We start from the raw sequence: 55,173 nt of genomic DNA, 5'->3' as shown, positions 1-55,173 counted from the left end.
GCTCACCCCGACGGCGGCCAGCGGGCCGGGCGACCCGCGCAGGAGATCCTCCTCCGCGCGCCGCGCGTCCGCGTGGAGGCGCTCCGCGCTGACCGTCGCGAACGCGCCCGTCGCCGGCTCCCAGCGTTCGATCGCGGCGAGATGGCTCGCGGCGACCTCCGCGGGAGAGGCGTCCCGCCGGAGGACGGCGGCCTGTGTCTCCTCCAGGGTGAGATCGGACAGCGATGTGGACATCTACCCCGCCTCGTCCGGATCGAGGACGGCGACGCTGATGGAGCGCGGGGCGCCGCCGTTGATCGGCATGATGTCCATGGGGCACACGGAGAGGTGCGCGACGAGGTCCCGGTGAGCCCGCAGGCGGACGGAGGAACCGGCGGGCGCCGGCGATTCCAGGAAGGTGAGCCGCCCTTCGGCGTCGATCGGCGAGTTCTGGAACAGGTTCAGCGGATCGGGGAGCACCTCCAGGTCCCCGTGCCCCTCGGCCCGCAGCGCGGACCGCAGGTTGTCGGCGCAGTTGCGGTGCTCCGGTGCACCGAGCTGCCGGTAGCGCCACCGGTCGCAGGGCGGCATCGTCATGTCGTGGATGCCCGGTGACGAATCGGCGACCAGGGTGATCAGAGGTTCGCGGCGCCTGGTGACGAAGGTGCTTCCCACCGCAGGCCGGATCGTGCGCAGGGAGGCGCGCGAGTGGCTCATGGACGCGAACTCGGCCGGGTCGCCGGCCGCGAAGAACCACGCGTCGACGACCTGGCCGCCGAACGTGTTGACCACCTCGATCGTCTGGCCCGACGCGACACGGAAGGTCCCGACGTCGCCGGCTCCGACCGTCGTGTGATGCCCGGTCACGGCGCCTCCCGCAACGGCGCGGTCAGGTCGACGTCGTCCCATTCGGTGGCGACGAAGCCCACGCGGTCGCCGGAGTGGACGATGGGATCGCGCCGGACGCCGATCACGAGAGCGGGAGAGGGCAGCGAGACCGCCTCCACGACGTCCCCGTACACGTTGCGGATCTCACCGAGCGGCCGTCCCGCGGGCACCACGTCACCGGGCTTGGCGAGGGCGCTGAAGAAGCCGCCCTCGGCCGAGGTGACATGGGTCCGCCGTGTCGCCCTGCAGATCGAGGCGGGGCGGTCGACCGGCGCTTCCGGCGGCACGGCCGTCCCCGTCACCGCGGCGAGCCGGAGGAGGCCGCGCACCGCCTTGCCGACGGCCGGGCGGTCGTGCCGGCCCCCCGCGCCCGCCTCCAGCATGAACGCCGGCTTGCCGAGCTCCATCATCTGGTAGTCCAGCGCGCCCTCGATCCGGCCGGGCAGCTCGCCCTGGCCGGACACGTCCATCCGGCAGGCGACGCGCAGCTCGAACAGGGCGAGCAGGGACAGCAGGTCGCGTTCCTCGCCTGCCTTCGGATGGAGTTTGTAGACGCCGTAGTTGCAGGCGTCGAGGAACGGGCCCATCGTGTGGATGTTGACGGCGGTGTCGGCGAGCGGCGACAGCTCGGCGAAGAGACGGTGGGCCAGCCGCTGCGTGCCGAGGAAGTCGGCCCGCCCGGGAAAGCTCTGGTCGAGGTCCGTCCCGTCGAACGGGGAGTGCTTGCGCCGATGGTCGAAGGCCAGCGGATTGGCGACGGGCGTCACGATGACATCGCCGCTCAGCGGGCGGCCCGAGACGGACCGGAAGAACTCCGTCGCCACGATGGGCGCCTGGGACTCGTCGCCGTGCACCGCGGCGTTCACCCACAGGCACGGGCCGTCGCCCGTGCCGCGGGCGATCAGGTAGGGGATGCCGACCGCGTTGCCGCTCGCCAGGCGGCCGGCGTCCATCAGCCCTCGGCCGACGTCTCCGGGAGCCATGCGGGCGAGGTGGTCGGCCACCGTTGAGTTCATCGGGGGTCTCCTCCGGATCTCGAGCGGGAGTCGGCGGCGCCGGGCCGTCCGCCGAGGAAGACGTTCTTCATCTCGGGGTCGTTGAGGATCTCGTCGGCGGGTCCGTCCCGGTGGATCCGGCCGTCCGTCATGACGACGGCGACGTCCGACGCGGCCAGGCCCTCGATCACGTTCTGCTCGACCATGACGACGGACACGCCGCCCGCGGCGATCTCCTGGAGCTTGTCGAAGACCTGGCGGCGGGCCTTCGGGGAGAGCCCGAGCGACGGCTCGTCGATGAGGAGCGCCTTCGGGCGCACCACCATCGCCATGGCGATCTCCAGGAGCTGCTGCTGGCCACCGCTGAGGTTCCCGGCCGCGCGCGCCCGGGAGGCGGCCAGCGCGGGGAACTCCTCCAGCGCCGCCGTGATCGCGGCCGGGCGCTCGTCGCGGGGCAGTGTGTAGGCCCCGAGCCGGAGGTTCTCCAGGACGGTCATCTGCGGGAAGTTGCAGCGGCCCTGCGGAACCAGGCTGATGCCCGCCTTCAGGCGTTTCCAGGCCGGCATCCGGCGGACCTCGACGTCGCTGATCCGGACGGAGCCCGTGCACCAGCGGGTCAGACCGTAGATGCCGTTCAGAAGGGACGACTTGCCGGCACCGTTCGGGCCGACGATGGTCGTGATGCTGCTGTCCGCGAAGCCATGGGTGAGATCGTTGACGATCGGGACGTCCGCCAGGTAGCCCGCGGAGAAGGCGGAGACGCGCAGCCTCGGCTCAGTCCTCATCGTGGTCCGCCTTCCTGCCGAGGAACGCCTCGTACACGGCGGGGTCGTCCCGGATCACCGACGGCGGACCCTCCGCGAGCTTCCGGCCGGCGTCCAGGACGACGACCGAGGAGCAGCAGGTCGTGATGAACTCGACGTTGTGCTCGATGATCAGGAAGGTCTGCCCGTCCTCGTTGGCCTGGAGGACGGCATCACGGATCAGGTCGATCACGCGCGGGTTCACGCCCGCCAGGGGTTCGTCCAGCATCGCGATCCGCGGCTGCGCCCCCAGGACCGAAGCCAGCGTGAGCAGCTTCTTCTGGCCGTAGGAGAGGATCCCCGCCGGTGCGGCCCGGAGCCGTTCGAGACCGAACAGGGTCAGCCAGGCCATCGCGCGGTCCAGGTCGGCGCGCCCCCGCCGGCCGCGGCGGGACCGCTTCGCCCCCGTCAGCCCGCGAAGCGCGAGCTCGATGTGCTCGTCCAGGGTGAGCTCGTCGTACAGCCGCACGGTCTGGAAGGTCCGTGCCAGGCCCGACCTGGCGATGGTGTGGGGCGCCTTGCCGAAGATGGACCGCCCGTCCAGCGTGATCCGGCCCGAGTCCGGGCGGACGAACCCGGTCATGCAGTCCAGAGCCGTCGACTTGCCCGATCCGTTCGGGCCGATGAGCCCGAGAATCGTGCCCACGGTGAGGGTGAAGTCGACGTCCTGCAGCGCGGCGACGCCCATGAAGGATTTTCCGAGGCCGGCCACCTGAAGCGCGGCGGGCGCCTTTCCCTGAGAAGCGTTCATCGGTGCCCCTCGACTCTCATGGCGCGCAGGCGCCTGTTCACCGCCCGCGTTCGGAGAAGCCCTCCGGCGCCCTGCGGGGCGAACAGGAGTCCCGCGACCAGGATCACGCCGTAGATCACCAGGCGGGCCTCGTCGGCCATGCGGAGGAACTCGGGAAGGGCCGAGAACACCACGGCGCTGTAGACGACGGGCCAGAAGGTGCCCGCACCGCCGAGGATGACGATGATGAGCATGACCTGCATCAGGTAGAAGTCGAAGATCGACGGGTCGATCGCCGTGAGCCGGAAGACGTGCAGCGCCCCGGTGAGCCCGGTCACGAACGCGCAGAGGGTGAAGACGGCGAGCTTGTAGGTGTTCGTCGCGTAGCCCTGCGCCTTCGTCAGCGGCTCGTTGTCGCGGATGGCGATCATCACGGTGCCCGCGGACGACCTGACCAGCCGGAGCATGACCCACAGCGCGCACACCGTGAATCCGGCGAGGAGGACGTAGTAGTGGCGCGGGGTCTCGGCCACCAGGTGGACCGAGCCGAGCGACAGTTCCGGGGCGGGCAGCCCGAAGATGCCCTGCCTGCCGCCGGTCACCCCGGTCCATTCCGCCGCGACCAGCGCGCAGAGCAACGAGAAGCTGAGCGTGATGATGGCGAACGCTTCCTGGGACAGGCGCACCGTCACGACGCCGATCACGGCGGCGACCGCCGCCGCGACCACGCCCGCGGAGAGGAAGGCGAAGGGCTGCCAGACACCGGTATGGCTCACGAGCCAGCTGCTCGTGTAGCCGCCGATGCCGACGAAGGCGACCTGCGCGAAGGAGAGCATCCCCACGTAGCCGTAGAGGAGGTTGAAGGCCGTGCCCAGCACCATGAAGGTCAGCGCGAGGCTGGCGACGTCGATGTAGTAGTCGTTGGCGATCACGGCGGGCAGCACCGCGATCATCGCGGCCAGCAGGAGCAGCGGGTGACGTTGGATCGTTCCCATCAGCCGGCCCGCCGGGGACGGTGCCCGCCCCTCGGTCACCCCGCCGGTCTCGGTGGCGCGGTCGTGCGCGCTCATGGCCGCGGTCACACCCGCACCTCCTTGGAGAACAGCCCCTGCGGCCGCACCAGCATGATCACGATCATGAACAGGAAGACGCTGACGCTCTGCGTCATCGCCGACCCGTAGCCGCCGGCGAAGCTCTCCAGGACGCCGACGCCGAAGGCGACGATCACGGCGCCGGGCACGCTGCCCAGGCCGCCGATGACGACGATGGCGAACACCTTGAAGACGATCGTGATGCCCATCTGCGGGCTGACGGTGAACACCGGGGCGAGGGTCGCGCCGGCGAGGCCGGCGAGGCCCACTCCCAGCGCCATCGCGAGCCGGCCGATCCTGGTCGGCGAGATGCCGACGACCAGTGCCGCCGTCGGGTTCTGGGAGACGCCGCGCATGGCCCGGCCCACCTGCGTCCGGTTGAGGAACAGGTAGAGCGCGCCGAGGGCGACGACGGCGACCACGACGATGAGCGCCCGGCCCGCCGGGACCATCACCTCCCCCAGCATGACGTGCCCCTGCGGCCTCGCGTCCTCGGCGAGCTGCCGCGGCCCGGCCCCCCACAGCATGATCGATCCGTTCTGGATGATCATGGCGAGGCCCAGGGTGAGCAGCAGGGTCCGGGAGAACGCGCCGTCGGGGGGAAGGCGCCGCAGCAGGCCCTCGTGCAGGACGGTGCCCAGCGCCGCCATGATCCCGGCGCTCAGCAGGAGACCGGCCCAGTACCCCCCGTGCGGGATCAGGAAGTAGGCGGCGAACGCGCCGAGCATGTACAGGGCGCCATGGGCGAAGTTCACGACATTGAGAACGCCGAAGATGACGGCCAGACCCGCGGCGAGCAGTGCATAGCTGGACCCCAGAATCACCCCGTTGACCAGCAGTTCGAATATGTAGGTCGTATCCACGGGTGGTTACCTCCAACTCCGACCGGCGAAGCGGCCGGATCAGGTGGTGACGTCGGACTCGATGAAGACCTCGCCTTTCTTCAGCTGCAGGATGAACGCCTTGTCGTGCGCCTGGTTGTGGTCATCGAACTTGACCGTGCCGCCGGTCAGCGAAGTCATGTCGGTCGTGACGAGGGCCTTCTGGATGTCGACGGGATCCGAGCTCTTCGCCCGCCGGACGGCGTCCGCGATGACCATCACGGCGTTGTAGCCCTCGAAGGACTCGTAGGTCGGCGCGGTCTTGTGGCGGCTCTGATAGAGCCTGGTGAACTTCGCGTTCTCCGGCGTGTCGATGAGGGAGCTGTAGGGATAGACGCTGGTCGATCCGGCGAACTGCTCCTTCTTGAGGATCTCCAGGTTCTGTCCCTCGAACTCGACCCGTCCGGTCATGGGCAGGCGCAGGCCCGCTCCGGCCGCCTGCCGCAGGAATCCGAGATGGTCGGCGCCCGAGACGTACAGCGCGACGCCCTCGGTCCCGTTGTTGCGGTACTTGCTGATCTGCGTCGAGAAGTCGGCGGTTCCCTGGGCGACGTAGTCGATACCGGTCACCCCGAGGCCCTTCTGCCTGAGCGCCGCGTCGAACGCCTTCGCGCCGGTACGGCCGTAGGTGCTGTCCTCGGCCAGGATCGCCAGCTTCCGGATCTTGCCGGCCGATGCCAGGTGGGTGGCCAGCGCGCCGGCCAGCGTCGCGTCGGACGGGTTGATCCGGAACGTGAACTCGTTGCCGCCCTTGCCCGAGGCGGTGGTGATGTCGGGTGACGTGGACGTCGAGACGATGAAGGGCACCCGGTGGCGTTTCGCCAGCGGCATGGCGGAGAGCGTGACCCCGCTGCAGAGCGCACCGATCACCGTGGACACCCGCTGCTTCGTGATGAGCTTGGTGAGCGAGCTCGCGCCGTCGGTCGGGTTGCACGCGTTGTCCTCGGCGGCGAGCGAGAGCTTCCGCCCTCCGAGGACGCCGCCCTCGTCGTTGACCTGGTCGATGGCGAGCTCGACTCCCCTGCGCTCGTTCTCGCCGAGCGACGCGGCGGACCCCGACAGCGGGGTCGAGAGCCCGATCTTGATCGGTCCCGACCCGTCGCTCCCGGCGGCGCTGCCGCACCCGGCGGCCGCGATTATCAGGGCGGCGGACATCGCGAGCGTTCCCGTACACCTCATCTATGCCTCCAGTCGTTCGGGCATCGCCCTCACGGCACCCGCCGCATGACCGCGGACGAGTTAACGGGACCTGCCCACCCTTCAGCCGCCGCAGCGTTCCCCCGGCATCTCCGGAAGGACGTATCTGCAATCGACTGCACATAGGTACAATCGACTGCAGGAAGCTGCTTTGTCAAGAGGTGCACCGGGCGTTCCCACCGGTTGACCCGCATCGCAAGGAGGCGACAGGTGACCAACGAGCCGACGGGACAGGGGCAGCGGACGCCGACGCACAAGCTGATCGCGCAGGAGGCCGGCGTCCATCCCTCCACGGTCTCCAGGATCCTGCGCCGGCCGCCCGGCCCGCGGAGGGCCGACTTCGCGGAGACGGAGGCGCGCGTACGGGAGATCGCCAAACGCCTCGGCTACCGGCCGGATCTCACCGCGGCCAGCCTCCGGACCAAGCGCAGCCGGGTCATCGGCGTCCTGATGCCGCGGCTCCACGACGTGGTGCTCGCGGCGATCCTCAGCGGGATCGACGCCGAGGCCTTCGAGCTCGGCTACCAGACGATCGTCACCAACACCCACGGCGTGCCGCGCCGGCGGCTGGAGCGCGTGGAGATGCTGCTCAGCCGCAAGGTGGACGGCCTGGTCATCGGCGACGCCACCCTGGACGACAGGACCTACCAGGAGCTGAGCCGCTCCGAGATCCAGCAGGTCCTCGTCAACCACCGCCAGGCCGGGCACGTGTCGGTGACCGGCAACGACCGGCTCGGGGGACGGCTGGTGGGCGAGCATCTCCTGGAGCGCGGGCACCGGGACATCGGCATCATCGCCGGACCGCGCTACCCCGTCGCCCTCGACCGCGTCCAGGGCTGTGTCGAGGCGTTCGAGCGAGCGGGCATCACCGTCGGGGAGGCTCAGATCGTGCACACGGACTTCGATCCGGAGGGAGGCAGGCAAGCGGCCGGGCAACTGCTCGAACTCCCCCGCCGGCCGTCGGCGATCTTCGCGGTGAACGACTCGGCCGCCATAGGAGCCATGGGGACGCTGAGGGACCACGGGCTGACCGTGGGGCGCGACCTGGCGCTGGTCGGCTACAACGACATCGCCATCGCCCGGGACCTGCCCATTTCGCTCTCCAGCGTCCGCACGCCGTTGCGGGAGATGGGCGAGACGGCGGCCCGCCTGCTCGTCGCCAAGCTGGAGGGGGACACCGGCGAATCCGTCATGCTCGATCCCGAGCTGGTGGTCCGCCAGTCAAGCGCCACCGAGCTTTCGGCCCTCACTGGACGAGCTGGATGAGCAGGAGCGCGATGTCGTCGTACCGCCGGGCGGACGTGGGGGCGTTCTTCAGGAGGGTGTCGGCGACCTCGTCCATGGTCTGGTCGGTCGCCGAGGCGAGCCGGCCGGCCAGTTCGGTCGTCGTGTCGTCGATGTCGGTACCGGGGACCTCGACCAGGCCGTCGGTGTAGAGGGCGAGAACGGTACCGGGCGCCAGAGGGATCTCCTCGGTGGAGTAGCCGGCATCGGGGTCGATGCCGAGCAGGAGCCCGGGTGACAGGGAAAGCGCTTCGGCCTTCCCGTCCGGACGGCGGATCAGGGGTGGCGGATGACCCGCGGTCGCGAACTGGGCACTCCGGCTTTCCAGATCGAGCCGGGCGATCAGGCAACTGGTGAACAGCCCGGAATCCAGGTCGAACAGGAGCCGGTTGGTGCGGGCGAGGATGTCGCCCGGCGGTGCGCCGATGGTGGCGTGGGCATGGACACCGGTGCGGACCTGGCCCATGAGGGCGGCCGCGGTGGTGTGGTGCCCCTGGACGTCGCCGATCGTGGCGACGGCGGTCGTCCGGTCGATGCGGATGAGGTCGTAGAAGTCTCCGCCGATGTCCAGGCCGTGGCCGGCGGGCCGGTAGCGGGCGGCCAGGTCCAGGCCGTCGATGCGGGGCAGGCTGCGCGGCAGCAGCACCGCCTGCAGGGCGTGGGCCAGCTGATGCTTGGTGTCGTAGAGGCGGGCGCGGTCCAGCGCCTGGGCGATGAGCCCGGCCATCGACATCAGGATGGCGCGCTCCGCCCGCGAATGGTCGCGCGGTCGCTCGTAGGTGAGGATGAGGGAGCCGATGATGCGGTCAGAGGCGATCAGGGGCAGGAAGGCGCGCGCGTCCGTGCCTTCCACGTGGATGGCCTCGGGGTAGGCGCGCCTCAGCTCGGCGAAGCTGGAGAAGAAGCCGGGTTTACCGGACGCCAGCGTCTGCGCGGCCGGGACGTCGGAGGTCAGCGGCGTCCCGTCCAGTTGTTCCACGAGTTCGGCGATGCGTCCGCGGTGGCCGATGACGCGGAGCCTGCCCCCCTCCGCCGTCATCAGCACCATGCCGCTGGGGCCGAAGGCGGGCACGATCTGGTCGGCGGCGAGGTCGACGACATCGCTCAGCCCCGCCGCCTCGGTGAGGGCGGCCGCCAGATGCATCAGCTGGTAGATCACCGACACCCCGGTCAGCTCCGGGCTGACCGGCGGCCTGCGCCGCATGGGTTCCCGGCCACCGGAGGTCCCTGTACCGGCGGGGACGATCTGGACGCTGATTCCGGACGTGTCGGGGTGAAGATGGAAGGTCAGCCGGATGTCCGGCGGGCGCACCACGGAGAAGGACGAGGGTTGGCGGCTCATCACGGCGGCCCGGTAGTGGTCCTCGAAAAGGGTGGGATTGCCGAGCCACGGCATCGCCTCCCATGGGCGGGCGCCCATCAGATCCGCGACGTCGACGCCGAACATGTCGATCGCGGCGGAATTGACGAAGACGATCCGGCCGTCGACATCGAGGGCGCAGCAGCCCGTCGGGAGGCGTTCGGTGAACCTGACCGCCGCCTGCGCCTCGTCGGCCGCCGGCGGGCGGGCGAGGGCGGGCCGAGGGGGCGGGAGGATGCGGGGTCTGTCCGGGTAGTGCATCAGTCCCCCGCCGGAGTCGCGCCCCAGGAGGAGGCTCGCGCGCCGGCGGAAATCCGTGATCGCCTCGCGCTCGTGAGAACTCGGCTCCGGCGGCCGCGAGACCGGCCAGACCAGCACCAGGCTCCCCACCGCATCGGCGTCGTCGGCGATCGGCACCACCGCGAGGGCGTAGTCATAGGGCAGCGTGAGCCCCAGCCGGGGGTAGCGGCGCGCGATCTCCTCGCGGCCCCTCAGCCACAGGAAACGCCCCTGGCGAGCGGCATCGGAAACCGGGTTCGCGTTGTCCAGGGCGACCCGCTCCCACGGGGCGGCGATCTGCTGGGAGGCCCCGCAGAGCACCGCCAGGCTCAGCGCCCGCTCCCCCGCGGGCCGCAGGAACAGCGCGCCGATCGAAGCGTCGACCTCCAGCATCAGCTCGACCAGCGCCGTCTCGAGCCGCTTGATGCCGGTGTCAGGAGCGGCGCTCGCACGCGAGCGTCGCGATCCCATGGTCTCCACCCCCGTCCACATGCCGGCGAACCGCGGTCACTGATCGTTCGAATGGCGGCTCCCCTCGGTGGCGCGAAGGCATACCCGCCCCGGCCGGACGTACTCCCTGCTCACAGGGGCGCGTGCCCGCGCCCGCGGCTGACCCCGCGAGGCCCGCCCTACGACGTCATGGAGACCAGGGTCACCGCAGCGCGGCTCCTTCGGGGAGGCCGATGAGGTCGAGCTCGTCGCGGTAGGGCAGGCCCTCCCAGTCGCCGCGGGTCTGCACCGCGAACGCGCCGGCGCTGTGGGCGCGGCGCAGCCGGGCCTCGACGTCCAGGCCGTCGAGCAGGCCGGACAGGTACCCGGCGGCGAACGCGTCGCCGGCGCCGATCGAGTCGACGAGGTCGACGCGGTGGGCGGGCACGGCGTGCGCGCCGTCCGCGGTGTACGAGCGGGCCTCGTCGCCGTTCTTGACTACGACCTCGGCGGCGCCGCCGTCCAGGAGCTGGGCGGCGATGGCGTCCGGCTTGCCGTCGCCGAGCAGGGTCAGCTCGTCGGGGGACGCGATGACGCGGTCCGCCGCAGCGGCGAGCGGGGCGAGCGCCTCGGCCGCCGCGGCCCGGCTCCACAGCCGCGGCCGGTGGTTGACGTCGAGGCTGATCTGCGCGTTCCGGGCCCGGGCGAGCCGGCACAGTGCGGTCACGGCGTCCCGGCAGGACGGGCCGAGCGCGGGGGTGATCCCGGTGATGTGCACGATCCGCGGCTCGAACGGCAGGGCCTCGACGTCCTCCCGGCACAGCCGGGACCCGGCGGACCCGGCGCGCAGGTAGTGGACGCGGGTGACGTCCGGCAGCCGCTGCTCGAACATGATCAGGCCGGTGGGCGCGGCGGTGTCGCGGTGGACGGCCGACGCGTCGACCCCCTCGGCGCGCAGCGTGCGGGTGATGAGGTGCCCGGCCTCGTCGGACCCGACGCGTCCCGCCCAGGCGGTGGTGTGGCCGAGCCGGCCGAGGCCGATCGCGACGTTGCTCTCGGCACCGGCGATGCCGGCGGTGAAGCCGGAGCCGAGCCGCACCGGGCCGGTGGCGCGCAGCGCCATCATCGTCTCCCCGGCGGTGAGGACGTCCACCCGGGTCATGCCGGTCCGCCCGGCGCGACCGCGGCGAGGAACGCGCGGGCCCGGCGGCGCAGGCCGGCGAGGTCGCCGCCGCGCGGCGCGTCCCCGCACAGCGGCGAGCCGACGCCGACCGCGACGGCGCCGCGCCGCAGGTACTCGGCGGCCTCGGCCTCCCCGACCCCGCCGACCGGAACGAACGGGACGTCCGGGAACGGGTCGCGCAGCGCGGTGAGATAGCCGGGCCCGTGCGCCGCCGCGGGGAACAGCTTGACGGCGGTCGCGCCCGCGGCGGTGGCCGCGGCCACCTCGGTCGGGGTCAGGGCTCCGGCGAGCACAGGAAGGCCGAGCCGCAGCGCCTCGTCGACACCGGCGCCGAGCGCGGGCGTGACGGCGTACTCGGCGCCCGCGTCGCGGGCACGGCGCGCGTCGTCCGCGGTCAGCACCGTGCCCGCGCCGATCCGCGCGGCCCCGGCGGCCTTGCCGGCGACCTCCTCGATGACGCGCAGGGCGCCGGCGCCGCTCAGCGACACCTCGATCAGCGCGACGCCCTCCTCGGCGAGGGTGAGGGCGGTGCGGGCGGCCGCCGCGGGGTCCGGGCCCCGGACGATGGCGACCAGCCGGCGCCGCCGCAGTTCCCCGGCGATCGTGTTCACCATTCCGCGTGTCCTCCGTCCGGGTGCCGCCAGACCGGCGGGCGCCACCGGTGCCCGACCTCGTCGGCGCGCCGCACCGCGTCCTCGTCGATCTCGATGCCCAGGCCCGGCGCGTCCCAGCGCTCGATCGAGCCGTCCACGAACGCGAACGGCGACCGGTCGACCAGGTAGTCCAGCACGTCGGCGCCGGTGTTGTAGTGGATGCCGATGCTCTGCTCCTGGATCAGGAAGTTCGGGGTCGCGAACGCCACCTGGAGGCTCGCGGCGAGCGACAGCGGGCCGAGCGGGCAGTGCGGCGCGAACAGCGCCCCGTACACCTCGGCGAGCGACGCGATCCGCCGCACCTCGGAGATCCCCCCGGCGTGCGACAGGTCGGGCTGGACGACCGCGACCCCGGCCTGCAGCGCGGGCAGGAAGTCGGCGCGGGAGAACAGCCGCTCGCCGCACGCGATCGGGGTGGTGGTGGACGCGACGACGTCGCCGAGCCGGTGGGTGTGCTCCGGCAGCACCGGCTCCTCCACGAACAGCGGACGGTACGGCTCCAGCAGCGGGATGAGCCGCCGCGCGGCGGGCACCGTGATCCGACCGTGGAAGTCGACGGCGAAGTCGGCGCCGTCCCCGATCGCCTCCCGCACGGCCGCGGCCCGCCGGACGACCGCGTCGATCTGCGCGGGCGGCGGCAGCGCCCCGATCCGCCCGGAGGCGTTGATCTTCACGGCGGTCAGCCCGGCGGCGATCTTCGCGGCGGCCTCCTCGCCGACCTCGCCGGGCTCGTCCCCGCCGATCCAGCCGTACACCCGGACCCGGTCGCGGACCGCGCCGCCGAGCAGCTGGTGCGCCGGGACGCCGAGCGAGCGGCCGAGGATGTCCCACAGCGCCTGGTCGAGGCCGGCCACGGCGCTGGACAGCACCGGGCCGCCCCGGTAGAACGCCGCCTTGGTCATGGTCTGCCACAGGTCCTCGACGCGGCGGGGGTCGGCGCCGAGCAGCAGGTCCGCCAGCTCGTGCACGGCGGCGCGGGTCGTCTCGGCCCGGCCCTCCACGACCGGCTCGCCCCAGCCGACGAGGCCGTCGTCGGTCTCCACCCGGCAGAACAGCCAGCGCGGCGGGACGAGGAACGTCTCCACTCGTGTGATCTTCATGCGGATCCCTTGGTGATGCTCCAGCCGCCGTCCACCTGCAACGAGACGCCGGTGACGAACGAGGCGTCCGGGCCGGCGAGGAAGGCGATCGCCGCCGCGACCTCGTCCGGGCGGCCGAGGCGTCCCGCCGCGGTCTCGGCGGCGCTGCGGCGCCGGTCCTCCTCGCCGATCCCGTCCCACTGCGCGGTCAGGACCGGGCCGGGCAGCACGGCGTTCACCCGGACGCGCGGCCCGTACTCGACGGCGAGCTGGCGGGTCAGCCCGGTCAGCCCCGCCTTGGCGGCGGCGTACGCCGGGCGTCCCGGCAGCCCGAACGAGGCGTGCACGGACGAGACGATCACGACGGCGGCGTGGTCGCCGGCGCGCAGGTCGTCCAGGGTCGCGCGGACGCCGAGGAACGTGCCGGTGAGGGTGACGTCGAGCTGGGCCCGCCAGGACTCCAGCGAGATCTCGTCCGCCGCGCCCGGGTCGTAGCGCAGGGCGTTCGACACGAGGACGTTCACCGGGCCGAGGCCGGCGCGGCACGCGCGGACGGCGCGGTCCCAGTCGGCGGGGTCGCTCACGTCGCAGCGCAGCCCGAGCGCCGCCGCACCGTCCGCGGACAGCGCGGCGGCCACCTCGTCCACCTGCGCGGACACGTCGAGGAGCGCGACCGCGTATCCGTCGGCGGCGAGGCGGCGGGCGGTGGCCGCGCCGATCCCCCGCGCGGCGCCGGTGACGACGGCGACCGGGCGCGCGGCGGCGGTCACGGCGTCCCTCCGGCCTCGCCGGTCCGCTCCACCGCCACCCTGACGGCGAGCGCGGTGGCCGCGCCGGGCGCGAGCGTCTCCCACGGCCCGAGCGCCTCGCACTCGACGATCCGGGCGGGAGGCGCCAGCCCGCCGAGGTGCTCCAGCGGGCGGTCGAGGGGATGCTCCATCCACACCTCCGCGCGCGAGCCTCCGTCGGGGTACGGGGCGTCAGGGTGCACGTCGAACTCCATGGTCAGGTGATGCCCGGCCCGCGAGTAGGCCAGCCGCCCGGCCGCGTGCGGGAAGCCGAGCTTGCCGACCGTGTCCTGCGCGGGAACCTCCACCGTGTCCGGACGTGGCCGCGTCCAAGCGGGCGCGGCCGTGCCGACCGCGAGCTCGACCGGTTCACGGAAGCCCGGCTCCACCGCGACTTGGACCGTTCCACCTCCCGGGTACTGGGTGACGTTCCACACCGCCCACCGCACCGGCACGGACGACGCGTTCACGGCCGAGACGCGCAGGTCGTAGCCGGCCTCGCCGGCGCGCAGCCGGATCTCGCGGCGCAGCCGCAGCCCGGTCCGCGGATCGTGCTCGCTCTCCAGCGCCACCGTCGCGTCCCCGGAGCCCGGTCCGACCTCGGCCTCGTAAGGGCCGGAGTCGAGCACCGGGTCGGGCGGCCCGGCCCACTCCCCCGGCGACGACCAGCCCTGCGGCGCGGGCCAGGTCTTGTCGCCGCCGTAGTTGCGCCAGTTCGCCATCGGGCCCGAGGTGCGTTCCGGCCGGTGCCCGCCGACCGGGTGCAGCCGGCCGTCCAGGAGCGCGGGATTGCGCCACAGCAGTTCCTCGCCGTCGCGGACGAGGCTCAGCAGGCGCCCGCCCAGCGCCGGGACGATCCCGAGCCGCAGCGTCCCGTTGTCGAGCCACACGACCTCGTACGGTCCGGACGCGTCGGTCTCGACGTCCACGGCCCCGTCCGCCGCACCGCTCGCGGCCGTCACCGCGGCGCGTCCGGGACGAGCACGACCTTGCCCTCGCTCGCGCCCGCGGCCAGCGCGTACGCCTCGTCCGCCCGCGACAGCGGGTAGACGCCGCTGACGGCCTTCTCCGGCCGCAGCCCCCACCCGACGAGGTTGCGCGCCAGCTCGCTCATCGCCGGCAGCGAGGTCACCCAGGACGCGTGGATCGTGAGCTGCTTGTGCAGGAGGGTGTCGGAGACCTCGGTGTGCAGGTCGCCGCCCTCGCCCACCAGCGACACGTGCCCCCACTCGGCCGCCGCCTCCAGGGCGAGGCTCCGGCCCGGCCGCGTCCCCGAGCAGTCGATCGTCACGGCCGCGCCGCCGCGCCCGGTCAGGTCCGCGACCGCCTGCACGGCGCCGTCATCGGGAGGCAGGGTCGCGTCGAACACGCCGAGCGCGCCGGCCCACGTGCGGCGCGCCTCGGACGGCTCGACGCCGACGACCTTCCGGGCCCCCATGCCGCGCCCGACCATCCCGGCGGCCAGCCCCACCGGGCCGAGCCCGACCACCAGCAGGTCGGTGTCGCCGCTGACCCCGGCGCGGCGCAGCCCCTCGTAGGCGGTGCCGAACCCGCAGGCGATCAGCGCGCCGTCGACGTAGGACAGCTCGTCCGGCAGCGGCACGCAGGTCCGCTCCTCGGCGAGCAGGTACGGGGCGTGCCCGCCGTCCCGCTGCCACCCGTAGGACTCGCGGCCGAAGCCGCAGCTGATGTAGTGGCCGCGGCGGCAGTTGTCGCAGAGCCCGCAGCCCACGATGTGGTACACGATGACGCGGTCGCCAACGCCGAACCGCCGCACCCCCGGCCCGGCGGCCACGATCCGGCCGGACGGCTCGTGCCCGGCGATCACTCCCCGGTAGGCGGGACCGTCCACACCGCGGTACCCCTTGTAGCCCCGGTAGATGTAGCCGATGTCGCTGCCGCAGATGCCGGACGCGCCGACCTCGATCAGCACCTGGCCGTGGCCGGGCTCCGGCACGGGGTACTCGCGCAGCACGGCCGTGGAGTCACCGGGCAGGAAGACACCCTCCATGGTCTCCACATTCCCCCTCTCAGGCCGCGGCCGCGGCGGCGCGCCCGCGCCGCGCGACCACCACGTTGATCAGTACGGCGCCGACGATGATCACGCCGCGCACCACGTTCTGCAGGAAGGAGTCCACGCCGAGCAGCACCAGCCCGTTGCCGATCACGGTGATGAACACGACGCCGAGCAGGGTGCCGAGCATCCCGCCGCGGCCTCCGGCCAGCGCGGTGCCGCCGATCACCACCGCCGCGATCACGTCGAACTCCAGCCCGGCCGCCGCGCCGCCGCTGCCGGAGCCGAGCCGGGACGCCAGCAGGATCCCGGTGACCGCCGACAGCAGCCCGGTCGTGGCGAACAGCAGGACCCGGATCCGGGTGAGGTCGATGCCCGCCAGCCGCGCCGCGGCGGCGTTGCCGCCGATCGTGTAGACCGACCGCCCGTAGGCGGTGAACCGGGCGATGTAGGCGAACACCCCGAACAGCACCAGCATCACGATCGCCGAGGTCGGGATCCCGGCGACGTCCCCGCCGAGCACGTCGAACACGCCGCTGTCCGGCAGCGTCACCGGCAGCGCGTCGGTGAGGTAGAGCCCGAGGCCGCCGAGGACGCTCCACAGGCCGAGCGTCGTGATGAACGACGGCACGTCGAACACCGCGCGCAGCCAGCCCGCGGCCGCGCCCCACAGCACGCCGAGGAGCAGGGTCACCACGATCGCGCCGCCGGTGCCGAGGCCCCACTCGGTGGCGCCCTTGGCGACCAGCACCGAGGAGAACGCCGTCGCCGGCCCGATGCTGATGTCGATCTCCCCGGCGATGATGACCAGCGTGACGCCCCAGGCGGCGATGCCGACGGTGGCGGCGTCCCGCAGGATGCCGAGCTGGTTGTGCACCGTCAGGAACCCCGCGGCGGAACTCGCGAGCGCCACGTACAGCACGACGACCGCGACCAGCAGGCCGATCTCGTTCAGCTGGTGCGACCGGCCGTTCAGCAGGCGCCCCGCGACGCCGGTCATGCGCGTCCCGCCGGGCGGCGGGACGGTCCGGGTGGTGTTCATGGTCTCTCCTCGTCTTTCGGGCGGGTCTGTCAGGCGGCCATCGCGGCGGACAGGACGGCGTCCACGGTCACCTCGTCGCCGGTGAACTCGGCGGCGACCGTCCCTCCGCGCAGGGCGATGACGCGGTCGCACACCAGCGGAAGCTCCTCCAGCTCGCCGGACACGAACAGGACGGCGGCGCCCTTGGCGGCCAGCTCCCGGACCAGCCGGTAGATGCCCTCCTTGGCCTCCACGTCCACGCCGCGGGTCGGCTCGTCCAGCAGCAGGATCCGGCTGCCCGCGTGCAGCCAGCGGCCGATCACGGCCTTCTGCTGGTTGCCGCCGCTCAGCACGCCGATCGGGGTGCGGGCGGACGTGGTGGCGATCGACAGCCGCTCGATCAGCCCGCGCGCGGCCCGGTCGATCCTGGCCGGCACCACGGACGTGCCGCTGCTCACCGCCCGGAAGTCCGAGATCACCATGTTCTCCCCGACGCCGAGCAGCGGGACGATCGCCTCGCTCTTGCGGTCCTCCGGCGTCAGCCCGACGCCGCGGCGCTTCATGCCGGCCGCGGTCACCCGCGGCACCTCCCGGCCGTCGACCCGGACGGTCCCGGCGGCGGCCGGCTCGAACCCGGCGACCGCCCGCAGCACCTCGGTGCGGCCCGACCCCATCAGCCCTGCGAGCCCGAGGATCTCGCCCGGGTACAGGTCGAAGGAGACGTCGGCGACCTTCGGCGGGACGCTCAGCCCCGACACCGACAGCAGCGGCGTGGTGCCATGGTCCACGGCACGGGCCTGCGGCCGGACCGCCCCCTCGTACGCCGAGCCGAGCATCATCGCGACGGCGTCCTCGGTGGAGGTGGTCGCCATGTCGACGGTCCCGACGACCTCGCCGTCCCGCATGACCGTCGCGGTCCGGGCGACCCGCCGGATCTCGTCGAGCCGGTGGCTGACGTAGAGCACCGCGACGCCGCCCTCGGCGATCCGCCGGACGGCCTCCAGGACGGTGTCCACCTCGGCCGCGGCCAGCGCGCTGGTCGGCTCGTCCAGGATCAGCAGCCGCGGCTCCCGGCGCACCGCCCGGCAGATCTCCACCAGCTGCTGCTCGGCCAGCGGCAGCGTGCCGACCTGCGCGTCCGGGGCGATGCCGAGGCCGAGCCGGTCGAAGATCTCCCGGGCCGCGCGGCGCATCGCGGGATGGTCGACCCGCCCCGCCGCCCGCGGCCACGTCCCGAGGAACAGGTTCTCCGCCGCCGTCATCCCCGGCACCAGACTCAGCTCCTGGTGGACGGTCTGCACCCCGAGCCGGTTCGCGTGCCGGACGCCGCCGTCGAGCGGTACGCCGGCGATCTCCACGGTGCCCGCGTCGGGGCGCTCGACCCCCGACAGCACCTTGATCAGGGTGGACTTGCCGGCGCCGTTGCGGCCGAGGAGCGCGCGGACCTCTCCCGCCGCGATCTCCAGGCTCGCGCCCGTCAGCGCGCGGACGCCGGGGTAGTGCTTGGTGACGTCGCCGACGCGTACCAGCGGGGTGCTCATGCGGCTCCTTCTGTCGGGGTTACGGGATGCCATCGGAGTGCTCCTGGAGCCAGCGCGCCCCGTCCTTCGGGCCGAGGTAGGGGTCGATCGGGGCGGGGATGACGAACCGGCCGCTCGGCCGGCCCGCCAGCACGTCCCGGGCGGCCCGGCCGGCCAGCCGCCCGACCTTGATCCCGGAGATGTCGGCGACGCCCTTCAGGACCCGCCCGTCCTGGAGCTTCTTGGCGGCGTCGACCGACATGTCGCCGCCGAACACGGCGGTCCTGCCGGTCCTGCCGCGCGCCTCGACGGCCTGCACCGCGCCCAGCATCTGCGACCCGGCCTCGCCATAGAAGGCGTCGATGTCGGGGTGGGCGGTCAGCATCTGCTCGCCGCGCTCGACGGCCTCGTCCAGCTGGAGGCCCTGCTGGTTCGCCACGATCCTGGCGCCGGGCACCTTCGCCTTGAGCGCCTTCTCGAAGCCCTGGCGGCGCTGGATGCAGACCTCGAACTGCTCGCAGTTGATCACGGCGACCTTCGGGGCGCGGATCCCGGCGGACAGGAAGTGGGCGGCCATCTGGTCGCCGCTGATCCGGCCGAACTCGGCGGGGTCGCCGAGCACGAACGCGTGCACGTACCGGCGCGCCTGGGCGTCCTCGATGCAGGTGTTGTAGCAGATCACCGGGACGCCGCTCTCCTTGGCCAGGCGCAGCGCCGGGATCGACGCCGTCGCCGAGGCCGGGGACACGATGAGCGCGTCGACCTTCGCCGAGCTCATCGTGTTGATGAACGAGCTCTCCTTGGCCGCGTCCGACTGGATGTTGGTCTGGACGAGCTGCGGGTCCCGGTCCCCGTGGCCGAGCGTCGAGCGCAGCCCGCGCTCCACGCCCGCGTAGTAGCCCTCGGCGTTCAGGTAGACGACGCCGATCCGCCCGTGCTCGCCCACCCTGCCGCAGGCGGCGGTGACCGCCAGGACCGCCGCGACCGCCAGGAGCAAAGCCATCGGACGGCGGCGCTCGGCATGTTTCATCGACGTTCTCCTCGTTCGGCGACCTGCTGAGCTTGTCTAACGCGCCGGACCGGGTACTGTCAATATTAATTCATAATTTATGATTACTAGGGGACGGCTAGGGTACTCGGCGGGCGAACGAAAGAGGGGGCTTCCGTGGTGCGCTACTCGGAGCGGGGTCTGCACGGCCAGACGGTGCGGGAGATCGCGCGCCGCATCCTCGGCGGGGAGCTCGGCCCCGGCGACACGATCGACGTGGCGGCGCTCGGCGAGGAGCTGAACGTCAGCCTGACCGCGATGCGCGAGGCGCTGAAGGTGCTGGCGGCGAAGGGCCTGGTCGCCTCGCGGCAGAAGCGCGGCACGTTCGTGCGCCCGCGCTCCGACTGGAGCCTCCTCGACCCCGACGTCATCCGCTGGCAGTTCGCCGACCGCGACGACCAGGCGTTCCTGCAGAACCTGGCCGAGGTGCGGGGCATCATCGAGCCCCAGGCGGTCCGCTACGCGGCCCTGCGCCGCACCCCCGACGACCTCGCCGCCCTCGACGCCGCCCTCGACGCCATGAAGGCCGCCGACGGCGACCTGGCCCGCGCCGTCCAAGCCGACCTGGACTTCCACCGGGCCCTGCTGACCGCGACCCACAACGAACTGCTGGAGCGGATGGAGGTCGTGATCGAGGTCGGCCTCGCCGAACGCGACCGCCTCGTGCACGGCGTCCGCCCCCACGACGACCCGGTCCCGAGCCACCGCGCGGTGCTCGACGCCGTCCGCGGCGCCGACCCGGACCGCGCGGAGAAGGCCATGCACGACCTTCTCTCCAAGGCCGCGCGCGACCTCGACACCCTCACCGCCGACTGACGGCCGCCTTCACCCCGCGTCCGCGGCGGCTCCCGACGTCAGGGAGACGGCGTGGTGGTCGAGGAACAGCCGGGCGATCAGGTCGCCGCGCGAACCGCTGCCCGACTTGGCGAAGATCGACTTCAGGTGGTCCTGGACGGTGTACGACGACACGTGCAGCCGGTCGGCGATCTGCTTGGTCGACAGGCCCTTGGCCACCAGCTCGGTGACCCTGCGCTCGCTGTCGGTGAAGCCGTAGGCGTCGACCATCATGGGCGCCATCTCGGCGGGGCGAGCGGCTTCCAGCATCACCGCGACCCGCGGTTCCGGGCCGTCGTCCAGCAGCGAGCCCCGGACGATCAGCCACCGGCCGGCCCGGGTGCGGGCCCGGGCCCTGGCCGGCCGGGCACCGGCCGGCGCGGGTGCCGCACCCGGTGCCGGGGCGAAGAGGGAACGCGCCTGGCGGGCGACGGAGGAGATCACCAGTGGCAGCCGAGCGCCCTCCCTGCCGCCGGTGCCCAGCTCGTCCAGCAGGTGTTCCGCCGTCCTGTTGGACATGCGCACGCCGTCATCGGCGTCGAGGACCAGCAGGCCGACGTCGTCGTCACCGGCCCGCGCGTCGCCGAGCAGCAGGCCGCGCCGCAGTCCATCGGTGATCACGTCGGCGATCGACGCCGCGAACTCCACCTCGGCCGGGGAGAAGTACGGGCGGCCTGCCTCCCGGAACACGGTCAGCTGGCCCCAGGTCCCGGTGCCGTCGGCGAGCACCACCCGCAACTCGTCGGAGAATCCCCCGGGGCGGCGGATCTCCCGCTGACGCGGGCTGCGGTCGAGGTCGCCGGCGGTGGCGTCGCTCAGGCTCCCGGCCGGGCGGGCGGCACGGGCGAGCCGCGCCCAGGTGTTGAAGTCCGGCTCACGCACCTCGATCTCCACGAGCCGGAGCAGCTCGGCCGCGGGCAGGCCGTTCTCCACGAACTCCGCGGTCGGGAGCATGGTCGCCGGGTCGGTCGTCATCAGGCAGGTGCCCTCGGCGGGCACGGCCCGGGCCAGGGCATCGCCGACGGCCCGCGCGAACTCCGGCACCGGCAACCCGCGGTGAACCAGCCTGACGATCTCGTCACGGACGCGCGCGTGCGCCGCCGATGTGTGGGCCACGACCGGGATCCTATGGCGATCGACGGCGTCATCCCAGAAATCTGGGATACACCCTGGCTTCACGATCCCGGATGCTGGGCGAACGCGTCAGCATCCGCGGCTTCCCGGCCGCACAAGGAAGGACCGGAACCGTGAGCAAGACCGTGTTGTACATGTCGATGTCGGTGGACGGGTTCATCGCCGGACCGAACGTGGCGAAGGGCAACGGGCTCGGCGACGGAGGCCATCGGCTGCACGAGTGGTTCCTGCCCGATGCCGACGCCGCGCGCCGGAAAGGCGACCACCTGACGGGTGTGAACCGTGAAGTGATGGACGAGGTCTCGGCCACCGGGGCGGTCGTCGTCGGCCGCCGGACGTTCGAGCTCGCCGGCGGCTGGGGCGGCGACCACCACGACGGCGTGCCGATCTTCGTGCTGAGCCGCCGTGAGCCCGATCCGGAGTCGCGATGGCCCGGAGTCACCTATGTCGGAGACGTCACGGCCGCGATGAGCATGGCCAAGGACGCGGCCGGAGGCAAGGACGTGCTCGTCCACGGGGCCCGAACCGCTCGGCTCGCACTTGCCGCAGGCGTCCTGGACGAGCTGCAGATTCACCTGGTCCCGGTGCTGCTCGGACAGGGGGAACCGCTCTTCGAGGACATGCCACCCGACCACATCGAGCTCGAACTGCTCCGTGCCGTGGACGGGTCGGGTGTCGCGCACCTGCGGTACCGCGTGAGGACGGAGGGCTGAGGCGATGGCGATCATCCGGCTGTACATGACCATGTCCCTGGACGGCTACGTCACCGGGCCGCAGGACAGCATGGAGAACCCGATGGGCATCGGCGGGTTCCGCCTTTTCAACTGGCTCGACCGGCGCAACGACCCGGGACCGAGCGGACAGGTCCACGCCGAGGCGATGGCCACCCGCGCCGTCATCTCCGGTCGCCGCACCTACGAACACGCAGGCCGCTGGCGGGGCGACCATCACGACGGGGTCCCGATCTTCGTCCTGACCCGGGACGTCCCGGACGACCCGCCGCCGGGCAGCGTCCGCTATGTCACCGATGCCGACGAGTGCGCCGCACAGGCCCGCGCGGCGGCCGGAGACGGCGACGTGCTGGTGCACGGTGCGGGGGCGGCGCAGGCGCTGCTGCGGGCCGGGCAGCTCGACGAACTGGAGCTGCACGTCGTACCGGTCCTGCTCGGGCAGGGGCGAAGGCTGTTCGACGATCTGCCCGCCGAGCACATCGAGCTCGACCCGGTCCGCCGCTTGACCACTCCGCAGGGCGAGGACCCCGCACGGCACGTCACGCACATGCGCTACCGCGTCCGCCGTCCGTGACCCAGAGCTCAGCGGGTCAGGACGACCTTGAGCGCGCCGGTGTGGGCGGCGTCGGAGAACACCTCGTAAGCCTTGGGGAACTCCTCAAGGGTGAAGGTGTGGGTGACGAACGCGGCGGCGTCGAGCTGCCGGCCGGCGACCAGGCGCAGCAGGGTCGGGGTGGAGAAGGTGTCCACCAGGCCCGTGGTGATGGTGATGTCCCGGATCCACTGCTCCTCCAGGTGCAGCGCCGCCGGAGCGCCGTGCACGCCGTCCCTGCCCGCTCTGATGCGGCGCTAGCCGCCGGACCGGTCGTCCTCGATGACGGTGCGGATCCGGCTCCACGCGTGTTCGGCATCGGTATCGGGGGCGGGTTCGAACACGAGCACGCCGTCGCCGAGATCGAGGGTGAGGACCGGAACGCCCGCCTCGCTGAGCATCGGCTCGGTCACCTCCACCCCGTACGGTGCCTCCAGGACGCTCAGCTCGCCCTCACCATGCGGATCGAACATCAGCAGCCCGGGTGCCACCCACAGGGCACCGCGGACCAGCGCGTTCTCCGGCACGGCGACCCGGTCATAGGGCAGCGGCCCGCACAACCGGCCGATCAGGCAGAGACGGGGACGGCGGCCCGCGGTCAGCTCGGCGACGATCTCGTCGGTGCTGCCGAGGCTGGGCGGGACGACGTAGAACGCGAGCCCGGGTCGCGGCCCCGCCAGTTCCCGGCGGTAGGACCGCAACGACGGAGTCCTGCGAAACAGCCGCTCGGCCATAGGCCGTAGGAACATGCCGCCCGTGAATCCCAGTGCACCCGCGATGCCGACCGCTACAGCCAAGGACACCCGGACAGCCTAACCGTCGCCCGGGAAGGCACGAACCGGCTGCAATTCGGGTGGCCTACTTCTCCTTCCATTTCACGGAGGACGGTGTCCGGGTCGGCCTCCTCGGAAGGTTCGCGGGTCAGCGCCGGGGTGGATGCGCGCCGAAGGAGTAGCGGCCGGAGGCCAGCTCGACGACGAGGACCTGGGCCTCGGGAAGGACGTCGATGATCTCGATGCCCTCGCGTGCGGCGAGAGCTTCGCCGCCTTCACGGACACCGCCGGGATCGACGGTCGGGATGTGCAGGGTGGCCGAGGCTCCGGGCGGGACGGCGGCCTCCAGACGGAGTTCGCCGTCCTCGATCGACCAGCCGCAGGAGACGTCCCCCAGCGGGGTCGCCTGCCGGGCGCGGGCCCACGTAGGCGTGCCGCCGATCCGCGGCCGGAGCAGCAGACGCTCGTAGGCGACCGAGCCGGGGCGCTGGTCGATGCCGGCGACGCCGCCGTAGAGCCAGTCGCCGATCGAGCCGAGGCTGTAGTGGTTGAAGGAGTTCATCTCGGGCGACTGGAATCCGCGGTCCTCGGTCCAGCCGTCCCAGCGCTCCCAGATCGTGGTGGCGCCGTGCCGGATCGAGTAGAGCCAGGACGGAAAGCTGTCCTGGTGCAGCAGCGCGTAGGCCAGGTCGGCGCGACCGTGCTCGGCCAGCGTCGGGCACAGCAGCGCGACGCCGACGAACCCCGTGGTCAGGTGCCGGTCGCGGGCCTCGATGTCGGCCGCGAGGTGCCGGACGGCCGCGGGAACGAGCCGGTCCGGCATGAGCTCGAACGCCAGCGCGAGGAGGTAGGCGGTCTGCGTTCCGCCCTCGACGCGCCCGTCGGAGGTGTCGACGAAGGCGTCCACGAACGCCTCGCGGATATCGGCGTGCAGGGCACCGTGGCGTTCGGCGTCGGCGTCCTCGCCGAGCACCTCGGCCGCCTGCGCGACGATCCGCGCGCTGCGTGCGAAGTACGCGGTGGCCAGCAGGTCCCGCGGCGTCGTCGCGTCCACCTGGAGCCAGTCGCCGTAGTGGTTGCCGACCCGGTGCCGCCACACCAGGTCGGGGTTGTGCCGATGGATGTAGTCCACCCACGCCTTCATGGCGGGATACGACCGCTCCAGCACGCGGCGGTCGCCGTAGGTGCGGTACAGGTGCCAGGGGATGATGACGCCGCCGTCGCCCCAGGCCGGGGCCCCTTCGCGCTCGACGCAGACCTTGGGGGCGACGTCGGGGAAGGCGCCGCCGGCGTCCTGGGCGTCCACCACGTCCCGCATCCAGCGGGCGAAGAACGCGGCCACATCGGCGTTGCGGCACGCGGTGGGCAGGAACACCTGGGCGTCGGCGAGCCAGCCGAGCCGCTCGTCGCGCTGCGGGCAGTCGGTCGGGACGGCGACGAAGTTGCCGCGCTGCCCCCAGACGATGTTGGCGTGGAGGCGGTTCACTGCCTCGTCCGAGCAGGCGAACTCGCCGGTGAACGGGGTGTCGCTGTGCAGCACCCGCCCGGTCACGTCCTCCGGCGCCAGGTCGCCGGGGTACCCGGTGATCTCGGCGTACCGGAACCCGTGGAAGGTGAACGTCGGCTCGAACACCTCCACCGGCTCACCCGCGGCGACGTAGACGTCGGTGGCCTCGGCGGTGCGGAGGTTCTCGACGTACAGTTCCCCGTCGTCGAGCATCTCGGCGTGCCGAAGCCGGATGCGGCGCCCGCGTTCGGCGCCCCGGACGGTGAGCCGTACCCGCCCGACCATGTTCTGGCCGAAGTCGACGATCAGGCGGTCGCCGGGCCTCGCGTCGATCGACCGGGGCGCCAGCTCCTCGGTGACGCGGACGGGAGGGTCGGGGACGGCGCGCAGCACCTCCGTGGATCGGTCGAGGACGACGGCCGGGGCCCAGATGCCGTCGTCGTATCCGGGCGCGTCCCAGCCGGGGAGAGCGTCACAGGCGTCCACGTACTCCCCCATGAGCAGGTCGGCGTACTTGATGGCGCCGTCGCGCTCCCGCCAGCCGCCGTCCGTGCCGATCCAGCGCCGTGACCCGTCCGGGAAATCGAGCAGGACCTGGACGATGAGCTGCGGCGCCTGCCCGTAGCGGAGGGCCTGGTGACGGGAGTCGAACCCGACGTACCCGCTCCACCAGCCGTCCGCGAGCACGGCGCCCAGCACGTTCTCGCCGTTCCTCAGCAGGCCGGTGACGTCGTACGTCTGGTAGAGGACGCGGCTGTGATACTCGGTCCAGCCCGGCGCCAGCTCGGCATCACCGACGCGATGCCCGTTCACCCTCAACTGGTAGAGGCCGCGCGCGGAGCAGTAGGCGCGCGCCCGTACCGGCATCCGTCCGTCCAGGTCGAAGGAGCGCCGCAGGTGGGACAGGGGCGCCAGGTGCCGGGTGCGGTCGGTACGGCCGCCGCTCTCGGGGCCGCCGGGCGGTTCCACCACGCCCGCCGCCTTCGGGTCCCTTCCGATCCACGCGGCACGCCATTCGCCGGCATGCATCAGACCGGTCTCGAACCAGGATTCCGCCTTCCCCGCCTGTGACTCCTGGGAATCCCAGACCTCGACGCGCCAGTGGTACCGGGTGGAGGACTGAAGCGGCGGACCGTCATACGGGACCAAGACGCCGTCAGCGGACTCGCGGCGGCCGGTGTCCCAGACAAGCCGTTCCGCATCGTCGAGGTCCCGGCGCTGGAGCGCCACGGTCAACCTGTAGGTGGTCTGCCCGTCTCCCCTGCGGGACGACCGCAGTTTCCAGGAAAGGCGCGGAGACGCCTCGTCCAGGCCCATCGGCGTTTCCAGATGCTCGCAGGTGAGCCCGTAAGGTTCCAGCACTGCGGCGGTCGTCCCTTCGGAACCGGTCATCCCTTCAACCCCCCGGCGAAGCCCTTGATGCTGTGGCGTTGCACCCGTTAGATGATCCGCGTGGCGATCTAGGCAGGAATCCTGCGCGAAGGCACCCCGTCCGGATAGCCCGATACCGGCCTGCACTAGCACGATGTTCGCTTCCGGGCCCGGCGCTAGAGTGTGGGGCCCATGAGCGAAGTGCCAGTTCAAGAGGCCAAAGGGCTCGCCTACATTACCGACGGCTCAGTGGCCTACGCCGGGCGCCATTTCCACGAGACGGGGCACCCCGTGCACACGCACAGCTTCGTCGAGGTCGCCGTCGTCACCGGCGGGCACGGCGTGCACAGATCGCTCACGGGCCGCATGGACGTGAAGGTCGGGGACGCCATCCTGCTGCGCCCCGGAGTCTGGCACGGGTACGAGGACTGCCAAGGGCTCAACCTGTACAACTGCTGCTTCAGCAGCGACCTCCTCCAGCGCGAGTTCGCCTGGACACGCGAAGACCCGCTCCTCGGCTACCTGCTGTGGACGGGCCCCAATTCAGTGCAGCGCCGGGGCATCCTGACCACCCGCCTGGATCCGCAGGCGCTCAAGACATGCGCGGTCCATCTGGACGAGCTGGCCGAGCTGAGAGGCCGCCCAATGGACCGGCACCGGGCGGACATCATCGGACGGCTCTCACTGTTCCTCGGCCACCTGGCGCGAGCCGTCGCGAAAGAAGTCGGAGACGTTCCCGGCGTGGAGGCCCGCACCCACCCGGCCGTCCTGGACGCCATGCGCCTGCTGGAGTCACGGCTCGCCCACAAATGGACCCTCGACGAACTCGCCGAAGAACTGCACCTGACGCCCCGCTACATCATCCGCCTGTTCAGGGCGGCCACCGGCCTGCCGCCCATGGCCTATCTCGCGCAGCACCGCGTTGAGAGGGCGGCCTACCTTCTGCTGCACACCGACCAGCCGATCACGCAGATCGGCCGCGCCGTCGGCTGGGCCGACCAGAACTATTTCGCCCGCAGATTCAAAGCCCACTACGGTCTCACGGCCAGCACCTACCGGAAACGATTCACCCACCCTTCAGTCCTGCTCTGAACGACCGCGGCAGTGCACGGTGATCCCCCGGGTGCGGCGCCGACACTGAGCCCGTTCAGCGGCACGCCCTGGAGCGGCAGCCGGTCGGCAACCGTGCCGAACAAGCAGGTCACGCCGGTGCGCGCGGAGCCCCCGAGCAGCGTCCGTGTGCGCGCAGGACCGGTCAGGAATCAAGAAGCGCCGCTCGCCGCCCGTGCGTAGCGTGATTCTCGTAAGGGCGCAGGCAGCGCATTAGCTCCGAACAAAAGGAGACAGGAAATGAAGGCGAACGTCAGCGCGATCCTCCTCGCCGTCCGGGATATGGACCGGGCCAAGGAGTTCTACACCCAGGGGCTCGGCTGGAAGGTCCAGAATGACTGGGGAATCTCGGTCTTCTTCGAAACGGACGGGGCCACCCCGGTCGGCTTCTACGGCCGCGAGGGGCTGGCCGAACAGGTGGGCACCAGCCCCGAGGGCAGCGGCTTCAGCGGGTTGGTCCTCACCTACGTCGTCCGCAGTGAGGCACGCGTCGACGAGGTCCTCGAAGAGGCGCGGAAGGCCGGCGCCACGATCCTCAAGCCCGCCGGCAAGCTGCCGTGGGGCGGGTACGGCGGCTCCTTCGCGGACCCGGACGGATACATCTGGAACCTCGCCTACAGCGACCAGAAAGCCGACCAGCCCTACGCGGAATAACCACCGAGTAGCTGTTCCGCTACCCGTCCCCGAGGTCTGCGGTCAGCCTGTAATGATCGCTCGCCTGGACACCGCCGACCGGATGGACGAACACGCGCCGGCAGTCGTCGATGGGGAGCGTCGGCCCGCCCGTCCAGGCCACAGCGCCCGAGCACGTAGTCGATCCGGCGGAACGGCCAATCTCCGTCCTCCATCAGCGGGTTGTCCGGGGCGTAGGTGACCCCCGGTTCGCCGGGGTGGATCCGGTCCCAGGCATCTCGGTAACAGACGCTCGTGTTCTGCAGAGAACGGAGTCCCATCCAGAATCGCACGCTGGCCGCGTCGGGCGCCGCGTCGAGGTCTCCGGCGAGCACGACGTGCATGTCGCGTCCGTCCAGCATGGTCTCGATGAGCCGTGCGGCGGCGACGGCCCGCAGTTCGCGCTCGTACTCCATGTCCAGCCGCCAGCTGGAGACATGGTTGACGAGCAGCAGCGGTCCAGCCGGGTCCGGTGCCATGACCTGGGCGCCCAGGGTGGTGCAGGCGAACCCCGCCGTCCGGGGCGTGAGGTCGAGGTCGGCCTCGCGGACGCCGTCGAACGGCCATCGGCTCCCGATCCTGTCCCCGCGTGTTCCCCAGAGGTTCATGGTCATCACCTGCATGGGCGGTTCGTTACCCGGTCTGCGAGCGGTCACGCGGGCGGTTCGGGGTGGTGGCAGACTGCGCGGCATGATGAGTGGATCGGATCCTAAGGCCGACCTTCGGCTCTATCTGCAGGCCGGGCGGGACGCCCTGCTGTGGAAGCTCGAGGGGCTCTCGGAGTACGACGTCCGCCGTCCGGTGACGTCGACCGGCACCAACCTGCTGGGGCTGGTCAAGCATGTGGCCAGCATGGAGCTGATCTACTTCGGTGACACGTTCGGGCGGCCGTCCGGCGAGGCCATGCCCTGGTTCGCCGAGGGCGCCGAGACGAACGCGGACATGTGGGCGACGGCCGACGAGTCGCGTGCGGAAGTCATCGGGCTGTACCGCCGGGCGTGGGCGCACTCCGACGCCACGATCGGCGCGCTGGCGCTGGACGCGATCGGCCGGGTGCCGCACTGGCCGGACGAGCGGAGCGAGACCACGCTGCACCGGATCATGGTGCACATGATCGCCGAGACCGACCAGCATGCCGGTCACGCCGACATCGTCCGGGAACTGATCGACGGATCCGTGGGCTTGCGGCCCGCCAACGACAACATGCCGTCCAGTGACAAGGCCTGGTGGGAGGACTACCGGGCTCGGCTGGAACGCGTGGCGCGGGAGGCGGGCACGGGCTGACGCGCGTGGGTCGTTCGGCCCGGCCTCACTCGCGGAGGTCGATGCCCAGTGCGCGGGCCGCCGTCGCGGCGATTGTCGCCAGGGTCGAGGCGTCCGGGGCGGTACCGGTCGGGAGTCGCTGGTTGTAGTGCAGGACGGGGACGAACTCCCGCGTGTGGAAGGGGTGGCCGATCGTCGGGTCGTTGCCGTGGTCGCCGGTGACGATCAGGTGATCGTCGGGGCCCACGATCGCGAGGAGGGAGGCCAGTCCGGTGTCGACCTCCTCCAGGAGGGATCCGAACCGGCGCGCGTCCTGCTGGTGCCCGGCCAGGTCCGTTTCCTGGACGTTCGCCACGACCAGGGCGTCGGCCGTGCGGGCGAGGGCCTTGGCGGTCTGTGCGAGGACTTCTCCGGTCTCGACGGCCGGCCGGTGCTCGGCGGACGGGCACGTGATGATGTCGGCGGCCTTGCCGACGAGGGTCACCGGCAGGCCCGCCGCGGCGGCGCGCGAGGGGAGCTGCCGGGCGTGGTCGATCTCCACGGCCAGGTGGGCGACCCGGAGGCCGTCGTTGACGTAGAAGCCCGAGGCGGGCGTGTCCAGGCCCGCCGTCCCGCCCGCGCCGGACCGGACGGCGCGCGGGAGCGGCGCGGGGCCGTGGCCGCCGACCGCGATCACCCGGGCCGTCGGGGCCACCGCCCGGACCGTCCGCGCGATGGCCAGGACCGCCTCGAACGGAAGGTCGTCGAGGCGGGCGCTGACGTTCCAGCCGAGGCCCGGGTCGGCTTCGAGGTTGTCGCCGACGACGGCACTCCCGTCGACGAGGAGGACGGGGAGGTCGTCCAGCGGACGTGCCGTGTGCCCGGCCGCGCGCAGTGCGGCGGCGACCGTGTCGATGTGGTCGGAGAACAGGGCGAGGGCCGTCCCGCTCATGTCGGTGCCCATCATCGTCTGGTGTCCGCTGAAGGTGTCCGCGCCCGGGTATCCGAGGGCGGCCCGTCCCGCGGACGCCCCGGCGGCGACGGGGAAGGCCAGGCTCTCGTGCGGATGCAGCAGCCCGAGTCCCAGGGCGCCGAGCGTGGGAAGGCGCGGTGTTCCGCCGGCGGTGTCCAGGACGTGGCCGAGGGTGTGCGCGGCGGCGTCGCCGGCGCGCAGGGCGGACGCGTTCGGCATGGCGCCGATGCCGAGGCCGTCGACCACGAGGACGGCGACGCGCGTCACCAGGGCCTCCCGTGCGAGTCCGCCAGGCCGAGGAGCCGGGGCCTGCCCGAGGAGACCCCGCGCAGGGCGCCGACCGAGCTGCGGGTGACGAAGATCTGGGTGCGGAAGGCGAGGACGGCGGTGTCGCCGACGCGCAGAGGCGACCCGGAGGGCGGGGCGCCCAGAAGGCGGTAGTAGTCGATGTTCTCGGGCGGAGCGGGTTCGACGGGGAGGGTGAACGGCTCGCCGGTACTGGGGAACACGAGGGCCTCGGACGACCGGCCCCGGGGGTAGAAGCCGCCGCCGAAGACCGCGGGCCGGCCGTCCGGGAGGATGTGCGCGATCTCGGAGACGTACACCATCGCGGGCAGTTCGGGCTGGGTGAGGTCGGTGGCGTGCAGCGGGGTCGTCGCCGTGAGCGCGTGACCGGGCTCCCCGTGGGTGGCCCCGTGCGCGGCCAGCACCGGGATGCTGGCGGCGGCCGTCGCGCTGGGCGCGCTGACGACGCTGACGGGCGACCCGGCCGCGGCGAGACGGGACCTGGCGGTCAGGAGCGTCTGGAGGTTCGGAGTGGGTGCGATGGCCGCGGACGGCTCGTCGTAGAGCAGGCAGGGGAACGAGGTGACGCCGTCGAGGGTCACGGCGTCCATGCCCTCTACCTCGGCGGCGAACTTCTCCACATCGTCCAGGGGCACGCCGCCCTCCTGCCCCGGGTAGAACCGGTCGGTGGCGGCGACCACCCGGGCCAGCAGCGGCTGCGTGATCCCGAGGTGCTCCGCGGCGGCGGACACCGCGCGGGCTTGGTCGGCTCCGAAGACGGTGACGTACGAAGGGCGCCGGGCCAGCACGTCCCGCATGGCGCCGACCGGAAGCTGGACGAGGTGGCCGACGTTGCCCAGCCCCGCCCCGGCGTCCTGGATCGCCCGGACGCCGCGCAGGTCGATGGCCGCGGCGAGCGGGAGATGCTCGGCCACCGTCCGGATCACGTGCGGGTTGCGCCCCACCTGCTTGAACACCGGCCACAGCCGGACGTCGTGGGCGGCGGCGACCGCGGCGAGCGCCGCGGCGTTGGCGGCGACCGCGTCCAGGTCGATCAGGTAGGTGTCGGGCGGGATGCGGCCGGTGCGGTGGAGTCCCGCGGCGGCCTCCACGAGCCGCGGGTTGCGGGCCAGCGTCGCGGTCAGGAACACCGCGCCTCCCGCAGCGCGTCGGCCAGGATCGTGAGGACGAGGTCCGCGCCCGCCCGCATCGGGTTGATCCGGATCGTCCAGTCGGCCAGCTCCGGGGTGCCGGCGAGGAAGGTCCCGGAGAGCCGGTAGAAGAGCGGGGCGATCTCGTAGCGGGAGTTCGCCCCGACCGGGTAGGGAGCGGCCCCGAGCCGTGCGGCCCCCTCGATGACCCGCCGGGCCACGGGGGCGTCCAGCCGGACGAGCACGCACCGGTCCTGCGCGTTGGCGACGCGGACCTGGGCGACCCCGGGCACCTCGCCGGCCTCCAGCCGCTCGGCGATCTCGGTGACGACCGCGGACTGCACCGCCCACAGCACGGGGACGTGGGTCAAAGCGCGCAGGGCGTCGAGCGCCTGCGGCCCCTGCACCTGGCCGCCACCCGAGTAGTTGAGGGCGTGCACGGTGTCGACGAGATCGCGCGAGCCGACGACCAGCCCGACGCCTTCGGGGCCGAGCAGCTTGAACAGCGACAGTGCCGACGCCTCCGCGCCCATCTCGACACCGGTCCGGGGGACGCGGAACGCCGCGTAGTTGTCGTCGACCAGCGCCCGGACGCCCACGGCCGCGTACCGGGCGATCACGTCGGCCGGGTCGTAGTGATCGCCGGGGCTCTGCCGGGAATGCTGGATGTAGACGCAGGTGGCCGCCGCCTCGGCGGGAGAGGTGTTGAAGTCGGTCTCGACCAGGTCGAGCCCCATGGACCGGAAGGTCGCCGCGGTCGTCGGGTAGACGGGCGAGGTGTGCACGATCAGGCGGTCGCCCGGTATGACGGCCGCGGCGAGCATGGCCCTGATCGCGCCGCTGCCCGCGCCCTGGACGAGGGCCGCCGCGGGGGCGCCGAGGAAGTCGGCCAGCACGTCCTCCGTCCGGCGGGTGGCGTCGGGCCGTCCCCACTGCGGCGTCACCCCGACGTCCGCGGAGAACAGCCGGTGCCCGTCGAAATGGGCCGCCACGCACTCCAGCAGCCGGAACTGCCGGGCGATCGCCTCGTCCAGGGGGACGGTGGGCAGCGGGTGGGTCTCGCGCAGCTCCGGCGCGGTCATCGGGCCTCCCCCGAGGTCAGGAACCGGACGGGATTGTCGTGCAGGATCAGGCGCAGGGTCGTCTCGTCGACGCCCGCCGCCGCGAGCCGGGGGGCGAACGACCGCAGGACGGTGCCGTAACCGCCGCCGCCGTGCGCCGTCAGGTAGCCGGCGCGGGAGACGTCCGCGCTGAGCAGGAGCCGGTCGGCGTGGCCGGCGCCGATCAGGTCGAGCGCCCGCCGGAGCCGGACGTCGTCGCTCTGGTAGGAGGCCTTGCCGACCGTGTCGAAGGCGACGTACGCGCCGGCTTCGGCGATCTTGCGGTGTGTCCGAGCGTCGTCCAGGAGGTCCTGGTGGCCGATGCTGATCCGGCCGGGAGGCAGGCCCTCTGCGGTCAGCACGTCGAGCTGCGCGAGCCCGCCGCGGCCGAGGTGGGCGTGCGTGGCGAGCGGCAGGCCCGAGCGGAGGGCGGCGCGGGCGGCGGCCCGCAGGCAGCGCTCCTCGTCCCCCGCGGGCGTCCGGCCGGTCGTGCCGATCTCGCCGATCACGCCCGGCCGGACGGCGGTACCGTCCAGCCCGTTCTCGATCTCGTCGAGCAGCCGGCGGGCCAGGTCCGCGACGCTCGATCCGGCGACGTAGGACGGGTGGAACGCGGCGTGGTAGAACCCGGTCGCCGCCACCACCGCCACGCCGGACCGCTCGCTGATCCGGACGAGCGCGGCGGCGTCCCGTCCCATGCCGAGGCAGGTCAGCTCCACGACGGCCGCGAGGCCGTGCGACCGCCGCAGCTCCGCCAGCTCACCGGCGACCTTCGCCTCCTCGTCGAGGAGTGCCGCGGGATCCGGTGCCCGCCCCGCGGGCCCGCGCAGGTCGACGCGCAGATGCTCGTGGGCGAGCACCGGTCCGTCCGGTACTGGGACCTCCCCGAGTACGGTCCTCAGCCTCATGTCATCCCTTCAGCGGAGTGAACAGGTCGAGCCAGTGCAGGACGTTCAGGGCGATCCCGGCGACGACGACCGCGGCCGGGCCCGCCGCGAGCCGGACGATCGGGCGTCCGAGCGACTCGTTCAGCAGGTAGAGCCCGCCGACGAGGGCGATGCCGAGCCCGCCGCCCATCTTCGCGGCGGCGGCGATCGCGCCGAACAGGATCGCGATCTCCAGGGTCTTGCCGATCGCGTTGCGCAGATGGTCCGAGGCGTCCCGGATCGACGGGAGCATCGCCAGGCCCTTGCCGATGTAGGACAGGGCCAGGATCTCCAGCGTGAGCAGCACGGCGCCGCCCACGGCGGCCACCGCCACGTTGGGCGCGAGGTAGGCCAGCGGATAGATGAAGGTGAAACCCACGATCTGGTAGGCGCCGCTCGCCAGCGCGGTCGTCGCGATGAGGGGCAGGAAGCCGAACGCCCGGTAGAAGTCGACCTGCGCGGCCTCCCCGTAGTCGCCCTTGGCCACCAGGAAGCTCGTCGCCTCGCCGCCGCCGAAGATGTGCAGGTTCACCATCGCGGCGAGGGCGGCGCCGAGCAGCGCGAACCACGGCAGGTGGCGGCGGAGCCGCTCGGCGTTCGCGCCGAACAGCGACGCGACCGGGTCGCCAGCGGGCTTGCCGTCCGCCGGAATGGTCGCGGCCCCGGGCGCGTCCGCTTTCTCCGCGGCGCCCGCGGCCCGGGCCGTGCGCCGCTCCCGGAGGTCCTTGGCCAGGGAGAACCCGAGCAGCATCAGCACGCCCGCGGCCATCGCCAGCGCGCCGGGGAACTGGTCCGGCCAAGCTTTCATGGACAGCACCACGATGGCGATCTCCACGACGAAGCAGGCGATGCCGTGCACCCGGCCGAACTGGGTCGCGATCGCGATCACCGGGAACAGCAGGAACATGAACAGGATCGGCGTCGCCATCTCCTGCATCGCGGTGAGGAAGTCCACCGGCAGGTCATGTGCCGCGTTGTTCGCCCCGGACAGCCCGAAGACGACCAGCGCCCCCCAGGCCCCGCCGAGGATGGGCGCCAGCCAGCGCCGCGGCGCGAAGAGGCCGAGGATGTCGGTCGGCAGGAACAGCAGCCAAGGGTTCAGCACCCCGGTCGACAGGGCCATCGGGGCGCCGAGCCCGAAGACGAACCCGGCCGACAGACCGAACGACACCGCGGTCATCTCGCCGCGGTTGGTGTTGCCCCGGATGAAGTCCAGCAGGAAGGGGCGGACGCCGTCGTTGAAGACGGCGAGCGCCATGTTCGAGACCAGCGCGGTGAGCGCGCAGACGGCGACGACGGTGAGGGCCTGCGGCACGGAGAAGTCGAGCTTGTCCGCCGCGGCGTAGGAGAGGGCATAGGGCATGGCTGCCTCCGAGGGGAAGGATCAGGACGGGCCGATCACCCGTTCCGCCGCCGTTCGCCGATGGCGCCGGCCAGGACCGGGACGACCTGGTCGGCCTGGTCGATCGAGAAGCCGAAGGCGACCTTGCCGTCGGCGAGCGCGGCCTCGGCGTCGGCCGCGGTGGCCTGGCCTCGGCCGAAGGTGAAGCACCGGGCGGCGCCGAGCAGCCCGACGAGCACGCCGAGGGAGCCCCCGGCCCCGGTGTGGCACGTTCCGACGTAGTAGTCGGCCCGCCCCGTCATCAGGCGCGTGGCGGCGTCCATGTCGTTGGTCACGACGACGTCGAAGCCGCCGATCTCCTCCAGCCGCCTCGCCACGTCGGCCTTGCCGACGCCGCCCACCAGGATCGTCGTCATCGTGTCGCCTCCCGTTGTCCGAGCAGGGCCAGGTGCAGGGCGAGGAAGCGCACCTCCTGCTCGGGCAGGCCGGTGCCCAGCACCGACCGGGCCCGTGCGGCCAGCGCCCTCGCCCGTTCCACCGCGTCCGGATGGCCTTCCAGTTCTGCCCGGACGGTCTCGTCCGCGGGGAAGTCGCTCAGTGCCGCGCCGTCGCGGGCTCGTTGCAGGGCCATCAGCAGATGGCTGACCAGCGTTCCGGCGCTGTCCTCGGTGACCGCGCCGCCCCCCGCGTCGAGCGCGTGGAGCTCGTCCCGTACAAACCGGCAGATGTCCGGCGCGGCCTGACCGGTCCGTTCGAAGATGTCGAGCCGCTCCGCCAGCAGCCGATCCATGGTGGTCTCCTTCAGTACGAGGGCAGCCGGTCGCCGGTCAGGACGGCCTGCTGCGTGCGGGTCACGAGATCGGCCGAGATGCGGCCGCGGATCGCCTCCAGCGCCGGGGAGTCGTCGGCGCGGACGGCCAGGACCGCGCTGGAGTTGCGGTCCGCGAGGTCCGCGGACGTCAGCTCGTCGAACGGGATGGTCGTGCAGTCCTCGTCGATGTGCTGGTGGACCTCGTCCAGGTTCCACACCGAGGCGTCCACCTCGCCCCGGCGGAACAGCTCGCCCAGCTGCATGTAGGAGGTCTCGACGTACCGGACGGACCTCCCGGAGAAGACCAGCCGGGTGAGCTCCTGCTGGTCGGCCGAGCTGGTGTCGACCGCCACGGCCAGGTCCGGATCGTCCAGCGACACCCCGGCCCGGAGCAGCACCCCGTGCGCACCGACGTACGTCCGCGGGCCGAGGTCGGCGAGCCTGGCGAGGGGGAAGCCCTCGCCGAACTCCTCGAACGCCAGCCGGGACACCGCGATCAGGTCGACCTTCCCGTCCATGAGCGCGTCGAGCCGCGCCTGCGCCCCGCGCATGAACGTCAGCGCGAACGGGATCCCGGCGTCCTCGAACGCCGCCCGCAGCCCCGTCGCGAGCCCTTCGTACCGGCGCGAGTACGGCAGCGGCATCGCGGCGAGCATCGTCCCGAGCCCGGCCAGCTGCCACAGCCCGGCCCGGTCGACCTCGCGGAGGTAGGTGCCGAGGTGCCCGCGCGCCTCCGTACGCACGGCACCGGTGGTCTCCAGCAGCTGCAGGGCCGCCTGCACCGTGCCGTTGCCGACCCCGAGCCGCTGCGCGTAGTCGCGGATCCTCGGCAGCCGCGAGTCCGGCTGCTGGTTGAGCAGCTCCGCCGCCAGCCGCCGAGCCGCCAGCCCGTTCCGCGTCAGGAACCGTGCGTCCAACATGGCTCGGAACAATATCCAGGATCCTGTACATGCACAAGAGGCGCTGGGACGATGCCGACGACGGGGTCCGTCAGGAGGGTGGTTCGTAGCGGGCGGCCAGGGCGGTGGCGCGCTTGTGCAGGGAGGTGCGCAGCCACTCCGGGGCCAGGGCTTCGGCGCTGGTGGCGAGCTGCCACAGCGCCCATTCGGCGTGCCTCGGGTCCTGGAAGGTCACCTTCAGCCGCAACCGGCCGTCGGCGCCGGTCTCTTCGGCGAGGACGGCCAGCGCGGTGTCCAGCAACTCCTCCCGCCGTGCCGGGTCCAGCCGGACCAGGACGGCGACCTGGTCGCCGCCGGTCCGGAACCGCGTGCTGCGTTCCTGCCAGGCCCGGTCCAGATCGATCCGGTCCGGCCGCTGGGCGGGTTCGCGGAGCTCCTCGGCGGCCACGACGCGGGACAGCCGGTAGGTGCGGTCCTCGCCCGATCTCGTGGCCAGCAGGTAGCCCTGGTCGCGCACGGTGACCAGGCCGACCGGGTCGACCGTGCGCCACCGCGGCGCCTGGCCCGCGGCCGCGTAGTGGATGCGCAGCCGGTGCCCGGCGAGCACCGCGCGCCGGATCTCGGCCATCACCGCGTCGGGCGCCTCCTCGGCGGCCACGCGGCGGGCGAGCAGATCGGTCTCCGGGTCGATGAGCAGCCGTTCCGCCGCGCCGACGGCGGTGTCCCGGTGGCTCTCGGGCAGGGCGTCGACCACCTTGAGCATGGCCGAGGCGAGCGCCGAGCCAAGGCCGAACGCCTGCGCGCCGCGCCGCGATCCGGCGATCAGCAGGGCGAGGGCCTCGTCGTGGTTCAGTCCGGTGAGCCGCGTCTGGAAACCGGGCAGCAGCGAGAACCCGCCGTGCCGGCCGCGTTCGGCGTAGACGGGGACCCCGGCCGCGGACAGCGCCTCGATGTCGCGCAGCACGGTGCGGGTGGACACCTCCAGCTCGCGGGCGAGCGCGGCCGCCGGCAGCCGGCCGTGCCGGCGGAGCAGCAGCACCAGCGAGACCAGCCGGTCGGCGCGCATGCGGAAACCGTACCGAAATACGTGACACAGGATGTCGTGATTAGTTGCGAGGCTTCCATCACCGCGACGTCAACGGATGGAGCTGATGTGACCATAGAGCGAACGGCGGTCAACCCGTGGACCTGGTCGATCGAGATGGGGTACAACCAGGGCGAGATCGTCTCCGGGCACGCCCGGACCCTGTACTGCGCCGGGCAGACCGCGATGAGCGGCGACGGCGAGCCCCTGCATGCCGGCGACATGGCGGCGCAGCTGGCGCTGAGCCTCGACAACCTTGAGGCCGTTCTCGGCAAGGCGGGGATGTCCCTCGGCGACCTCGTCCGGCTCAACGTCTACACCACGGACGTCGACCTGCTCTTCCAGCACTACGCGGTGCTGGCGTCGCGGCTGGGCGCCGCCGGGGCGGCACCGGCCACCACGATGCTCGGGGTGACGCGGCTGGCGATCCCGACCCTGATGGTCGAACTGGAAGGAACCGCCGTCTCCGGACGCGACCTCGCCTGACCCGACCTCGCGGCCTCCGCCGGTGCGGGGGCCGCGAGCGGTCAGGCGACCCTGGCCTCGGTCTCCAGCCGCACGCCGATGTTCGGCGGCGTGAGGAGCGCGTTGTCCACCGTGCAGACTTCGACGGCCGCCAGGAGCGCGTCGGCGTCCCCCTCGGAGAGCCGGGTGGGAGGCCGCAGCCGCAGATCGATGCGCGAGACCCGGGCGGGAACTCCCGGCCCCATCACGTAGCCGGCAGTGACCTCCAGCCCGGTCGCCGGCAGGCCGCGCCGCGCCAGGAATCGCCGCGCGTAGTACGCCGCGCGGGCGGCGAGTGACGCCACGAACAGCTCGACCGGCGTCGGGCCGATGTCCATGCCTCCGGCGCCGTACGGCTGGTCCACATGGATCACGTGGTCGCGGACGAGCACCGCGAACGCGTCGTTCTCTCGGTGGACCACCAGCATCTCGCCCATCAGGGCCACCTCCTCCCGCTACCGGTTCCTTTCCGCCCCAGTGTCGGCGGCGGACGTTTGCGCAGGTAGAGCCAAAGGTCCCTTCCTTCAGGACAGCTGGACATGAGGTACCTCACCCTGGGCAGACAGTCCCTGCCGGCCGCGGCGTACATGGCTGAGGGGTAGAGGGGTGACCGCAGATGGCGCATGTCGAGGTGGTGGAGACCTCGTCGCTGGGCGACCGCAGCTACCTGGCCCACGACGGGCACGTGGCACTGGTCGTCGACCCGCAGCGCGACATCGACCGCTTCCTGGCCCTGGCCGGACGGCTCGACGTCCGAATCACCCACGTGGCCGAGACCCACCTGCACAACGACTACGTCTCAGGCGGTCTGGCGCTGGCCAAGGCGACCGGTGCGACCTACCTGCTCGCCTCCGACGAGGACGTCCGGTTCGACCGGACGGGCATCGGCGACGGAGACGAGGTCGCCGCCTCCGACGCGCTGGTCCTGCGGGGCGTGGCCACCCCGGGGCACACCTTCCATCACCTGTCCTACGTCCTGTCCGGTCCGGGCGGGCCCGAAGGGGTCTTCACCGGCGGCTCGCTGCTGTTCGGCACCACCGGCCGCACCGACCTGCTCGGCGCCGAGCACGCCCACGACCTGGCCCGCCGGCAGCACGCCTCGGCACGGCGCCTGGCCGACCTGCTGCCCGACGGCGCGCATGTCTGGCCCACCCACGGGTTCGGGAGCTTCTGCTCGGCGAGCCAGTCCGACGCCGCGTCCTCGACCATCGGCCGGGAAAGGCGGACCAACCCGGTCCTGCGGCTGGAAGCCGACGACTTCGTCACCCGGACCCTCGACGGGCTGGACGCCTACCCCGCCTATTACGCCCACATGGGGGTCCGAAACCGCGCCGGCGCCGACCTGATCGACCTCACCCCCGCCCAGGCCGCCGACCCCGCCGAGCTGCGGAACCGCATCGCCGCCGGGGAATGGGTCGTGGACCTGCGCTCCCGCAAGGCGTTCGCCCAGCGGCACCTGGCCGGGACGCTCAGCTTCGGCCTGGACGGATCGATGGCCACCTGGCTCGGCTGGCTGGCTCCCTGGGGCCGACCCCTCACCCTGCTCGGCGACAGCCCCGGCCAGCTCGCCGACGCCCAGCGGGAACTGGCGCGCATCGGCATCGACCGGCCGGTCGCCGCCACACCCGGCACGCCCGAGCAGTGGGCAGGGGGCGACACCGCACGGCTGGAGGCCACGCCCGTCGCATCGTTCGCCGACCTCGCGGCGGCCCGCTCCGGCCGCGTCCTCGACCATCTGCCCCCGCCGGACGTCGTGCTGGACGTCCGCCTGCCCGGCGAGTGGAGGGACGGGCACATCGACGGCGCCGTCCACATACCGCTGCCCGAGCTGGCCCGCCGAGTGGACGAGATACCCGAAGGAACCGTCTGGGTGCACTGCGCCTCCGGCTACCGGGCCGCCGCCGCCGGCAGCCTGCTCCAGCGCGCCGGACGCCGGACCGTCCAGATCGACGACGCCTACTCCGGCGCCGCCACCGCCGGCCTCGCCGAGCCTCGATGACCGGCGACAGGACGCGAGCGACCCCCCGCGAGGCCGTGGGCCGAAGGTCCCTTGTTCGCGGGACGCTCGGCACTGACCAGCGAGCGGTCAGGGACGGAAGGGTGGAGGTGACCGAGGGAGGTCACGATGTGGGTCATGCCCGAACAGCGTTCCGTCGTCGTCGGCGTCGACGGGTCCCCGAACTCCATGGCCGCGCTGCGGCGTGCCGCCCGGGAGGCCGGCGACCGCCACGCGCGGCTGGACGTCGTCCGCGTCCTGGAGCCGGACGGCGCCCCGGCGCGGCGTGCCCTGCGCACCTTCCGGGAGTGGCTGCGGCTCCGCCGCCTGGCCGCCCGCCCGGTCCCCCGCGCAAGGCACATGACCACCCGGCTCCGCATCGTCCACGGGCGGCCGGGCGAGGCGCTGGCCGAGGCCGCCGAGCACGCCGAACTGCTGGTGATCGGCGCCCGCGCGCATTCCGAGCACGGCAACCCGCTCGGCGGCGACACCGTCCCGGTCGTCCGGGCGAAGGCGCGGTGCGAGGTCGTGATCTGCGCGGACCACACCGCCGCCACGAGCGAGAGCCGCTGAGGCGCGGCGGAGGCCGGGGAGGAGCACCATGCGAAGCAGAACCGCCGGGGCCGTCATGACCGGCGAGACCAGCGGCAGGCCGGTGGAGGGAGCGGCCCTCGCCGAGACCCACATCGGCATCGTCTTCTTCGTCGGCGACCGCGCCTACAAGCTCAAGAAGCCCGTGAACCTGGGATTCCTGGACTTCAGCACCCGTGAGCTGCGCGAACGCGCGTGCCAGGAGGAGGTCCGGCTGAACCGGCGGTTCTCCTCCGACGTCTATCTCGGCGTCGCCGACGTGCACGGACCCGGCGGCGACGTCTGCGACCACCTGGTGGTGATGCGGCGGATGCCCGCCGACCGGCGGCTGTCCACCCTGGTCCCGGCCGGCGCGCCCGTCGAGGACGCGCTCCGGGACGTCGCCCGGACCCTGGCCGCCTGGCACGCCAAGGCGCCGCGCGGGCCCGGCATCTCGGCCCAGGAGACCCGGGACGCCGTCCGCGGCCGCTGGCAGGACAGCTTCGATCAGGTCCGGTTCTTCCACGGCCGCGTGCTGGACGCCGAGGCCGCCGCCGAGACCGAAGAGCTGGCGAAGGATTTCCTCGCCGGCCGGAAGGCCCTGTTCGACGCGCGCATCGACGACGGCCGCGTGGTCGACGGCCACGGCGACCTGCTGGCGGGCGACATCTTCTGCCTGGACGACGGGCCCCGCATCCTCGACTGCCTGGAGTTCGACGAGAAGCTCCGCTCTCTGGACGGCCTCGACGACGCCGCGTTCCTGGCCATGGACCTCGAACGCCTCGGTGCCTCGAAGCTCGCCGAACGCTTCATGGACTGGTACGCCGACTTCGCCGCCGACCCCGCGCCGGCGTCTCTGCGCCACCACTACGTGGCCTACCGCGCGTTCGTCCGCGCCAAGGTCGCCTGCCTGCGGCAGGCCCAGGGCGCCCCGGACGCGGCCGGGGAGGCACGCGCCTACGCCGAGGTCGCGCTGCGCCACCTGCGCGCCGGGCGGGTGGGGCTGATCCTGGTGGGCGGGCTCCCCGGCACCGGGAAGACCACCCTCGCCGGCGAGCTGGCCGACCGGCTCGGATGCTCGCTGCTCAGCAGCGACCGCGTCCGCAAGGAGCTCGCCGGGCTGGCACCCACCGAATCGGCCGCCGCCTCATACGGCGACGGCATCTACAGCGCGGAATGGACCCGGCGCACCTATCGCGAGCTGGCCGAGCGCGCCACCCGGCTCCTCCGCATGGGTGAGACGGTCATCCTGGACGCCTCCTGGACCTCGCAGGAGAGCCGCGACCTCCTCGCCGCCGCGGCGGAGCGGGAACACGCCCACCTCACGGCCCTGCGCTGCGAAGCTCCGGCGTCCGTGTGCGCCGAGCGCATCCGGACCCGTCCGCGCGGCAGCTCCGACGCCGACGCCGAGGTCGCCGCCGCGATGCGCGCGCACGCCGCGCCGTGGGAGGTGTCGACCCCCGTCGACACCGCGGGCGCCCTGGCCGCCGCGGTCGACGCGGCCCTCGCCGCCGTCCGCCCGCACGGCGCCGAGCACCTCTGGCCGCACCGCCCCTACATGGCCCCCGGCTGAGACGGTTCCTGCCCGGCCGCTCGCACGATCTGCCGGACGACCGAGACGGCTCGCGCCAGGTGCGGTTCCGTGCGGTCGGTCCGGTGGGCGATCGCGAGGTCGACCTGGGCGGAGGGCCGTACCAGGGGCCGGAAGACGACGCCGTCCAGCGCCAGGACCGCCACCGGTTCGGGGACGACGGCCACCCCGAGGCCGCCCGCGACGAGGGTGATCAGGGTGGAGGTCTCACCGACCTCGTGCCGGATCCGGGGCTCGACGCCGGCGTCGCGGAAGAGCCCGAGCACGACGTCGTACATCACCGAGCGGCGGTCCGCGGAATGCACGATGAGATCGGCGTCCGCCAGGTCCGTGACCCCCACCCGGAGAAGGGCGGCCCCGGGGTGGTCGGCGGGGACGGCGACGACCAGCCGGTCCCGGCGCAGCGGCAGGACGGTGAGCGAGAGGTCGGCGATCGGCGGACGCAGCAGCGCCAGGTCGATCTCGCCCGTCCGCAGCGCGGCGACCTGGTCGGGCACCAGCATCTCGCCGCGGAAGGAGAAGTCGACCCCGGGCAGCTCCTGGGAGAGGCCGCGGGAGAGCGCGGGCAGCAGGCTGTAGGTCGCCGACCCGACGCAGCCGACGGCGAGATGCCCGACCGCTCCGGCCGCGACCCGGCGGGCCTCGTGCGCGGCCTCGTCCACCTCGCCGAGGATCTGGCGGGCGCGCGCCAGGTAGGCGCGCCCCGCGTCGGTGAGGTCGACCCGGCGCGTGCTCCGGTGGAGCAGCTCCACGCCGAGCTCGGCCTCCAGCCTGCGGATCGCCTGCGACAGCGGCGGCTGGGCCATGGTGAGCCGTTCGGCGGCGCGCCCGAAGTGCAGCTCCTCGGCGACTGCGACGAAGTACCGCAGGTGACGCAGATCCATATCGTGAGCATATTAATCAGAGCGGATACTGATACTTCACTGTATCAGGGCAGGTCTCTAGCCTCGATGTCATGACCTCCTACCTGTACTCCGCCGTCCGGACGCCGTTCGGGCGGTTCAACGGCGCGCTGGCCGGTGTCCGGCCGGACGACCTCGCGGCCGGCGTGATCACCGCGGTGCTGGACCGGGCGCCCCGGCTGGATCCGGCCGACATCGGCGAGGTCGTCTGGGGCAACGCCAACGGCGCGGGCGAGGAGAACCGCAACGTCGGCAGGATGGCCGCGCTGCTGGCCGGCCTGCCGACCAGCGTGCCGGGCACGACCGTCAACCGGCTGTGCGGCTCAAGCCTCGACGCGGCGATGATGGGCTCCCGGACGATCGAGACGGGCGACGCGGGCATCGTCCTGGCCGGCGGGGTGGAGTCGATGACCCGGGCGCCGTGGGTGCTGCCGAAGCCCGCCAAGGGCTTCCCGCCCGGCGACCTCGCCGCGGTCTCGACCACGCTCGGCTGGCGGCTGGTGAACCCGCGGATGCCGAAGGAGTGGACCGTCTCGCTCGGCGAGGCCAACGAGCAACTCCAGGAGAAGTACGGCATCGGCCGGGAGCGTCAGGACGCGTTCGCGCTGCGCTCCCACCGGCTCGCGGCGGCCGCCTGGGACGAGGGCTTCTACGACGACCTGGTGGTCCCCGCAGGCGAGCTGAAGCGCGACGAGGGCATCCGGGCCGACACCTCGCCGGAGAAGCTGGCCGGTCTGAAGCCGAGCTTCCGGCCGGACGGCACGATCACCGCGGGCAACGCCTCACCGCTCAGCGATGGCGCGGCCGCGCTGCTGCTCGGCTCGGCCAGGGCCGCCGACCGGATCGGCCTCGACCCGGTCGCGCGCATCGCCGGGCGAGGCGCGTTCGCGCTCGACCCGCAGGACTTCGGCTACGCGCCCGTCGAGGCGGCGAACCGCGCCCTCGCGCGGGCCGGGATCGGCTGGGACGAGGTCGGCGCGGTGGAGCTGAACGAGGCCTTCGCCGTGCAGTCGCTGGCCTGCGTCGACTCCTGGGGCATCGACCCGGAGATCGTCAACACCCGGGGCGGCGCGATCGCGATCGGGCACCCGCTCGGAGCCAGCGGCGCCCGCGTCCTCGGCACGCTCGCGAAGGTGCTCCGCGAGAGCGGCGACCGCTGGGGCGTCGCCGCGATCTGCATCGGCGTCGGGCAGGGCCTGGCGGTCGTCCTGGAGAACATGGAGGCGGGAGCGTGAGCCGCGCGGAGATCTTCGACCGCGTCGACGAGGCCGTCCGGGGGATCGAGGACGGCGCCACCGTGCTGGTCGGCGGCTTCGGCTTCGCCGGCATGCCGTTCGACCTCATCGACGGGCTGATCCGGCAGGGCGCGAAGGACCTGACCATCGTCTCCAACAACGCCGGCAACGGGGACGTCGGGCTGGCCGCGCTGCTCAAGGCCGGGCGCGTGCGCAAGGTGCTCTGCTCGTTCCCCCGGCAGAGCGACTCCCACGTCTTCGACGAGCTCTACCGGGCCGGCAGGATCGAGCTGGAGGTCGTGCCGCAGGGCAACCTCGCCGAGCGGATGCGCGCCGCCGGCGCGGGCATCGGCGCCTTCTACTGCCCGACCGGCGTGGGCACGCCGCTGGCCGAGGGCAAGGAGACCCGGACGATCGACGGCCGCGTCCACGTCCTGGAGTACCCGATCAAGGGCGACGTGGCGCTGATCAGCGCCCACCGCGCCGACACGATGGGCAACCTGGTCTACCGCAAGACCGCCCGCAACTTCGCCCCCGTCATGGCCACGGCCGCGACCACCACCATCGTGCAGGTGGGCGGGGTCGTCGCCGCGGGCGGCATCGACCCGGAGACGGTCGTCACACCCGGCATCTTCGTCGACCGCGTGGTGCGGGTCGAGGAACGGCACTACACCGTCCAAGGAGCGCGCTGACCATGTCCCACACCACAGGGCCCCTCTCCCCGGACGAGCTGGCCGCGATCGTCGCGCGCGACATTCCGGCCGGCTCCTACGTCAACCTCGGCATCGGCCGCCCCACCAAGGTCGCCGACCATCTCCCCGAGGGCTCGGGCGTCGTGCTGCACACCGAGAACGGCATGCTCAACATGGGCCCCGCCGCGACCGGCGAGCAGATCGACCCCGATCTCACCAACGCAGGCAAGGTCCCGGTGACCGAACTGCCCGGCGCGTCCTACTTCCACCACGCCGACTCGTTCGCCATGATGCGCGGCGGCCACCTCGACGTGTGCGTGCTGGGCGCGTTCCAGGTCTCGGCCACCGGCGACCTCGCCAACTGGAGCACCGGCGCCCCCGACGCCATCCCGGCCGTCGGCGGCGCGATGGACCTGGCCATCGGCGCCAAGCAGGTCTTCGTGATGATGACCCTCTTCGACAAGAAGGGCCGGTCCAAACTGGTGCCCGAGTGCACCTACCCGCTGACCGGCGTCGGCTGCGTCGGCCGGGTCTACACCGACGTCGCCGTCATCGACGTCGGCCCGGACGGGGCGTCGGTCCGCGAGACCTTCGGCGTCACGCTCGACGAGCTCCGCGACCGGCTGCCCGTCCCCCTCAAGGGGGCCTGACGCACGGTCTCAGCGGCACGGTTTCATCGGCACGGTCTCAGCGGCACGTCGCCGTCATCGCGCCGGGCCTCGCCGAGGAGAGCGGCACCGGCGTGAACATCGGCGGCTCGTCGGACGGCTCCAGCGCGGTCGGCCCGTAGAGCCAGTCCACGAACGAGTAGTCGTAGGTGTCGCGTTCCCGCAGCAGGACGTTGCGCCGCTCCCGCGGCGTCCCGTCGAGGTGCCACAGCTCGCCCCAGGCGCGCGAGGTGGTGAGGACGCGCCGGCAGTGCTCGGGCCGCACGGCCTGGTAGGCGGCGAGGACGGCCGGCCAGTCCACCGCCCCGTCCGCGCCGCGCCGCCGGGCGACGTGCTCGCCGAGCACCCAGCCGTCCTCGAGCGCCATGATCGCGCCCTGGGCGATGTACTGCAGCGGGGGGTGCGCGGCGTCGCCGAGCAGCGCGATGCGGCCGTCCACCCAGGTCATGATGGGGTCACGGTCGTACATCCGCCACCACTTGCCCTGCCACATGTGGGGCAGCCCGCCGCGGACGAAGTCGCAGGCCCGCTCGAACGCCGCGTCCAGCTCGTCCGGCGTGCCCCAGTCCCGCTCGCCGGCGCGCGCCTTCGGCGACTCGAAGACGGCGACCTGGTTGAGCAGTTCGCCGCCGCGCAGCCCGTAGTGGACGAAGTGGCAGCGCGGCCCGACGTACACGACGACCTCGCTGAGGTCGACGCCCGCCGCGCGGCCGCTCGACGTGGGCACGGTGCCGCGGTAGGCGACGTACGCCGACGACACCGGCCGGTCGTCGGCGACCAGCTCCCGCGCGACCGAGCGCAGCCCGTCGGCGGCGATGACCACCGCGGCCTCCTCGGTGTGACCGTCGGCGAGCGTCACGCGGGCGCCGCGGGGGGTGTTGCCGTAGGCGACCGCCCGCCGCGACGTCACCAGGTCGACCCCGGCGCTCTCGCAGGCGCGCAGCAGCATGGCGTGCAGGTCGCTGCGGTGGATGACCAGGTACGGGTGGCCGTAGCGCCGCTCCAGGTCGCGCAGGTCGAGCCGGGTCAGCTCCGCGCCGTCGACGGCGTCGCGCATGACCATCGCGTCCGGCAGCACGCCGAGGCTCCTCGCCTCGTCCAGCAGGCCGTAGTCGTCGAGGATGCGCGTGCAGTTGGGGGCGAGCTGGATGCCGGCGCCCACCTCGCCGAAGTCGGCGGCCTTCTCCAGCACGCGGACGGCGAGCCCGCGGCGGGCCAGGGCGTACGCGGCCCCGAGCCCGCCGATCCCGCCCCCGACGACGATCGCGTCCATACGGAGATCGTGCTGGCCGGCACGCTATGAAGAACAGGGATTTCTGTTCTCCAGAACGAGGCCGGATGGTCGTGTCAGGGCTTGCGGCCGACACCGCCGAGGGCCCAGACCGCCCGGGGCTCCATCTCGCGCTCGGCCGCGTCGGGACGCCACTGGTTCAGCGGGACCAGGCCGGGGGGCAGCAGCTCCAGGTCCCGCACGAACTCCGCGACCTCCGCCGCGGTGCGCAGGTTGGAGCGCCTGGTCGCGCCGCGGACCGTCTTCTTCTCCTGGTAGAGCGCGGCGAGCCGGGCGGTCGTGTCGGGGGCGAGGTCGCTGATGGCGTGCGTGAGCAGCAGGTGGCTGCCGGACGGCACCCGCGCCAGGAGCCCCTGGACGATGTGGTCGGCGACGTCGTCCTCCGGGATCACCGCAAGGATCGAGTGCAGGACGAGTCCGACCGGCTCGTCCAGCTTGATCGTCGAGGTGACGATCGGGGCGTCCATCAGTGCGTCGGGGTCGCGGGCGTCGGCCGCCAGGATCCGGGCCGGTCCGCCGATGCCGAACACCGAGGCGGCATGGGCCGCCACGACGGGGTCGTTGTCCACGCAGACCAGCCGGTAGCCCGGGGCGATCTTCTGGAGGATCTGGTCGACGCTGCCCTGGGTGGGCAGCCCGCAGCCCACGTCGATGAACTGCCGCAGGCCCTCGTCGACGAGCGCGGTCACCGCGCGGCGCAGGAACCGGCGCGACTGCAGGGCGACGGCCCTCAGATCCGGTGCGATCCGCAGCGCCTGCTCGGCGAACTCGCGGTCCACGGCGAAGTGATCCTTGCCGCCCGTGAGGTAGTCGAGGATGCGCGCCTCGTTGGGGATCTCCGGGTGAAAGCCGGCGTGTGCGTCGGACCAGCGCGAGGACATTGCCCGAAGGTAGCGCTTCCCCCGGGCCGCGGGTGATTGATTCCGGCGTATCGCCGGGACGGCCGCGGTCCTCCGCCGGGTCCGCGCCTGTTCGGCGGCCTCCGCGAGCACAATCGGCCCAGGTGGCGAGAGCCCTGTCCCGTCCGGTGGGACGTCGCGTCCGCGCTTCCGGCGTGTCGCTTGACATCTCCGTGACGAGGGATGACTATGCGCTTAGTCAGGCACGTCGCGCCGACCCCAGGGGGGACTCATGCGCACCGGAATCGTGGTGACCGCCCGGCCGGGTGTCGAGGAACTCGCCGTGCTGGCCGAGGAGCTGGGGTTCAGCAGCTTCTGGGTGTACGACACGCCCATGGTCAACGGGGACCCGTTCATCTCGCTCGGTCTGTGCGCGAAGGCGACGCGTCGCATCAAGCTGGGGATCGGGGTCACCTCCCCGGCGCTGCGCTCGTCTCCGGCCGCGGCCGCCGCCGTGGCGAGCCTGAACGCGATCGCTCCGGGCCGCGTGATCTGCGGGATCGGCACCGGCAACACGGCACGGCGGACCCTCGGCATGCTCCCGACGAAGATGGCGGAGCTGGAGGCCTTCACCGCCTCGATGCAGGATCTCACCGCCGGGCGGGAGACCGGGTACACCGAGGGCGACCTCACGCGGACGATCAAGTTCCTGCACGTCGGGCCGTACGTGAACGTCACCGACCCGGTGGAGTTCGTGGTGGCCGCCTTCGGGGCCAAGGCCGCGCAGATCGCCGGGCGCCGCGGCACGGGAGTGATCTCCTTCGGGGTGCTCGCCCCGGAGGCGTGGACCGCGTTCGACGCGGCGCGCCGGGAGGCCGCGCGCGAGGCCGGCCGGCCCGAGGAGGCCGAGTCCTACGTGATGACCTCGCTGCACCTGCTCGGCGAGGGCGAGGACCGCCACGGCGACCTGGCCAGGGACAAGATGGGGCACATCGCCATGGCCCTGCTGACGTTCGCCGCCGACAACCCGTCCTTCGCCGGGTCGCTGGAACCGGCGGAGACCGACGCCATGCGGCGGCTGCTGGAGCGGCGCGGCACGGCGGCGGACGACCCGGGCCGGCACGCCACGCTCTACCGCAACTACCTGGGCCGCATCGACCCCGAGGACCGCGATCTGATCGTCCCGTCGCTGATCGACAAGCTGGCGCTGGTCGGTACCCGCCCGGAGCTGCGCGAGCGCATCGCCGGTCTGGAGAAGGCGGGCATCGACGAGATCGTCATCCAGCCCGTGGTCGATCCGGAGGCGGAGATGCGCGAGCTGGCCGGTTTGCAGGCCTGAGCGGGCTCGACCCGCGGCGGCTCCGGCGGCCCGGCTCAGGTCCGGGGAAGCCGGACGGTGACCACCGCGCCGCCGAGCGGGCCGCCGTTGGCGGCGGTGACCGTCCCGCGGTGTGCGGCGATCACCGCGTGGACGATGGACAGGCCGAGCCCGGCTCCGCGGGAGCCGCGGGCGTCGTCGCCGCGGGTGAACCGGGTGAACGCCGCGGTCGCCATGCCGTCCGGGAACCCCGGCCCGTCGTCGGCCACCTCGACCGTCGTACCGTCCCCGCCGGTCCGGACCTCGACGCGGACGTTCCGCGCTCCGGCCGCGGCGCTGTTGCCCGCGAGGTTGGCCAGAACCTGGCGGAGCCGCTCCGGGTCGGCCTCGACGACGACCGGGTCGCCGGACGCCTCGATGGCCAGCCCGTGCAGCCCGCCGAGCCGCCGGGCCTCCTCGGCGGCGAGGTCGAGCAGGTCCACCGGCTCCGTCCGGACGATCGGCGAACCGGCCCGTGCGCGGGCCAGCAGCAGCAGGTCCTCGGCCAGCCGGGCCAGCCGGTCGGTCTCGCCGAGCGCGGCCCGCAGGGACTGCCGGACCTCCTCCCCCGGCCCGGCCGCGCCGGCGAGCTCCAGCTCGCCGCGGATCACCGCGATCGGGGTGCGCAGCTCGTGGCTGGCGTCGTCGACGAACGCGCGCTCGCGCGCGGCGGCCACCTGGAGCCGGGCGAGCATGTCGTTGAGGGTGCGGGCGAGACGGGCGATCTCGTCGTCGCCGTCCGGCACCGGCAGCCGCCGCTCGGCCTCCAGGGACGAGATGTCGGACGCCTCGCGGGTCAGCGCGTCCACCGGCCGCAGCGCGGTCCGGACGACGGCCCGCGCGGCGAGCGCGAGCAGGAGGACCAGCAGCGGCGCCGCGACGAACAGGACGAGCTGCAGCCGGTCGCGGGCCGCGTGCACCGGCCCGGCCGGCACGCCGACCACGAGCACCCGGCCCTCCGGGACGAGGCGCCGCGCCAGCAGCCGCGCGGAGCCGCTGCCGGAGCGGGAGCCGAGCGGCACCGTCCGGGTGGTCGGCACGGGCTCGCGCACGCCGCGGACCTCCCCCGGGTCGAGCAGCCGGCCGCGCAGCGCGGCCGAACCCGCGATCAAGCGCCCGTCGGCGGAGTAGAGCTGCGCCATCGGGTCGCCGCCCAGCTCGGTCAGGTCACCGGCGCGCACCGCGGCGGCCAGATCGTCCGCGCGGGTGCGCAGCCCGGAGTCCAGCGCGGCCCACAGCTGCCGGTCGAGGGCCGTGTACAGCAGGAGCAGAGCGATCGCCAGAGCCGCGCCCGCGCCCACCGCGGAGACCAGCGTCACGCGGGCGCGCAGCGAACCGGGTGCAAGCCGCATCCTCGACCTCCCGGCCTCGATCCTCTCACCTGCGTCGTCGCCGGTGGACGGCCTCTCATGCCCTTCTCATCCAATGCCTCGCAGGCTGGGCACCGGGCAGCCGTATCCGGTCGCCCCGGTGGCTTCGACCAGGACGGAGGAACGCCGGTATCGACGAGGTTCGGATGACGTCCCCGGGCGGTTCTAGGCTGGCGGGCATGAGGCTGCTCGTCGTCGAGGACGACCCCGGCATGGCGGCGCTGCTGGTCCGCGGCCTGCGCCGGGAGGGGTACGCGGTCGACGCCGTGGCCGGCGGGCAGGACGCGCTGTGGAGCGTCCGGGAGAACGACTACGACGGCGTCGTCCTCGACGCCATGATCCCGCCGCCGGACGGCTTCGAGGTCTGCCGCCGCATGCGGGCCGAGGGACGCTGGGCGCCGGTGCTGATGCTCACCGCCCGCGACACGGTGCCCGACCGGGTCCGCGGCCTCGACGCCGGGGCGGACGACTACCTCACCAAGCCGTTCGCGCTCGCCGAGCTCCTCGCCCGGCTGCGCGCCCTGACCCGCCGCGACCCCCTCGAACGCCCGGCCGTGCTCCGCGCCGGCGACCTGGTCCTGGATCCCGGCACCCGGACGGTGCGGCGCGGCGGCACCGGCATCCGGCTGTCCCCGAAGGAGTTCGCGCTCCTGCACGAGTTCATGCGGCGGCCCGGCGACGTGCTGAGCCGCACCCACCTCATCGAGCACGTCTGGGACTTCGCCTACGACGGCGGCTCCAACGTCGTCGACGTCTACGTCCGCTACCTGCGCGACAAGGTCGACCGTCCGTTCGGGCGCGACACGATCCAGACCGTCCGGGGCGCCGGCTACCGCCTCGCCCCCGACGCCTGACGCTCTCATCTTTCTCTCATCCGGCGCTCGGCACCCTGAATGCGACCGGCACGTCCGGCCCCCCGGACCCGAGAAGGAGACGTCATGAAACGGCTCGCCGCCCCTACGGCACCCGACCACCCGCTGTACAGCCCTCCGGCTTACGGGTACCCGGCCTACGGGTATCCGGCGGAGAGCCGGCCCGTATACGGCCCGCCCGAACCCCGCGGTCACGCGCCGCTCGCCGCCGCACCGGCCGCGCGCGGCCCCAGGCTCCTGCGCCGGTTCCGCTGGACGGGTGTCCTGCTGACCGGCGTCGCCCTCTACGTGGCCGTCCTCGCCGCGCTGGTCGCAACGCAGGATCCCGTCTACGTGCCGTCGCTGCTGCTCATCGGCGCCGCCCTCGTCCCGGTCACCTTCACCACCTTCGTCGGCGACATCGGCATGCGCACCACCCTGCCGTTCTCGCGCGTCGCCGCCGCGGCGGTGCTCGGCGGGGTCGTCGGCACCGTGCTCGCGGGCCCGCTGGAGTTCGAGACCGCCCGCGCGTTCGGCTCGCTCCCCACCGCGTTCATCGGGTTGATCGAGGAGTCGGCCAAGCTCGCCGTCCCCGCCCTCATCATCGCCCGCCGTCCCGGCCGCACCATCGACGGCCTGGTCCTCGGCGTCGCCGTCGGCAGCGGCTTCGCGGCCCTGGAGACCATGGGGTACGCCTTCGTCACCCTGCTCGGCACGCACGGCGACCTGCTGTCGGTGACCCACATCCTCCTCACCCGCGCGCTGGCCGAGCCCGGCGGGCACGCCGCCTGGACCGGCCTCGCCACCGCCGCCCTCGTCGCCGTGCGGAACAGCCGGCACCGCGGCGTCGCGCTGCTGCGCTTCGGGCTCGTCTTCGCCGGGGTGGTCACCATGCACGCCCTCTGGGACGCCAGCGCGGGCGGGAACGCCTACCTCGTCATCGGCGGCGTGAGCCTCGCCGCGCTTCTCCTGGTCACCTGGATCCTGAACCACAACGAGCGCACACACGCGGGACGATGAGGGGAGTGCCGGCGCTAGTCGTCGGGCCACGCCGGCGCGGTGCTCGGGGCGCGGAGAACGATCCTCGTCGCGGAGTCCGTCGTGAGGGAGAACTCGACGAGCTGCTCGCCACGGTCGTTGCGGTACATCTCGGCCTCCACGCGCACATCGTCGGCGACGTCCGCGACCAGAACCTCGACGTCCGTGCCGAGCAGCGGGGTCCAGGTGTTCGGCCGGACGATCTGGAGTTCGCTCATCCCCTCACCATGCCGCGTCCTGGGCGCCGGCGGCGATCTTCCTGTACATCGTCACGACGCATGCGCCGCCGAGCCCCGTGGCCCCCAGAGGGTGGCCCTTGGAGATGAGAGCCGCCGGACGGGTTCACCACCCACGCACCGCCGTAGTCGGTCGCCCCCTCGTCGATGAGCGCGCCGCCCCCTCTCCGCCATGGAGCACATGACCCCGCCCGGCCGGGCCGGCTCCCCGCGGGAAGCGGCCGGCGCCGTCTCCCTGCTGTGCGTTCCGGAGTCCGACTACATCACCGGCCAGACCCTCGTCTGCGACGGCGGATTCACCATGTGACGCCCCGCCTGTGGACCTGTGCGGGCGGTTCGGGGGACCGTAAGGACTGGGAGGTCTTCAATGCACGACGTGGTGCTGAGGGGCGGGAGCGTCCATGACGGGCTGGGCACGGAGCCCCGGACGGCCGATGTCGCGATCGACGGGGACCGGGTCGTGGCCGTGGGCCGGGGCGTGGGCGCGGCGCGCCGGGTCATCGACGTCGGCGGGCTGATGGTGGCGCCGGGGTTCATCGACGCCCATTCCCACTCCGACATGGTCCCTGTACTGCCTGAGCCGCAACCGTTCAAGCTGTTCCAAGGGGTGACGACCGAGATCGTGGGCAACTGCGGGCTCTCGTTCGCCCCGCTGACCGAGCGGGCGCTGCCGGAGGCGCGGACCAAGTTGAGCAACCTGTCCGGCGGCGCGGAACCACGCGTGCGGAAGTTCGGGGACTATCTCGACGAGATCGAGGCGGCGGGGCTCACGAACCACATGGCCGCCATGGTCGGCCACGGCATGCTGTGGATGTCCGTGGCCGGCATGGAGCCGCGGCTCCCCGCGGGCGGCCTGGAAGAGATGTCCCGTCTGGCGGACGAGTCCTTCGCCGCGGGAGCGGTCGGCCTGTCGAGCGGTCTCGTCTACACCCCCGGCGCCTACGCCGCCACCGGCGAGCTCGTGGCGCTGGCCACGGTGGCGCACCGGTGGAACCGCGTCTACGCCACGCACATGCGGGACGAGGGCGAGGCCCTCCTGGCCGCGCTCGACGAGGCGATCGAGGTCGCGTCCCGCGCGCAGGTTCGTCTGCAGGTCTCGCACTGCAAGGCCGCAGGCCGGGCCAGTCACGGGAAGGCACGACTACTGCTCGACAAGCTGCACGGCGCGCGCGTCGCCGGAGTGGACGTCCGCGGGGACCAGTACCCGTACCTGGCCGGCGGCACCGGGCTGGCCGCGCTGCTTCCCGCCGCCGCGCACGCCGGCGGTGTCGCCGCGCTGCGCGCCCGCCTGCGCGATCCGGACGAGCGGCGGCGCATGCGAGAGGCGGCCGAGGACCCGTCCACCACGGCCGGCGCCGGGCTCTGGCGGTCGGCGGCACCGTCGGACATCCTCGTCACGGCCCACGCCGACGCGAAACTCGTGGGCAGGACGCTGGAGCGGCTCGCCGGCGGCCTCGACCCGTGGGACGTCCTGTGCGCCATGGTCGACGCCGACCCGGGCGCCGCCATGGTGATCACGCTCATGGCGGAGGACGACGTGCGCACGATCATGGCCGACCCGCTGATCGCCGTCGGGAGCGACAACGGCGTCCCGGGAGACTACGGGCATCCCCGCACGTGGGGGTCCTTCCCGCGCTTCCTCGGCGCCTACGTCCGCGAGCTGGGCGTCGTGTCATGGCCGGAGGCCGTGCGCAAGATGACGTCCGCGACGGCGCGGCAGTTCGGCCTGGCGGGGCGCGGGTGGCTCGGCCCCGGCGCGATCGCCGACGTCGCCGTCTTCGACCCCGGGACCGTGGGTCACGGCGGAACCTACGAGGACCCCGCGGTCACTCCCGACGGCATCCCGTACGTGCTCCTCGCCGGACGCGTCGTCGTGGACGACTCGGCCTTCTGCGGCGAGCGGCACGGGCGGGTGCTCAGAGCCGGGTGCCGCCAAGGGCGCGGCACCCGGCGCGCCGTCAGCGGTGAGTGAACACCGGAACCCAGGACCCGTCCCGGTCCGACCTGCGGTACCCGGTGAGAGGGGTGATCTTGCCCTTCAGGTCGACCAGGAGCAGCCGGTTGCGGAACTCGTGCTTGCCCGTGCACTTCCGCGGGTCGCAGCCGATCGCGAACAGCCGCTGATCGTCCGCCCAGGCCTTGGCCTGCTCGATCGGGAGCACCGCCGCCTTCTTCCCGGTGACCACGTTCGTGATGGTGACGGCCGGGCCGGGCCTCGGACCGTCCGTGGGCAGCAGGGTGCCGTTCGGGGACAGGCCGGCCTCTTCGTCGTCC

General features: G+C 72.9%; 58 protein-coding genes (2 of these 58 cut by a window edge). 19 read left to right on the top strand and 39 right to left on the bottom strand.

Going from position 1 to position 55,173, the window contains the following annotated elements; all coding sequences use genetic code 11:
• The 8 genes in view from BM339_RS05630 to BM339_RS05595 are tightly spaced (at most 39 nt apart) and all read right to left on the bottom strand, a layout consistent with a single transcriptional unit that may run on beyond the window.
• Positions 1-234, bottom strand: the 5' portion of a protein-coding gene (locus tag BM339_RS05630) for an amidase (protein ID WP_075020074.1). The gene continues 1,161 nt to the left of window position 1, outside the view; 234 of the gene's 1,395 nt are visible here — the first part of the coding sequence; it begins with the start codon at positions 232-234; its stop codon lies off the left edge, out of view.
• Positions 235-846 (bottom strand): DUF1989 domain-containing protein, encoded by a 612-nt coding sequence (locus BM339_RS05625; protein WP_075020073.1) that lies wholly within the window; start codon positions 844-846, stop codon positions 235-237.
• Complete coding sequence (locus BM339_RS05620) at positions 843-1,883, bottom strand: M14 family metallopeptidase (protein ID WP_021594706.1); 1,041 nt, start codon at positions 1,881-1,883, stop codon at positions 843-845. The genes BM339_RS05625 and BM339_RS05620 overlap by 4 nt, the downstream gene beginning before the upstream one ends.
• Positions 1,880-2,647, bottom strand: a complete 768-nt coding sequence (locus BM339_RS05615; protein WP_075020072.1) for an ATP-binding cassette domain-containing protein — start codon at positions 2,645-2,647, stop codon at positions 1,880-1,882. Before BM339_RS05615 ends, BM339_RS05620 begins: the two co-directional genes overlap by 4 nt.
• Complete coding sequence (locus tag BM339_RS05610) at positions 2,637-3,416, bottom strand: ABC transporter ATP-binding protein (protein ID WP_075020071.1); 780 nt, start codon at positions 3,414-3,416, stop codon at positions 2,637-2,639. The genes BM339_RS05615 and BM339_RS05610 overlap by 11 nt, the downstream gene beginning before the upstream one ends.
• The gene (locus BM339_RS05605; RefSeq protein WP_083597264.1) at positions 3,413-4,477 is read right to left on the bottom strand and encodes a branched-chain amino acid ABC transporter permease; all 1,065 of its coding nucleotides are present in this window, start codon (positions 4,475-4,477) and stop codon (positions 3,413-3,415) included. Before BM339_RS05605 ends, BM339_RS05610 begins: the two co-directional genes overlap by 4 nt.
• Positions 4,474-5,349, bottom strand: coding sequence for a branched-chain amino acid ABC transporter permease (locus tag BM339_RS05600; RefSeq protein ID WP_021594702.1), 876 nt, complete (start codon positions 5,347-5,349; stop codon positions 4,474-4,476). Before BM339_RS05600 ends, BM339_RS05605 begins: the two co-directional genes overlap by 4 nt.
• 39 nt (positions 5,350-5,388) lie before the next feature.
• Positions 5,389-6,546: an ABC transporter substrate-binding protein gene (locus BM339_RS05595; protein ID WP_075020070.1), complete on the bottom strand. Its 1,158-nt coding sequence runs from the start codon at positions 6,544-6,546 to the stop codon at positions 5,389-5,391.
• A 228-nt stretch (positions 6,547-6,774) separates the two neighbouring features.
• On the opposite strand from BM339_RS05595, the gene BM339_RS05590 reads away from it, so the two are divergent.
• Positions 6,775-7,830, top strand: a complete 1,056-nt coding sequence (locus tag BM339_RS05590; protein WP_021594700.1) for a LacI family DNA-binding transcriptional regulator — start codon at positions 6,775-6,777, stop codon at positions 7,828-7,830.
• Here the strand turns inward: BM339_RS05590 and BM339_RS05585 are convergent.
• The 10 genes from BM339_RS05585 to BM339_RS05540 form a co-directional block, all read right to left on the bottom strand.
• Entirely contained in the window at positions 7,811-9,958 is a 2,148-nt protein-coding gene (locus tag BM339_RS05585) for a SpoIIE family protein phosphatase (protein ID WP_075020164.1), read from the bottom strand. The genes BM339_RS05590 and BM339_RS05585 overlap by 20 nt on opposite strands.
• A gap of 181 nt (positions 9,959-10,139) precedes the next feature.
• Positions 10,140-11,078 (bottom strand): sugar kinase, encoded by a 939-nt coding sequence (locus tag BM339_RS05580; protein ID WP_075020069.1) that lies wholly within the window; start codon positions 11,076-11,078, stop codon positions 10,140-10,142.
• Positions 11,075-11,713, bottom strand: a complete 639-nt coding sequence (locus BM339_RS05575) for a bifunctional 4-hydroxy-2-oxoglutarate aldolase/2-dehydro-3-deoxy-phosphogluconate aldolase (protein WP_075020068.1) — start codon at positions 11,711-11,713, stop codon at positions 11,075-11,077. Before BM339_RS05575 ends, BM339_RS05580 begins: the two co-directional genes overlap by 4 nt.
• Positions 11,707-12,852, bottom strand: a complete 1,146-nt coding sequence (gene dgoD, locus BM339_RS05570; protein WP_021600377.1) for a galactonate dehydratase — start codon at positions 12,850-12,852, stop codon at positions 11,707-11,709. Before dgoD ends, BM339_RS05575 begins: the two co-directional genes overlap by 7 nt.
• Positions 12,849-13,601, bottom strand: a complete 753-nt coding sequence (locus BM339_RS05565; RefSeq protein ID WP_024935689.1) for an SDR family NAD(P)-dependent oxidoreductase — start codon at positions 13,599-13,601, stop codon at positions 12,849-12,851. The genes dgoD and BM339_RS05565 overlap by 4 nt, the downstream gene beginning before the upstream one ends.
• Complete coding sequence (locus tag BM339_RS05560; RefSeq protein WP_075020163.1) at positions 13,598-14,548, bottom strand: DUF4380 domain-containing protein; 951 nt, start codon at positions 14,546-14,548, stop codon at positions 13,598-13,600. Before BM339_RS05560 ends, BM339_RS05565 begins: the two co-directional genes overlap by 4 nt.
• A gap of 29 nt (positions 14,549-14,577) precedes the next feature.
• The gene (locus BM339_RS05555) at positions 14,578-15,630 is read right to left on the bottom strand and encodes a zinc-dependent alcohol dehydrogenase family protein (RefSeq protein ID WP_075020067.1); all 1,053 of its coding nucleotides are present in this window, start codon (positions 15,628-15,630) and stop codon (positions 14,578-14,580) included.
• A 19-nt stretch (positions 15,631-15,649) separates the two neighbouring features.
• A complete protein-coding gene (locus BM339_RS05550) occupies positions 15,650-16,675 on the bottom strand; it encodes an ABC transporter permease (protein ID WP_021596544.1) in 1,026 nt (341 codons plus the stop codon).
• A gap of 29 nt (positions 16,676-16,704) precedes the next feature.
• Positions 16,705-18,195: a sugar ABC transporter ATP-binding protein gene (locus tag BM339_RS05545; protein WP_083597261.1), complete on the bottom strand. Its 1,491-nt coding sequence runs from the start codon at positions 18,193-18,195 to the stop codon at positions 16,705-16,707.
• A 19-nt stretch (positions 18,196-18,214) separates the two neighbouring features.
• Positions 18,215-19,204: a substrate-binding domain-containing protein gene (locus BM339_RS05540; RefSeq protein WP_075020065.1), complete on the bottom strand. Its 990-nt coding sequence runs from the start codon at positions 19,202-19,204 to the stop codon at positions 18,215-18,217.
• A 135-nt stretch (positions 19,205-19,339) separates the two neighbouring features.
• Here BM339_RS05540 and BM339_RS05535 point away from each other — a divergent pair, with 135 nt between their 5' ends.
• Positions 19,340-20,038, top strand: coding sequence for a FadR/GntR family transcriptional regulator (locus BM339_RS05535; protein ID WP_075020064.1), 699 nt, complete (start codon positions 19,340-19,342; stop codon positions 20,036-20,038).
• A 9-nt stretch (positions 20,039-20,047) separates the two neighbouring features.
• On the opposite strand, the gene BM339_RS05530 is transcribed toward BM339_RS05535, so the two are convergent.
• Entirely contained in the window at positions 20,048-21,172 is a 1,125-nt protein-coding gene (locus BM339_RS05530; RefSeq protein WP_075020063.1) for a helix-turn-helix transcriptional regulator, read from the bottom strand.
• 131 nt (positions 21,173-21,303) lie between these two features.
• On the opposite strand from BM339_RS05530, the gene BM339_RS05525 reads away from it, so the two are divergent.
• Together BM339_RS05525 and BM339_RS05520 are read left to right on the top strand one after the other, a co-directional pair.
• The gene (locus BM339_RS05525; protein ID WP_024935694.1) at positions 21,304-21,903 is read left to right on the top strand and encodes a dihydrofolate reductase family protein; all 600 of its coding nucleotides are present in this window, start codon (positions 21,304-21,306) and stop codon (positions 21,901-21,903) included.
• A gap of 4 nt (positions 21,904-21,907) precedes the next feature.
• The gene (locus tag BM339_RS05520; RefSeq protein ID WP_075020062.1) at positions 21,908-22,495 is read left to right on the top strand and encodes a dihydrofolate reductase family protein; all 588 of its coding nucleotides are present in this window, start codon (positions 21,908-21,910) and stop codon (positions 22,493-22,495) included.
• Between the two features lie 8 nt (positions 22,496-22,503).
• Here BM339_RS05520 and BM339_RS05515 read toward each other — a convergent pair whose 3' ends face one another.
• From BM339_RS05515 to BM339_RS05505, 3 genes are all read right to left on the bottom strand, one after another.
• Positions 22,504-22,743: an MDR/zinc-dependent alcohol dehydrogenase-like family protein gene (locus BM339_RS05515; protein WP_021596551.1), complete on the bottom strand. Its 240-nt coding sequence runs from the start codon at positions 22,741-22,743 to the stop codon at positions 22,504-22,506.
• A gap of 27 nt (positions 22,744-22,770) precedes the next feature.
• The gene (locus BM339_RS05510; protein WP_021596552.1) at positions 22,771-23,214 is read right to left on the bottom strand and encodes a hypothetical protein; all 444 of its coding nucleotides are present in this window, start codon (positions 23,212-23,214) and stop codon (positions 22,771-22,773) included.
• 220 nt (positions 23,215-23,434) lie between these two features.
• Positions 23,435-26,185 carry an alpha-L-rhamnosidase gene (locus tag BM339_RS05505; protein ID WP_075020061.1) on the bottom strand — a complete coding sequence of 917 codons (2,751 nt, stop codon included), beginning with the start codon at positions 26,183-26,185 and terminating at the stop codon, positions 23,435-23,437.
• 171 nt (positions 26,186-26,356) lie between these two features.
• Here BM339_RS05505 and BM339_RS05500 point away from each other — a divergent pair, with 171 nt between their 5' ends.
• Positions 26,357-27,256 (top strand): AraC family transcriptional regulator, encoded by a 900-nt coding sequence (locus BM339_RS05500; protein WP_024935696.1) that lies wholly within the window; start codon positions 26,357-26,359, stop codon positions 27,254-27,256.
• A gap of 258 nt (positions 27,257-27,514) precedes the next feature.
• Positions 27,515-27,928, top strand: a complete 414-nt coding sequence (locus tag BM339_RS05495) for a VOC family protein (protein ID WP_021596556.1) — start codon at positions 27,515-27,517, stop codon at positions 27,926-27,928.
• On the opposite strand, the gene BM339_RS05490 is transcribed toward BM339_RS05495, so the two are convergent.
• Positions 27,916-28,554, bottom strand: coding sequence for a hypothetical protein (locus tag BM339_RS05490; protein ID WP_177287619.1), 639 nt, complete (start codon positions 28,552-28,554; stop codon positions 27,916-27,918). The genes BM339_RS05495 and BM339_RS05490 overlap by 13 nt on opposite strands.
• Positions 28,555-28,636: 82 nt before the next feature.
• Here BM339_RS05490 and BM339_RS05485 point away from each other — a divergent pair, with 82 nt between their 5' ends.
• On the top strand, positions 28,637-29,230 hold the full coding sequence (locus BM339_RS05485) for a DinB family protein (RefSeq protein ID WP_256255217.1): 594 nt from the start codon (positions 28,637-28,639) through the stop codon (positions 29,228-29,230).
• 25 nt (positions 29,231-29,255) lie between these two features.
• Here BM339_RS05485 and BM339_RS05480 read toward each other — a convergent pair whose 3' ends face one another.
• From BM339_RS05480 to BM339_RS05440, 9 genes are all read right to left on the bottom strand, one after another.
• The gene (locus tag BM339_RS05480; protein ID WP_075020059.1) at positions 29,256-30,428 is read right to left on the bottom strand and encodes a phosphopentomutase; all 1,173 of its coding nucleotides are present in this window, start codon (positions 30,426-30,428) and stop codon (positions 29,256-29,258) included.
• The gene (locus tag BM339_RS05475) at positions 30,425-31,597 is read right to left on the bottom strand and encodes an alanine racemase (RefSeq protein WP_075020058.1); all 1,173 of its coding nucleotides are present in this window, start codon (positions 31,595-31,597) and stop codon (positions 30,425-30,427) included. Before BM339_RS05475 ends, BM339_RS05480 begins: the two co-directional genes overlap by 4 nt.
• The gene (locus tag BM339_RS05470; RefSeq protein WP_075020057.1) at positions 31,588-32,679 is read right to left on the bottom strand and encodes an aminotransferase class V-fold PLP-dependent enzyme; all 1,092 of its coding nucleotides are present in this window, start codon (positions 32,677-32,679) and stop codon (positions 31,588-31,590) included. Before BM339_RS05470 ends, BM339_RS05475 begins: the two co-directional genes overlap by 10 nt.
• Entirely contained in the window at positions 32,676-33,605 is a 930-nt protein-coding gene (locus tag BM339_RS05465; RefSeq protein WP_075020056.1) for a phosphotriesterase family protein, read from the bottom strand. Before BM339_RS05465 ends, BM339_RS05470 begins: the two co-directional genes overlap by 4 nt.
• Position 33,606: 1 nt before the next feature.
• Positions 33,607-34,986 (bottom strand): YhfT family protein, encoded by a 1,380-nt coding sequence (locus tag BM339_RS05460; protein WP_075020055.1) that lies wholly within the window; start codon positions 34,984-34,986, stop codon positions 33,607-33,609.
• A gap of 35 nt (positions 34,987-35,021) precedes the next feature.
• Entirely contained in the window at positions 35,022-35,381 is a 360-nt protein-coding gene (locus BM339_RS05455; protein ID WP_021597852.1) for a DUF2620 family protein, read from the bottom strand.
• Positions 35,378-35,755, bottom strand: a complete 378-nt coding sequence (locus tag BM339_RS05450) for a PRD domain-containing protein (protein ID WP_021597853.1) — start codon at positions 35,753-35,755, stop codon at positions 35,378-35,380. The genes BM339_RS05455 and BM339_RS05450 overlap by 4 nt, the downstream gene beginning before the upstream one ends.
• Positions 35,756-35,766: 11 nt before the next feature.
• Positions 35,767-36,696 carry a GntR family transcriptional regulator YhfZ gene (gene yhfZ / locus BM339_RS05445; RefSeq protein ID WP_021597854.1) on the bottom strand — a complete coding sequence of 310 codons (930 nt, stop codon included), beginning with the start codon at positions 36,694-36,696 and terminating at the stop codon, positions 35,767-35,769.
• Between the two features lie 70 nt (positions 36,697-36,766).
• Positions 36,767-37,741 carry a helix-turn-helix transcriptional regulator gene (locus BM339_RS05440; protein ID WP_075020054.1) on the bottom strand — a complete coding sequence of 325 codons (975 nt, stop codon included), beginning with the start codon at positions 37,739-37,741 and terminating at the stop codon, positions 36,767-36,769.
• Between the two features lie 93 nt (positions 37,742-37,834).
• Between BM339_RS05440 and BM339_RS05435 the strand changes: the two genes are divergently transcribed.
• On the top strand, positions 37,835-38,245 hold the full coding sequence (locus tag BM339_RS05435) for a RidA family protein (RefSeq protein ID WP_024935699.1): 411 nt from the start codon (positions 37,835-37,837) through the stop codon (positions 38,243-38,245).
• 41 nt (positions 38,246-38,286) lie between these two features.
• Here the strand turns inward: BM339_RS05435 and BM339_RS05430 are convergent, their stop codons facing one another.
• On the bottom strand, positions 38,287-38,700 hold the full coding sequence (locus BM339_RS05430) for an OsmC family protein (protein WP_021597857.1): 414 nt from the start codon (positions 38,698-38,700) through the stop codon (positions 38,287-38,289).
• 179 nt (positions 38,701-38,879) lie between these two features.
• Between BM339_RS05430 and BM339_RS05425 the strand changes: the two genes are divergently transcribed.
• The 3 genes from BM339_RS05425 to BM339_RS05415 all read left to right on the top strand — a co-directional run bounded on the left by BM339_RS05425 (position 38,880) and on the right by BM339_RS05415 (position 42,402).
• Entirely contained in the window at positions 38,880-40,262 is a 1,383-nt protein-coding gene (locus BM339_RS05425; protein WP_021597858.1) for an MBL fold metallo-hydrolase, read from the top strand.
• 135 nt (positions 40,263-40,397) lie between these two features.
• Positions 40,398-40,832 (top strand): universal stress protein, encoded by a 435-nt coding sequence (locus BM339_RS05420; RefSeq protein ID WP_177287618.1) that lies wholly within the window; start codon positions 40,398-40,400, stop codon positions 40,830-40,832.
• 28 nt (positions 40,833-40,860) lie between these two features.
• The gene (locus tag BM339_RS05415) at positions 40,861-42,402 is read left to right on the top strand and encodes a bifunctional aminoglycoside phosphotransferase/ATP-binding protein (protein WP_256255216.1); all 1,542 of its coding nucleotides are present in this window, start codon (positions 40,861-40,863) and stop codon (positions 42,400-42,402) included.
• Here BM339_RS05415 and BM339_RS05410 read toward each other — a convergent pair.
• Entirely contained in the window at positions 42,384-43,304 is a 921-nt protein-coding gene (locus BM339_RS05410) for a LysR substrate-binding domain-containing protein (RefSeq protein WP_075020051.1), read from the bottom strand. The two genes, BM339_RS05415 and BM339_RS05410, sit on opposite strands and share 19 nt — an antisense overlap.
• Positions 43,305-43,375: 71 nt before the next feature.
• Between BM339_RS05410 and BM339_RS05405 the strand changes: the two genes are divergently transcribed.
• From BM339_RS05405 to BM339_RS05395, 3 genes are read left to right on the top strand one after another with little or no spacing between them, the layout of a single operon-like run.
• Positions 43,376-44,557 carry a thiolase family protein gene (locus BM339_RS05405; protein ID WP_021598803.1) on the top strand — a complete coding sequence of 394 codons (1,182 nt, stop codon included), beginning with the start codon at positions 43,376-43,378 and terminating at the stop codon, positions 44,555-44,557.
• Positions 44,554-45,249: a 3-oxoacid CoA-transferase subunit A gene (locus BM339_RS05400; protein WP_075020050.1), complete on the top strand. Its 696-nt coding sequence runs from the start codon at positions 44,554-44,556 to the stop codon at positions 45,247-45,249. Before BM339_RS05405 ends, BM339_RS05400 begins: the two co-directional genes overlap by 4 nt.
• Positions 45,250-45,251: 2 nt before the next feature.
• Positions 45,252-45,899 (top strand): 3-oxoacid CoA-transferase subunit B, encoded by a 648-nt coding sequence (locus BM339_RS05395; protein WP_021598805.1) that lies wholly within the window; start codon positions 45,252-45,254, stop codon positions 45,897-45,899.
• 37 nt (positions 45,900-45,936) lie between these two features.
• On the opposite strand, the gene BM339_RS05390 is transcribed toward BM339_RS05395, so the two are convergent.
• Positions 45,937-47,190 (bottom strand): FAD-dependent monooxygenase, encoded by a 1,254-nt coding sequence (locus BM339_RS05390; protein ID WP_021598806.1) that lies wholly within the window; start codon positions 47,188-47,190, stop codon positions 45,937-45,939.
• A 74-nt stretch (positions 47,191-47,264) separates the two neighbouring features.
• On the bottom strand, positions 47,265-48,089 hold the full coding sequence (locus BM339_RS05385) for an SAM-dependent methyltransferase (protein ID WP_021598807.1): 825 nt from the start codon (positions 48,087-48,089) through the stop codon (positions 47,265-47,267).
• Between the two features lie 250 nt (positions 48,090-48,339).
• Here BM339_RS05385 and BM339_RS05380 point away from each other — a divergent pair, with 250 nt between their 5' ends.
• Complete coding sequence (locus BM339_RS05380) at positions 48,340-49,386, top strand: LLM class flavin-dependent oxidoreductase (protein ID WP_021598808.1); 1,047 nt, start codon at positions 48,340-48,342, stop codon at positions 49,384-49,386.
• A 35-nt stretch (positions 49,387-49,421) separates the two neighbouring features.
• Here BM339_RS05380 and BM339_RS05375 read toward each other — a convergent pair whose 3' ends face one another.
• Positions 49,422-50,756 (bottom strand): sensor histidine kinase, encoded by a 1,335-nt coding sequence (locus BM339_RS05375; RefSeq protein ID WP_075020049.1) that lies wholly within the window; start codon positions 50,754-50,756, stop codon positions 49,422-49,424.
• Between the two features lie 197 nt (positions 50,757-50,953).
• On the opposite strand from BM339_RS05375, the gene BM339_RS05370 reads away from it, so the two are divergent.
• On the top strand, positions 50,954-51,628 hold the full coding sequence (locus tag BM339_RS05370) for a response regulator transcription factor (RefSeq protein WP_075020048.1): 675 nt from the start codon (positions 50,954-50,956) through the stop codon (positions 51,626-51,628).
• Between the two features lie 84 nt (positions 51,629-51,712).
• The gene (locus BM339_RS05365) at positions 51,713-52,645 is read left to right on the top strand and encodes a PrsW family intramembrane metalloprotease (RefSeq protein WP_177287617.1); all 933 of its coding nucleotides are present in this window, start codon (positions 51,713-51,715) and stop codon (positions 52,643-52,645) included.
• 14 nt (positions 52,646-52,659) lie between these two features.
• Here the strand turns inward: BM339_RS05365 and BM339_RS05360 are convergent, their stop codons facing one another.
• Positions 52,660-52,881: a hypothetical protein gene (locus BM339_RS05360; RefSeq protein WP_021597186.1), complete on the bottom strand. Its 222-nt coding sequence runs from the start codon at positions 52,879-52,881 to the stop codon at positions 52,660-52,662.
• A gap of 190 nt (positions 52,882-53,071) precedes the next feature.
• Between BM339_RS05360 and BM339_RS05355 the strand changes: the two genes are divergently transcribed.
• Positions 53,072-53,206 (top strand): SDR family oxidoreductase, encoded by a 135-nt coding sequence (locus BM339_RS05355; RefSeq protein ID WP_083597258.1) that lies wholly within the window; start codon positions 53,072-53,074, stop codon positions 53,204-53,206.
• A gap of 60 nt (positions 53,207-53,266) precedes the next feature.
• Positions 53,267-54,871 carry an N-acyl-D-amino-acid deacylase family protein gene (locus BM339_RS05350; protein WP_075020047.1) on the top strand — a complete coding sequence of 535 codons (1,605 nt, stop codon included), beginning with the start codon at positions 53,267-53,269 and terminating at the stop codon, positions 54,869-54,871.
• Here BM339_RS05350 and BM339_RS05345 read toward each other — a convergent pair.
• Positions 54,858-55,173 carry the end of a hypothetical protein gene (locus tag BM339_RS05345; protein WP_021597189.1) on the bottom strand. It continues 866 nt past the right edge of the window, so the window shows 316 of its 1,182 coding nt (coding positions 867-1,182); its start codon lies beyond the right edge, outside the window; the stop codon is at positions 54,858-54,860. The two genes, BM339_RS05350 and BM339_RS05345, sit on opposite strands and share 14 nt — an antisense overlap.

The organism is Actinomadura madurae (assembly GCF_900115095.1).
Classification (GTDB): Bacteria; Actinomycetota; Actinomycetes; order Streptosporangiales; family Streptosporangiaceae; genus Spirillospora; species Spirillospora madurae.
This window is presented reverse-complemented; position numbering and strand designations above follow the sequence as displayed.

Coding starts and splice junctions, on each gene's coding strand:
- BM339_RS05355 (WP_083597258.1), top strand. CDS start 53,072: ATGGAGCACATGACCCCGCCCGGCCGGGCCGGCTCCCCGCGGGAAGCG.
- BM339_RS05495 (WP_021596556.1), top strand. CDS start 27,515: ATGAAGGCGAACGTCAGCGCGATCCTCCTCGCCGTCCGGGATATGGAC.
- BM339_RS05520 (WP_075020062.1), top strand. CDS start 21,908: ATGGCGATCATCCGGCTGTACATGACCATGTCCCTGGACGGCTACGTC.
- BM339_RS05350 (WP_075020047.1), top strand. CDS start 53,267: ATGCACGACGTGGTGCTGAGGGGCGGGAGCGTCCATGACGGGCTGGGC.
- BM339_RS05585 (WP_075020164.1), bottom strand. CDS start 9,958: ATGGGATCGCGACGCTCGCGTGCGAGCGCCGCTCCTGACACCGGCATC.
- dgoD (WP_021600377.1), bottom strand. CDS start 12,852: ATGAAGATCACACGAGTGGAGACGTTCCTCGTCCCGCCGCGCTGGCTG.
- BM339_RS05550 (WP_021596544.1), bottom strand. CDS start 16,675: ATGAACACCACCCGGACCGTCCCGCCGCCCGGCGGGACGCGCATGACC.
- BM339_RS05460 (WP_075020055.1), bottom strand. CDS start 34,986: ATGCCCTATGCCCTCTCCTACGCCGCGGCGGACAAGCTCGACTTCTCC.
- BM339_RS05465 (WP_075020056.1), bottom strand. CDS start 33,605: ATGAGGCTGAGGACCGTACTCGGGGAGGTCCCAGTACCGGACGGACCG.
- BM339_RS05395 (WP_021598805.1), top strand. CDS start 45,252: ATGTCCCACACCACAGGGCCCCTCTCCCCGGACGAGCTGGCCGCGATC.
- BM339_RS05505 (WP_075020061.1), bottom strand. CDS start 26,185: ATGACCGGTTCCGAAGGGACGACCGCCGCAGTGCTGGAACCTTACGGG.
- BM339_RS05425 (WP_021597858.1), top strand. CDS start 38,880: ATGGCGCATGTCGAGGTGGTGGAGACCTCGTCGCTGGGCGACCGCAGC.
- BM339_RS05575 (WP_075020068.1), bottom strand. CDS start 11,713: ATGGTGAACACGATCGCCGGGGAACTGCGGCGGCGCCGGCTGGTCGCC.
- BM339_RS05455 (WP_021597852.1), bottom strand. CDS start 35,381: ATGACGACGATCCTGGTGGGCGGCGTCGGCAAGGCCGACGTGGCGAGG.
- BM339_RS05365 (WP_177287617.1), top strand. CDS start 51,713: ATGAAACGGCTCGCCGCCCCTACGGCACCCGACCACCCGCTGTACAGC.
- BM339_RS05470 (WP_075020057.1), bottom strand. CDS start 32,679: ATGACCGCGCCGGAGCTGCGCGAGACCCACCCGCTGCCCACCGTCCCC.
- BM339_RS05620 (WP_021594706.1), bottom strand. CDS start 1,883: ATGAACTCAACGGTGGCCGACCACCTCGCCCGCATGGCTCCCGGAGAC.
- BM339_RS05500 (WP_024935696.1), top strand. CDS start 26,357: ATGAGCGAAGTGCCAGTTCAAGAGGCCAAAGGGCTCGCCTACATTACC.
- BM339_RS05615 (WP_075020072.1), bottom strand. CDS start 2,647: ATGAGGACTGAGCCGAGGCTGCGCGTCTCCGCCTTCTCCGCGGGCTAC.
- BM339_RS05385 (WP_021598807.1), bottom strand. CDS start 48,089: ATGTCCTCGCGCTGGTCCGACGCACACGCCGGCTTTCACCCGGAGATC.
- BM339_RS05545 (WP_083597261.1), bottom strand. CDS start 18,195: ATGAGCACCCCGCTGGTACGCGTCGGCGACGTCACCAAGCACTACCCC.
- BM339_RS05595 (WP_075020070.1), bottom strand. CDS start 6,546: ATGAGGTGTACGGGAACGCTCGCGATGTCCGCCGCCCTGATAATCGCG.
- BM339_RS05375 (WP_075020049.1), bottom strand. CDS start 50,756: ATGCGGCTTGCACCCGGTTCGCTGCGCGCCCGCGTGACGCTGGTCTCC.
- BM339_RS05490 (WP_177287619.1), bottom strand. CDS start 28,554: ATGAACCTCTGGGGAACACGCGGGGACAGGATCGGGAGCCGATGGCCG.
- BM339_RS05440 (WP_075020054.1), bottom strand. CDS start 37,741: ATGCGCGCCGACCGGCTGGTCTCGCTGGTGCTGCTGCTCCGCCGGCAC.
- BM339_RS05410 (WP_075020051.1), bottom strand. CDS start 43,304: ATGGATCTGCGTCACCTGCGGTACTTCGTCGCAGTCGCCGAGGAGCTG.
- BM339_RS05610 (WP_075020071.1), bottom strand. CDS start 3,416: ATGAACGCTTCTCAGGGAAAGGCGCCCGCCGCGCTTCAGGTGGCCGGC.
- BM339_RS05420 (WP_177287618.1), top strand. CDS start 40,398: ATGCCCGAACAGCGTTCCGTCGTCGTCGGCGTCGACGGGTCCCCGAAC.
- BM339_RS05360 (WP_021597186.1), bottom strand. CDS start 52,881: ATGAGCGAACTCCAGATCGTCCGGCCGAACACCTGGACCCCGCTGCTC.
- BM339_RS05485 (WP_256255217.1), top strand. CDS start 28,637: ATGATGAGTGGATCGGATCCTAAGGCCGACCTTCGGCTCTATCTGCAG.
- BM339_RS05580 (WP_075020069.1), bottom strand. CDS start 11,078: ATGACCCGGGTGGACGTCCTCACCGCCGGGGAGACGATGATGGCGCTG.
- BM339_RS05380 (WP_021598808.1), top strand. CDS start 48,340: ATGCGCACCGGAATCGTGGTGACCGCCCGGCCGGGTGTCGAGGAACTC.
- BM339_RS05415 (WP_256255216.1), top strand. CDS start 40,861: ATGCGAAGCAGAACCGCCGGGGCCGTCATGACCGGCGAGACCAGCGGC.
- BM339_RS05370 (WP_075020048.1), top strand. CDS start 50,954: ATGAGGCTGCTCGTCGTCGAGGACGACCCCGGCATGGCGGCGCTGCTG.
- BM339_RS05555 (WP_075020067.1), bottom strand. CDS start 15,630: ATGGAGGGTGTCTTCCTGCCCGGTGACTCCACGGCCGTGCTGCGCGAG.
- BM339_RS05390 (WP_021598806.1), bottom strand. CDS start 47,190: ATGGACGCGATCGTCGTCGGGGGCGGGATCGGCGGGCTCGGGGCCGCG.
- BM339_RS05405 (WP_021598803.1), top strand. CDS start 43,376: ATGACCTCCTACCTGTACTCCGCCGTCCGGACGCCGTTCGGGCGGTTC.
- BM339_RS05430 (WP_021597857.1), bottom strand. CDS start 38,700: ATGGGCGAGATGCTGGTGGTCCACCGAGAGAACGACGCGTTCGCGGTG.
- yhfZ (WP_021597854.1), bottom strand. CDS start 36,696: ATGTTGGACGCACGGTTCCTGACGCGGAACGGGCTGGCGGCTCGGCGG.
- BM339_RS05540 (WP_075020065.1), bottom strand. CDS start 19,204: ATGAAACATGCCGAGCGCCGCCGTCCGATGGCTTTGCTCCTGGCGGTC.
- BM339_RS05450 (WP_021597853.1), bottom strand. CDS start 35,755: ATGGATCGGCTGCTGGCGGAGCGGCTCGACATCTTCGAACGGACCGGT.